General features: G+C 44.9%; 55 protein-coding genes, 2 pseudogenes and 1 riboswitch (1 of these 58 cut by a window edge). Of the genes and pseudogenes, 35 read left to right on the forward strand and 22 right to left on the reverse strand.

Annotation, left to right across the window (positions count from 1 at the left end; genetic code table 11):
• Positions 1–12 precede the first annotated feature (12 nt).
• The 3 genes and pseudogenes from ACP2WE_RS05005 to ACP2WE_RS05015 form a co-directional block, all read left to right on the forward strand.
• Positions 13–1642, forward strand: a pseudogene (locus ACP2WE_RS05005) (tetratricopeptide repeat protein); the annotation flags it as partial.
• A gap of 11 nt (positions 1643–1653) precedes the next feature.
• Positions 1654–1809, forward strand: a pseudogene (locus ACP2WE_RS05010) (element excision factor XisH family protein); the annotation flags it as partial.
• Between the two features lie 30 nt (positions 1810–1839).
• Complete coding sequence (locus ACP2WE_RS05015; protein WP_425214494.1) at positions 1840–2184, forward strand: XisI protein; 345 nt, start codon at positions 1840–1842, stop codon at positions 2182–2184.
• A gap of 60 nt (positions 2185–2244) precedes the next feature.
• Here ACP2WE_RS05015 and ACP2WE_RS05020 read toward each other — a convergent pair whose 3' ends face one another.
• The gene (locus tag ACP2WE_RS05020; protein WP_425214495.1) at positions 2245–2511 is read right to left on the reverse strand and encodes a hypothetical protein; all 267 of its coding nucleotides are present in this window, start codon (positions 2509–2511) and stop codon (positions 2245–2247) included.
• Between the two features lie 320 nt (positions 2512–2831).
• On the opposite strand from ACP2WE_RS05020, the gene ACP2WE_RS05025 reads away from it, so the two are divergent.
• Positions 2832–3590: a cobalt-precorrin-6A reductase gene (locus ACP2WE_RS05025; protein ID WP_425214496.1), complete on the forward strand. Its 759-nt coding sequence runs from the start codon at positions 2832–2834 to the stop codon at positions 3588–3590.
• A 42-nt stretch (positions 3591–3632) separates the two neighbouring features.
• Here the strand turns inward: ACP2WE_RS05025 and cobJ are convergent, their stop codons facing one another.
• From cobJ to ACP2WE_RS05045, 4 genes are all read right to left on the reverse strand, one after another.
• Positions 3633–5063: a precorrin-3B C(17)-methyltransferase gene (cobJ, locus tag ACP2WE_RS05030; protein ID WP_425214497.1), complete on the reverse strand. Its 1431-nt coding sequence runs from the start codon at positions 5061–5063 to the stop codon at positions 3633–3635.
• Positions 5060–5824: a precorrin-2 C(20)-methyltransferase gene (locus tag ACP2WE_RS05035; protein WP_425214498.1), complete on the reverse strand. Its 765-nt coding sequence runs from the start codon at positions 5822–5824 to the stop codon at positions 5060–5062. Before ACP2WE_RS05035 ends, cobJ begins: the two co-directional genes overlap by 4 nt.
• Positions 5824–7470 (reverse strand): precorrin-3B synthase, encoded by a 1647-nt coding sequence (gene cobG, locus ACP2WE_RS05040; protein WP_425214499.1) that lies wholly within the window; start codon positions 7468–7470, stop codon positions 5824–5826. Before cobG ends, ACP2WE_RS05035 begins: the two co-directional genes overlap by 1 nt.
• 62 nt (positions 7471–7532) lie before the next feature.
• Positions 7533–7604, reverse strand: a riboswitch (adenosylcobalamin-variant (AdoCbl-variant) riboswitch).
• Positions 7605–7730: 126 nt separating this feature from the next.
• Positions 7731–9233 carry a glycosyltransferase gene (locus ACP2WE_RS05045; protein WP_425214500.1) on the reverse strand — a complete coding sequence of 501 codons (1503 nt, stop codon included), beginning with the start codon at positions 9231–9233 and terminating at the stop codon, positions 7731–7733.
• Between the two features lie 203 nt (positions 9234–9436).
• On the opposite strand from ACP2WE_RS05045, the gene tpiA reads away from it, so the two are divergent.
• From tpiA to ACP2WE_RS05085, 8 genes are all read left to right on the forward strand, one after another.
• Positions 9437–10192, forward strand: a complete 756-nt coding sequence (tpiA, locus tag ACP2WE_RS05050) for a triose-phosphate isomerase (RefSeq protein WP_425214501.1) — start codon at positions 9437–9439, stop codon at positions 10190–10192.
• 160 nt (positions 10193–10352) lie between these two features.
• Complete coding sequence (gene rpsL / locus ACP2WE_RS05055) at positions 10353–10760, forward strand: 30S ribosomal protein S12 (RefSeq protein ID WP_330482896.1); 408 nt, start codon at positions 10353–10355, stop codon at positions 10758–10760.
• Between the two features lie 119 nt (positions 10761–10879).
• Positions 10880–11350 (forward strand): 30S ribosomal protein S7, encoded by a 471-nt coding sequence (gene rpsG, locus ACP2WE_RS05060; protein WP_330482895.1) that lies wholly within the window; start codon positions 10880–10882, stop codon positions 11348–11350.
• A gap of 110 nt (positions 11351–11460) precedes the next feature.
• Entirely contained in the window at positions 11461–13536 is a 2076-nt protein-coding gene (fusA, locus tag ACP2WE_RS05065) for an elongation factor G (RefSeq protein ID WP_425214502.1), read from the forward strand.
• A 42-nt stretch (positions 13537–13578) separates the two neighbouring features.
• A complete protein-coding gene (gene tuf / locus ACP2WE_RS05070) occupies positions 13579–14811 on the forward strand; it encodes an elongation factor Tu (RefSeq protein ID WP_425214503.1) in 1233 nt (410 codons plus the stop codon).
• A gap of 237 nt (positions 14812–15048) precedes the next feature.
• Positions 15049–15372, forward strand: coding sequence for a hypothetical protein (locus tag ACP2WE_RS05075; RefSeq protein ID WP_425214504.1), 324 nt, complete (start codon positions 15049–15051; stop codon positions 15370–15372).
• Positions 15373–15495: 123 nt separating this feature from the next.
• A complete protein-coding gene (locus tag ACP2WE_RS05080; protein WP_425214505.1) occupies positions 15496–15921 on the forward strand; it encodes a TMEM165/GDT1 family protein in 426 nt (141 codons plus the stop codon).
• A gap of 76 nt (positions 15922–15997) precedes the next feature.
• Complete coding sequence (locus ACP2WE_RS05085; RefSeq protein WP_425214506.1) at positions 15998–16282, forward strand: TMEM165/GDT1 family protein; 285 nt, start codon at positions 15998–16000, stop codon at positions 16280–16282.
• 3 nt (positions 16283–16285) lie between these two features.
• On the opposite strand, the gene ACP2WE_RS05090 is transcribed toward ACP2WE_RS05085, so the two are convergent.
• Positions 16286–16870 (reverse strand): retropepsin-like aspartic protease family protein, encoded by a 585-nt coding sequence (locus ACP2WE_RS05090; RefSeq protein WP_425214507.1) that lies wholly within the window; start codon positions 16868–16870, stop codon positions 16286–16288.
• Between the two features lie 79 nt (positions 16871–16949).
• Here ACP2WE_RS05090 and ACP2WE_RS05095 point away from each other — a divergent pair, with 79 nt between their 5' ends.
• From ACP2WE_RS05095 to dnaG, 5 genes are all read left to right on the forward strand, one after another.
• Positions 16950–18191 (forward strand): DUF1800 domain-containing protein, encoded by a 1242-nt coding sequence (locus tag ACP2WE_RS05095; protein WP_425214508.1) that lies wholly within the window; start codon positions 16950–16952, stop codon positions 18189–18191.
• Between the two features lie 83 nt (positions 18192–18274).
• Positions 18275–19414 (forward strand): DUF1501 domain-containing protein, encoded by a 1140-nt coding sequence (locus ACP2WE_RS05100; RefSeq protein ID WP_425214509.1) that lies wholly within the window; start codon positions 18275–18277, stop codon positions 19412–19414.
• Positions 19415–19510: 96 nt separating this feature from the next.
• Entirely contained in the window at positions 19511–20071 is a 561-nt protein-coding gene (locus tag ACP2WE_RS05105; protein WP_425214510.1) for a Uma2 family endonuclease, read from the forward strand.
• A 176-nt stretch (positions 20072–20247) separates the two neighbouring features.
• Positions 20248–21069 (forward strand): alpha/beta hydrolase, encoded by an 822-nt coding sequence (locus ACP2WE_RS05110; RefSeq protein ID WP_425214511.1) that lies wholly within the window; start codon positions 20248–20250, stop codon positions 21067–21069.
• Between the two features lie 198 nt (positions 21070–21267).
• On the forward strand, positions 21268–23205 hold the full coding sequence (gene dnaG / locus ACP2WE_RS05115; protein WP_425214512.1) for a DNA primase: 1938 nt from the start codon (positions 21268–21270) through the stop codon (positions 23203–23205).
• On the opposite strand, the gene ACP2WE_RS05120 is transcribed toward dnaG, so the two are convergent.
• The 3 genes from ACP2WE_RS05120 to ACP2WE_RS05130 all read right to left on the reverse strand — a co-directional run bounded on the left by ACP2WE_RS05120 (position 23202) and on the right by ACP2WE_RS05130 (position 24703).
• On the reverse strand, positions 23202–23477 hold the full coding sequence (locus tag ACP2WE_RS05120; RefSeq protein WP_425214686.1) for a hypothetical protein: 276 nt from the start codon (positions 23475–23477) through the stop codon (positions 23202–23204). The two genes, dnaG and ACP2WE_RS05120, sit on opposite strands and share 4 nt — an antisense overlap.
• A gap of 117 nt (positions 23478–23594) precedes the next feature.
• Positions 23595–24392 carry a GIY-YIG nuclease family protein gene (locus tag ACP2WE_RS05125; protein WP_425214513.1) on the reverse strand — a complete coding sequence of 266 codons (798 nt, stop codon included), beginning with the start codon at positions 24390–24392 and terminating at the stop codon, positions 23595–23597.
• 104 nt (positions 24393–24496) lie between these two features.
• Positions 24497–24703, reverse strand: a complete 207-nt coding sequence (locus ACP2WE_RS05130) for a hypothetical protein (RefSeq protein ID WP_425214514.1) — start codon at positions 24701–24703, stop codon at positions 24497–24499.
• 93 nt (positions 24704–24796) lie between these two features.
• Here ACP2WE_RS05130 and ACP2WE_RS05135 point away from each other — a divergent pair, with 93 nt between their 5' ends.
• Positions 24797–24946 carry a hypothetical protein gene (locus ACP2WE_RS05135; RefSeq protein WP_425214515.1) on the forward strand — a complete coding sequence of 50 codons (150 nt, stop codon included), beginning with the start codon at positions 24797–24799 and terminating at the stop codon, positions 24944–24946.
• Between the two features lie 233 nt (positions 24947–25179).
• Here ACP2WE_RS05135 and ACP2WE_RS05140 read toward each other — a convergent pair whose 3' ends face one another.
• The 7 genes from ACP2WE_RS05140 to ACP2WE_RS05170 form a co-directional block, all read right to left on the reverse strand.
• Positions 25180–26091: a DUF6734 family protein gene (locus ACP2WE_RS05140; RefSeq protein ID WP_425214516.1), complete on the reverse strand. Its 912-nt coding sequence runs from the start codon at positions 26089–26091 to the stop codon at positions 25180–25182.
• Complete coding sequence (locus ACP2WE_RS05145; protein ID WP_425214517.1) at positions 26088–27674, reverse strand: tetratricopeptide repeat protein; 1587 nt, start codon at positions 27672–27674, stop codon at positions 26088–26090. Before ACP2WE_RS05145 ends, ACP2WE_RS05140 begins: the two co-directional genes overlap by 4 nt.
• A 232-nt stretch (positions 27675–27906) precedes the next feature.
• A complete protein-coding gene (locus ACP2WE_RS05150) occupies positions 27907–28263 on the reverse strand; it encodes a hypothetical protein (RefSeq protein ID WP_425214518.1) in 357 nt (118 codons plus the stop codon).
• Positions 28264–28280: 17 nt separating this feature from the next.
• Positions 28281–29642: a PDZ domain-containing protein gene (locus tag ACP2WE_RS05155; RefSeq protein ID WP_425214519.1), complete on the reverse strand. Its 1362-nt coding sequence runs from the start codon at positions 29640–29642 to the stop codon at positions 28281–28283.
• Positions 29643–30151: 509 nt separating this feature from the next.
• A complete protein-coding gene (locus tag ACP2WE_RS05160; RefSeq protein ID WP_425214520.1) occupies positions 30152–32797 on the reverse strand; it encodes an O-antigen ligase family protein in 2646 nt (881 codons plus the stop codon).
• Entirely contained in the window at positions 32794–33945 is a 1152-nt protein-coding gene (gene alr / locus ACP2WE_RS05165) for an alanine racemase (protein WP_425214521.1), read from the reverse strand. Before alr ends, ACP2WE_RS05160 begins: the two co-directional genes overlap by 4 nt.
• 459 nt (positions 33946–34404) lie before the next feature.
• A complete protein-coding gene (locus ACP2WE_RS05170) occupies positions 34405–34530 on the reverse strand; it encodes a hypothetical protein (RefSeq protein WP_425214522.1) in 126 nt (41 codons plus the stop codon).
• Positions 34531–34610: 80 nt separating this feature from the next.
• Between ACP2WE_RS05170 and ACP2WE_RS05175 the strand changes: the two genes are divergently transcribed.
• Positions 34611–34763: a hypothetical protein gene (locus tag ACP2WE_RS05175; RefSeq protein ID WP_425214523.1), complete on the forward strand. Its 153-nt coding sequence runs from the start codon at positions 34611–34613 to the stop codon at positions 34761–34763.
• A gap of 83 nt (positions 34764–34846) precedes the next feature.
• Here ACP2WE_RS05175 and ACP2WE_RS05180 read toward each other — a convergent pair whose 3' ends face one another.
• Entirely contained in the window at positions 34847–36091 is a 1245-nt protein-coding gene (locus ACP2WE_RS05180; protein WP_425214524.1) for an S-layer homology domain-containing protein, read from the reverse strand.
• 304 nt (positions 36092–36395) lie between these two features.
• Here ACP2WE_RS05180 and ACP2WE_RS05185 point away from each other — a divergent pair, with 304 nt between their 5' ends.
• Both ACP2WE_RS05185 and ACP2WE_RS05190 read left to right on the forward strand, forming a co-directional pair.
• Positions 36396–36590, forward strand: a complete 195-nt coding sequence (locus tag ACP2WE_RS05185; protein ID WP_425214525.1) for a hypothetical protein — start codon at positions 36396–36398, stop codon at positions 36588–36590.
• Positions 36591–36781: 191 nt separating this feature from the next.
• Complete coding sequence (locus ACP2WE_RS05190) at positions 36782–37228, forward strand: hypothetical protein (RefSeq protein ID WP_425214526.1); 447 nt, start codon at positions 36782–36784, stop codon at positions 37226–37228.
• Between the two features lie 51 nt (positions 37229–37279).
• Here the strand turns inward: ACP2WE_RS05190 and ACP2WE_RS05195 are convergent, their stop codons facing one another.
• Entirely contained in the window at positions 37280–39922 is a 2643-nt protein-coding gene (locus tag ACP2WE_RS05195) for a PAS domain S-box protein (protein WP_425214527.1), read from the reverse strand.
• A gap of 137 nt (positions 39923–40059) precedes the next feature.
• The gene (locus ACP2WE_RS05200; protein WP_425214528.1) at positions 40060–40824 is read right to left on the reverse strand and encodes a phycobilisome rod-core linker polypeptide; all 765 of its coding nucleotides are present in this window, start codon (positions 40822–40824) and stop codon (positions 40060–40062) included.
• A 489-nt stretch (positions 40825–41313) separates the two neighbouring features.
• Between ACP2WE_RS05200 and ACP2WE_RS05205 the strand changes: the two genes are divergently transcribed.
• Entirely contained in the window at positions 41314–42015 is a 702-nt protein-coding gene (locus ACP2WE_RS05205; RefSeq protein ID WP_425214529.1) for a response regulator transcription factor, read from the forward strand.
• 13 nt (positions 42016–42028) lie between these two features.
• On the opposite strand, the gene ACP2WE_RS05210 is transcribed toward ACP2WE_RS05205, so the two are convergent.
• Positions 42029–43462, reverse strand: a complete 1434-nt coding sequence (locus ACP2WE_RS05210) for a rod-capping linker protein CpcD domain-containing protein (protein ID WP_425214530.1) — start codon at positions 43460–43462, stop codon at positions 42029–42031.
• Between the two features lie 565 nt (positions 43463–44027).
• Between ACP2WE_RS05210 and hemH the strand changes: the two genes are divergently transcribed.
• The 3 genes from hemH (at position 44028) to ACP2WE_RS05225 (ending at position 46448) form a co-directional block, all read left to right on the forward strand.
• The gene (gene hemH / locus ACP2WE_RS05215) at positions 44028–45179 is read left to right on the forward strand and encodes a ferrochelatase (RefSeq protein WP_425214531.1); all 1152 of its coding nucleotides are present in this window, start codon (positions 44028–44030) and stop codon (positions 45177–45179) included.
• 289 nt (positions 45180–45468) lie between these two features.
• On the forward strand, positions 45469–45675 hold the full coding sequence (locus tag ACP2WE_RS05220) for a hypothetical protein (protein ID WP_425214532.1): 207 nt from the start codon (positions 45469–45471) through the stop codon (positions 45673–45675).
• A gap of 236 nt (positions 45676–45911) precedes the next feature.
• Positions 45912–46448 (forward strand): phycobiliprotein lyase, encoded by a 537-nt coding sequence (locus ACP2WE_RS05225; protein ID WP_425214533.1) that lies wholly within the window; start codon positions 45912–45914, stop codon positions 46446–46448.
• A gap of 61 nt (positions 46449–46509) precedes the next feature.
• Here the strand turns inward: ACP2WE_RS05225 and ACP2WE_RS05230 are convergent, their stop codons facing one another.
• Positions 46510–47103: a phycobiliprotein lyase gene (locus tag ACP2WE_RS05230; RefSeq protein ID WP_425214534.1), complete on the reverse strand. Its 594-nt coding sequence runs from the start codon at positions 47101–47103 to the stop codon at positions 46510–46512.
• A 257-nt stretch (positions 47104–47360) separates the two neighbouring features.
• On the opposite strand from ACP2WE_RS05230, the gene cpcE reads away from it, so the two are divergent.
• From cpcE to ACP2WE_RS05245, 3 genes are all read left to right on the forward strand, one after another.
• Complete coding sequence (gene cpcE, locus ACP2WE_RS05235; RefSeq protein WP_425214535.1) at positions 47361–48188, forward strand: C-phycocyanin alpha-cysteine-84 phycocyanobilin lyase subunit CpcE; 828 nt, start codon at positions 47361–47363, stop codon at positions 48186–48188.
• A gap of 45 nt (positions 48189–48233) precedes the next feature.
• On the forward strand, positions 48234–49046 hold the full coding sequence (gene cpcF / locus ACP2WE_RS05240; RefSeq protein ID WP_425214536.1) for a C-phycocyanin alpha-cysteine-84 phycocyanobilin lyase subunit CpcF: 813 nt from the start codon (positions 48234–48236) through the stop codon (positions 49044–49046).
• A gap of 175 nt (positions 49047–49221) precedes the next feature.
• The gene (locus tag ACP2WE_RS05245) at positions 49222–49968 is read left to right on the forward strand and encodes a phycobilisome rod-core linker polypeptide (protein ID WP_425214537.1); all 747 of its coding nucleotides are present in this window, start codon (positions 49222–49224) and stop codon (positions 49966–49968) included.
• 381 nt (positions 49969–50349) lie between these two features.
• Here ACP2WE_RS05245 and ACP2WE_RS05250 read toward each other — a convergent pair whose 3' ends face one another.
• A complete protein-coding gene (locus ACP2WE_RS05250; RefSeq protein WP_425214538.1) occupies positions 50350–50784 on the reverse strand; it encodes a helix-turn-helix domain-containing protein in 435 nt (144 codons plus the stop codon).
• Between the two features lie 222 nt (positions 50785–51006).
• On the opposite strand from ACP2WE_RS05250, the gene ACP2WE_RS05255 reads away from it, so the two are divergent.
• The 7 genes from ACP2WE_RS05255 to ACP2WE_RS05285 all read left to right on the forward strand — a co-directional run.
• Positions 51007–52452 (forward strand): ATP-binding protein, encoded by a 1446-nt coding sequence (locus tag ACP2WE_RS05255; RefSeq protein ID WP_425214539.1) that lies wholly within the window; start codon positions 51007–51009, stop codon positions 52450–52452.
• A gap of 24 nt (positions 52453–52476) precedes the next feature.
• Entirely contained in the window at positions 52477–52857 is a 381-nt protein-coding gene (locus ACP2WE_RS05260; protein WP_425214540.1) for a response regulator, read from the forward strand.
• A 2-nt stretch (positions 52858–52859) separates the two neighbouring features.
• The gene (locus tag ACP2WE_RS05265; protein WP_425214541.1) at positions 52860–54419 is read left to right on the forward strand and encodes a response regulator; all 1560 of its coding nucleotides are present in this window, start codon (positions 52860–52862) and stop codon (positions 54417–54419) included.
• Between the two features lie 114 nt (positions 54420–54533).
• Positions 54534–55274, forward strand: a complete 741-nt coding sequence (locus tag ACP2WE_RS05270) for a phycocyanobilin:ferredoxin oxidoreductase (protein WP_425214542.1) — start codon at positions 54534–54536, stop codon at positions 55272–55274.
• A 645-nt stretch (positions 55275–55919) separates the two neighbouring features.
• Positions 55920–56438 carry a C-phycocyanin subunit beta gene (cpcB, locus tag ACP2WE_RS05275; RefSeq protein WP_425214543.1) on the forward strand — a complete coding sequence of 173 codons (519 nt, stop codon included), beginning with the start codon at positions 55920–55922 and terminating at the stop codon, positions 56436–56438.
• A gap of 105 nt (positions 56439–56543) precedes the next feature.
• Positions 56544–57032: a bilin-binding protein gene (locus ACP2WE_RS05280; protein ID WP_425214544.1), complete on the forward strand. Its 489-nt coding sequence runs from the start codon at positions 56544–56546 to the stop codon at positions 57030–57032.
• Between the two features lie 129 nt (positions 57033–57161).
• Positions 57162–57526 carry the 5' end (the start) of a phycobilisome rod-core linker polypeptide gene (locus ACP2WE_RS05285; RefSeq protein ID WP_425214545.1) on the forward strand. The gene runs 454 nt beyond the window's last position, so the window shows 365 of its 819 coding nt (coding positions 1–365); its start codon is at positions 57162–57164; the stop codon falls past the right edge of the window.

Genomic DNA, 57526 nt, shown 5'->3' on the forward strand with positions numbered 1-57526 from the left:
ANATGAAGNNNNGGAACCACTGTTTAAACAAGCGCTGGCACTGTGGCAAGAACTGTTAGGTGATCGCCATCCCAATGTCGCGACCAGTATCAACAACCTCGCATTACTGTGCTATTCGCAAGGAAAATATGAAGAAGCGGAACCACTGTTTAAACAAGCGCTGGCACTGTGGCAAGAACTGTTAGGTGATCGCCATCCCGATGTCGCGAAGAATCTTAACAACCTCGCAGAAGTATATCGTTCACAAGGAAGATATGAAGAAGCGGAACCACTGTTTAAACAAGCGCTGGCACTGTGGCAAGAACTGTTAGGTGATCGCCATCCCGATGTCGCGATGAGTCTCAACAACCTCGCATTGCTGTGCTATTCGCAAGGAAGATATGAAGAAGCGGAACCACTGTTTAAACAAGCGCTGGAACTATCGCAAGAACTGTTTGGTGATCGCCATCCCGATGTCGCGATGAGTCTCAACAACCTTGCAATGCTGTACGGTTCGCAAGGAAGATATGCAGAAGCGGAACCATTGTTTAAACAAGCGCTGGAACTATCGCAAGAACTGTTTGGTGATCGCCATCCCAATGTCGCGATGAGTCTCAACAACCTTGCAATGCTGTACGATTCGCAAGGAAGATATGCAGAAGCGGAACCGTTGCTTAAACAAGCGTTAGCACTGTGGCAAGAACTGTTTGGTGATCGCCATCCCAATGTCGCGATGAGTCTCAACAACCTTGCAATGCTGTACGATTCGCAAGGAAGATATGCAGAAGCGGAACTGCTCTATAAAGAGGCGCTGCAGTTGAGTCGAGAACTATTAGGCGATCGCCATCCCTCTGTCGCCAACAGTCTCAACAACCTTGCCGAGTTGTATCGTTCGCAAGGAAGGTATGAAGAAGCGGAACACCTAAGATTGCAATGCTTAGAGATTGTGAGAGAGGCTCTTGGTGAAAAACATCCACAATTTGGTTCCAGCCTCAACAACCTCGCAGCGCTGTACAAGTCGCAAGGAAGATATGAGGAAGCGGAGCCGCTCTATCTAGAGGCGCTGCAGTTGAGTCGAGAACTATTAGGCGATCGCCATCCCGATGTCGCCTCCAGTCTCAACAACCTCGCAGCGCTGTACGATTCGCAAGGGAGATATGAAGAAGCGGAACCGCTCTATAAAGAGGCGATGCAGTTGAGGCGAGAACTGTTGGGCGATCGCCATCCCGATGTCGCCTCCAGTCTCAACAACCTCGCAGCGCTGTATGATTCGCAAGGGAGATATGAAGAAGCGGAACCGCTCTATAAAGAGGCGATGCAGTTGAGGCGAGAACTATTAGGCGATTGCCATCCCGATGTCGCTTCCAGTCTCAACAACCTCGCAGGTCTGTATCGTTCGCAAGGGAGATATGAAGAAGCCGAACTGCTCTATAAAGAGGCGATGCAGTTGAGGCGAGAACTATTAGGCGATTGCCATCCCGATGTCGCTTCCAGTCTCAACAACCTCGCAGTTTTGCGTTATCACCAAAATCGTTACGATGAGGCGGAGTCACTATTTTTGCAAGCCCTAGAAATTTGGGAATCTGGTCTCGGTAACAATCATCCCAATACGCAAAGCGTTAAAAATTCTATTGCCTATCTACAGGCAAATCGTCCGAGTTAAGGAACAATCAAATGATAAAAGATTTATTTCATGATGCAGTCAGAAATGCCCTAATCAAAGATGGTTGGCAGATTACTGAAGATCCATTATTTTTGAAAATAGGAGGAGTTGAACTTTATATCGATCTTGGAGCCGAAAGATTAATTGCTGCCGAACGAAACTCTGAATTATGATATTGAAAATGAGGTGATTGTCACATGGAAAATCTAGAGAAAATTGACAAATATCGCGCGATCGTCAAAGAAATCCTTAGCCAATATGCAACCTATAAACCCTCCTATGGCGACATTGAGATCCAAACCCTATTTGATACAGAACAGGATCATTATCAAGTTCTAGGCGTTGGTTGGAACAAAAAAGAAAGGATTTACGGTTGTTCCATGCACCTAGATATAAAAAATGGCAAAATTTGGATTCAAATCAACAATACCGAACTCGATATCGGTCAAGCCCTCGTGGAAAAGGGTGTGCCCAAAGAAGATATCGTCATCGGTTTTCAGCCCGTTTATATCCGCCAAGTTTCAGGCTATGCGATCGCCTGACGAAAAGATGTACAGAATAAGGGATCTGGGCATTTAGCCTTTTCCATCCCTAAAAGAAATCTATTTGGGAATTTTAATCACGATCGTCAGTCCATTTAGGTAGGTGAAGTAATTGGATACACCATTCTCTTGGACTACGGTAAATCCTTTTTGCTTAAATTCGAGCGACTTGACCGAAAGAGGAGCCTCTAGTCCGCCCTCTGGTTTCACCACAATCGGAATTGGCTTATCAATTTTAGCAGTCAATTTTGGATCGTGAAATAAAAAGTATCCAGCACCGAGACCGATCGCCACACCAGCAGCAGCCGTGAGGAAATATTTGAGCATAGGGACTAATTTCGTATTTTTCCCCACCATACAATAATTCTCAAGTCCCGTAAATCAGCTCATTTTAAACTGCGGCATGAATCATCAAAATATGAAGCGCTTATTGATATTAGGAGGAAAAAACGATCTGCAAATTTAAGCTGAACGCGCTCGAATTCATCAAGAGATTACCATCACTAAATTAGATGGACTTTCTAAGTCATAACAGCAATATTGCAAGTTGGATAGTTTAAAATCAGAAAAAAGGACACAGCCATGAATACATCTCGATATCCCATAGCTGCCGCACAAAAAAGAATGAGCAAATAGTTCATTAAAATATGAAACGCTTACTGATTTTAGGGGGAACAGGCGACGCGATCGCTTTAGCAGACAAAGCTACAAAGATTCCAGAGCTTGAAGCGATCAGTTCCCTCGCAGGTCGCACCCAAAACCCGATCGCACCTATAGGAAATGTCAGAATTGGTGGATTTGGTGGAGAGGATGGACTCACAGCCTACTTACAAGAGAACCACATCGATTTACTGATTGATGCTACCCATCCCTTTGCCGCTCAGATTTCCGCCCATGCCGCCACCGCCACCGCTACCTGTGGAATCCCGCATCTCATCCTCGTTCGTCCCCCATGGCAAAAGCAAACAGGCGATCGCTGGATTGAAGTCAAAAGCCATACTGCCGCTGCCCAAGTCTTATCCGAATTCGCAGGGAATTCTCTAAAGCGCGTCTTCCTGACGATCGGCAGACAGGAACTCGCAGCCTTCGCCGATCTCGATTCCATTTGGTTCTTAATGCGCTCGATCGATCCACCTGCCTCTACTGTTAAAGTTCCTCATGGCAAGCTGCTCTTGGAACGAGGTCCATTTACCCTAGAAAACGAACGCAGTCTACTGATCGAATATCAGATCGATGCGATCGTCAGTAAAAACAGTGGTGGCGATGCTACCTATGCCAAGATCGTTGCCGCCAGAGAATTAGGCATTCCCGCCGTAATCGTCCAACGTCCTCCCATTCCACCTGTCGAGCAGGTTGATAGTGTAGACGCAGCGATCGCATGGTTGATGGAACGACTCGTCCAATGAATCCCCTGCACACAGGCAAGAGAGCTTCCAGATCCTCCTCTCTTACTCAAGGGATCGGGGGGGATCGTATCGTCTCGGTGTATACACCCAAACCTTTCCATCCTTACGGGAAATCGTGCGGGTCTGACTCGAACCAATAATAATCAGGGTTCGCATATCGGCATCTTCGGGATTGAAATCGCCGAGCGTGCAGACTTGAACCGCTTGTTTCGGTCTGCCAAGATTGCGAGCCAATACCACAGGAGTTTCAGGCGATCGCCGCTGCAATAAAATCTCTTTCGCTTTGCCTAACTGCCAAGTCCGCTGTTTTGAAACGGGATTGTAAAAAGCGATCGCGAAATCTGCCTCAGCCACTGCGGCAATTCTCTGTTCGATTACCGACCAAGGCTTGAGCAGATCGGAGAGGGAAATTGCACAAAAGTCATGCCCAAGGGGTGCGCCCACCTGAGCTGCCGCCGCCTGCATCGCTGAGATGCCGGGTTCGACACGAATATCAATCGGTTCCCATTCTGGCTTGGCTTCCTGTTCCAATACCTCAAACACCGCCGCTGCCATCGCAAAAATCCCTGGGTCGCCAGAGGAAACCACGGCAACGGATTTTCCTGTGGCGGCGAGGTCGAGTGCAAATCTGGCTCGATCTAGTTCTTCGCGGTTATCCGAGTCGTGACGCTGTTGTCCTGTATGTAAGCACCCAGCTAAATCGAGATAGAACTTATAGCCGACCCAATCCGTTGCCGATCGCAGGACGGCTTTTACTTCAGGCGACATCCATTCTGGCTTGCCCGGCCCCGTACCGACAATCGTGAGTTGACCTCGCGATGCCGTTGCACCGCTCGTGGGATGATAGACCAAGCAGTTAGGAGCGGGCGGAACGGCTTCTTCCGTGATGCGAATGAGCAGTTCGCCATCATCGGTAATCGGTAGTTTGCTTTGGTGCAACCAAGGGGCTTCACCCTCCAAGCGCAGGGTTGCACCAGCGAGCAGATCGGCAATAAACTTCTTGGCATCCTCTGGGTTTGCCAGCCTATATCCCTGTGGAGGATTTAGCAATGTCGTGCGAAATCGGATATCTCCCGTTGTCGTAATTGCAGGTTCAATGCCCAGCGCATCGGCAATTTGACGCGCTAGATCGTTCACGCCATGCAAACCGCCCAGCAAAGGCACGACGGCACTGCCATCTTCGGCAACGGCTAAGACGGGTGGCTCAGAACGTTTATCGGTCAAGAGTGGCGCGAGGGTGCGAATCAGAATGCCTGCGGCACAGATACCCACAATCGATGTTCCTTTAGCAAACAGTTCCTGTAACGTTTCGCCGAAATCGCTGAAACTGATATCCACACCCTCTGTTCGCCCTGCTAAGCCATAGAGAATGGAATTGGGTAAAGCAGTCATGAATTGCCTTGCTGTGGGAACGCTATTTTGTCCAAGCACCACTACTGCAAGCGTTGGAAAGAAAGGCTCTAAAGGCTTCATGACACTGACTTTTGTTGACTGGGGATCACAACTAGCGACCAATAGGGAACTTCTGCGGGATCGACTTCTGCGATCGCCACAATTCTCTGATTTGGCATCGTCGCCCGTTCGATATACAGTGCCCTTGAGAATAATCCCAACTCTACTAGAACATCTCGAACTTTGCTGAAGTGCCGACCGATTTTGATGATGACTGCTGTATCTGCAACCGCGAGGCGATCGCGTAAAATTTCGGCTGAGAGCGTCGCAGGCATAATACTCAATACATCATCGCGATAGGTTAAAGGAACTCCTAATGCCGACGCACTCGCCATCGTGGAAGAGATGCCTGGTACGACTTCGGTTTTAAACTGCCCTGACAGGCGATTAAACAGATACATAAAGGAGCCATATAGAAATGGTTCTCCTTCACAGAGAACAGCAACATCTTGACCGTTACTGAGATAACCTGCCAATTTTTCGGCAGCTAGATCGTAGTAGGGTTGAGAAGAGCGAACTGGACTAAAGGGCAGGGGCAAGGGAACTTCAATTTGATCGGCACGCAGATAGTCGGCGACGATCGCTCTCGCTAACACCTTGCCATTTTCCATAGTGGGATAGGCAATCACTGGCACCGATTGTAAAATTCGATAGGCTTTGAGTGTAATCAGCTCTGGATCGCCCGGTCCAATCCCCAAGCCATAGAGGCGACCTGTTTGAGGGGCGCGATCGCGCTCTCCATCGGCAGCATTTATCTCAGGATTTATCTCGGAGTCGATCATTATGAATTCTCACTGGTTAATGCATTTACAATTTCCTTGCCAACTTCCTTGAAATCGTCACGATCGCTCAATCCCAAATCGAAGATTTCCTGCAACTGGGGAATAGAATAACCATCGACAAACTGTCTGAAGGATTGACTAAACGGCGTTTGGGGTGACAGATTTACATCCATGGGCGATCGCTGCTGTTGATACACCTGCAACATCCGTTCCACAACCACAGGAATTTCCTCGACGGGCACTGCTCGCAATAGCGGTCGTCCAAAGGATGAATTCAGCGCTCGATCTCTTGCTCCCACATAAATGTCATAGGCTTCGAGCGATCGCTCCTCCTTCACAATCTCAGTTCCCACTAGGGCAATGTCACTGTGACGATACTGAGCGCAGGACTTAGTACAGCCACTAAAATGAATCTCGATCGGTCGATCTAGGCTCACTCGTTGCTCTAAAGTTTTCACGAGTTCTAGAGCATGGTCTTGGGTATGGGTCGCGGCTGACGCACAGCCCCCTCGTCCCGTACAGGCAACCATTCCACTATCTAGGTGCGTAGCTGACCAGTGCAGTCCCAAGTCAGCAATCTCTGTTTGCAGAGCCAGTAAGCGATCGCTGGGAATATTCGCGATCAGAATATTTTGCCAAGGTGTTAGCCGCAATTCCCCACCACCGTAGGTTTGCGCTAGCGCTGCTAAGCTGCGTAACTGGGAAGATGTGATGCGCCCAAGGGGCAAGGCAATTCCCAAATAAAACAGGTTTGGCTGAGACTGAGCGTGACTGCCAAGACGATCGAAGGATTCGTCAAAGGATTCGTCAGCGATCGCTTCTGGGGAAGCTTCACTCCTTGTTAAAGGAAAAGATAGAAGCTGTTGCACCCGTTCCAAATAATGCTCTACGCCCCAATCGGATAAAAGATGGCGCAGACGGGGCTTACGATTGCTGGGATAGGCTTCACGCTTCAGATCGATATAGTCCAGATACACTTGAGCGAGGGCGGCTAACAGGGATACCGTTTGCTCTGGCGCGATCGCGATGTTTGTCATACTCCTGCGATCGACTTCTACATTCAAATGTAGCCGAAACAAGATCTCTGAAGCATTGCCTGATTTCCGATTCGGGATTCGATCGGGGTTTTGCTCAGCGACGAAGGTAATATCATTGCGGAGATTTCGGACTGAAACAGATTCCCCACCATCAAAGCAAACACTAAACTTAGGGGAGAGGTTAGCTAATTCGAGGTGAGTTTGCAAATAGTCATCCCAAGCCTTTACCAAGGGACGAGTATCGAGCCGACTATGGGGATCGATCCCTGCCGTGGGACTTACCATCATATTGCGAATGGGGTCGATGCCGATCTCGCGAGGCGCTAAGCCCAAGTTTTGTAAGTGGTGAAAGCTTTCTGGGGCGATCGCTGTTTGAACTCCTCGAATTTGAAGATTGGCGCGATTGGTCACTTGGACACAACCATCTCCATAGCGATCGGTCAGGTCGGCGATCGCTTTACATTGCGGCTGGTTAAGAATTCCTCCCACAATCCGCATGCGCGTCAAAACGCCATCTTTGGCAACGGAACCATAAAATAATCCTGGGCAGATTGGTAATTTCGCGTTTACATCAATCTGCAATTCGGGTATTTGTTTAGAATGTGACAACGAACTATCTCCTCCCTGTGCGACGCAGGGAAATAAGATTCAAACATTAAGCGTCAAACACTTAGGGGAGCGGCATTCTGGCTTTTACAGTTGCGGCACAGCGTCGGAATCACACCAAACTTTCCCGTCCCCCAGTCTTTGAAACCTATCACAAGCTGACTACCAAAAGCCTGCGATCGGCACTTTTCTTAACGAAATCTTGGGTGATGTTATAATTTTTTCAGCCTTCATAGGGAGAAAACCAGAAATTCATCGGGTAGTTAGATGAACTTAATTTTTTGAGCGGCATACAAGCACATTCGCAAAAGCACCAAGCCTTCTTTAAAGTGGGCAATATTAGATTGTCCGTAGGTACGAGGCTGATACCTCACAGGCACTTCCACAATATGTAGTCCTAGCTTTGCCGCCCCAAACAGCAAATCAAAGTCCCCAAACGGATCGAAGTCCCCAAAATAGCTGCGATTGGCAACGATGCGTTCGTAGTCAGAGCGCCATAACACCTTTGTGCCACAGAGGGTATCTTTGAGCGATTGTCCCAGCAAATATGAGAAGGCGATCGCAAAAAACTTGTTTGCTAGGGTATTTAACCAAGGCATCGCTTTGCCCGATCGCGGATAAACAAGACGAGAACCATTAATAAATTCGCCTCTACCCAAAGCAATTACCTGAACAAATTGCGACAAGTCCTCTGGTTGTACGGTTAAATCGGCATCAAGAATCATCAGGATGTCGCCCGTTGCTTCGGCAAATCCCAATCTCACAGCATCGGCTTTCCCCTTGCCTTTTTGCTGCATACTTTTAAAAGTGAATTGTGCAGCGCCACGCTCTTCTTGCCTATTTTGAGCCTCTGCAACAACCCGTTGAATCTCTTCCCAAGTATTATCTTGCGAATGTCCTTCCACGAAAATAATTTCTGTGTGTTTCCCTAAAGCTGGCATGCGCTCTACAGCCGCTTGAATATTTCCTGCCTCATTCCGCGCTGGAATCACTACACTTACTGAATAATTAGCGATCGCTTCGGTAGCACTGGAAATCGTAGGGCGGGCAATAATATAGTTCGTCAGGCTGAGATTATCAATAACAGGCAGTTGACAAATATAACGGTTGATAAAGTTGGCAAGCAATGGAATCCACTTTGGGCAGAGGAATCGCTTCCCCATTTTGACCGTACTATAGCCAGTTACCATCAGTAGGTTCAGCACATCATGTAGGGATAGCCAATTTTGCGGTGGCTGGGGGCGTCGTTGTCCGATCAGTTCGGCTAAATGCAAAAGCCCCTCCCACTGATAGTTATGGAAGACGAGAACGATCCGCGTGCGCGGATGGCAAAAGGCTTGGAGCCGATCGAGTACCGACTGAATATCGTTAAGATAACCTAGAACCCCTGCGAGGAGAATAAAATCAAATTTTTCAGATTCTAAATCTTCGGGTGTAAGAGCCTCGGCATCAAGACAGTAAAAACGCAAGTCAGAGGGCTGAGAGTCCTTGGGTTGAGATGCAATCGGGTTGGTTTGATGTTTTTCCTGTGCGATCGCAATGGCAGATGGGGCAAAGTCAATCCCCATACCCAAGCTAGGCTTAACGGCAGCGAGTAGACTGCCCGTGCCACAGCCAATCTCAAGTACCTTACTACCCTGTGGAACCAAATATTGGTGTAACTTTTGGATATCCTCGTAGTAATAATGATTGCGATCGCTCCACCAATCTAAATCAGGGGCAATCTGCTCAAAATACGATTGAATTTTATCTTTAAACCTGTCCATCAACTTAAAAATTACTTAATTTACCTTGTACAGGCTTTGTAGGATCGCGGTTTTGAGTTTAACTCAATATCATCCCATGCTAGATATTCATAAAACATAACCGAGAGATCGCTTCATTATTGCTGACCGCTACATACCCTTTTTCGGTAAACTAAAAAGTTACTTAACTGTTTCTATAATTTACATTCAGGGGTAATCAAGCATTGCGTAAGATTGTCATTGCTGGCAACTGGAAAATGTACAAAACCCAGTCTGAAGCAAAAGCCTTTTTTGCTGAATTCCCAGCACAGCTTAACGCTACAGCAAAAGCCGCAAGCGTAACCAACCAACAAATCCTTATTTGTGTCCCATTTACCGATCTAGCGATTTCGCAAGCGATCGCCAGTTCGAGCGCATCACCTAGCATCCATATCGGCGCACAGAACCTGCATTGGGGCGATAGTGGCGCATTCACGGGTGAAATTGCCGCCCCCATGCTGGTTGAATTGGGGATCAAGTTTGCGATCGTCGGGCATAGCGAGCGACGTCAGTTTTTTGGTGAAACCGACGAAACGGTAAACAAAAGGTTAAAAGCCGCTCAAAAGCATGGTATCACGCCCATTTTGTGTGTGGGAGAAAGCAAGCAGCAACGCGATGCTAATGAAACAGAAGCATGGATTTTTTCTCAGTTAGAATATGGACTGAAAGAAGTCGATCAGCAAAATTTGATTATTGCCTATGAGCCAATCTGGGCGATCGGCACGGGTGACACCTGTGAAACTGCCGAAGCCAATCGCGTGATTGGGCTAATTCGCAGCAAACTCACGAATCCTGATGTCACGATTCAGTATGGTGGTTCGGTTAAACCTGAGAATATTGACGAGATCATGGCACAACCTGAAATTGATGGCGTGCTAGTGGGTGGCGCAAGCCTTGATGCCACGGGCTTTGCTCGCATTGTCAACTACCAAAGTCCCTAAACCCATCCTGCAATATTCAAGCTTAACCACAGATACAGCACCCCAACAAAAACTTAACTCAAGAAAATTTGCTGTTAAAAAATTGACTTAATTTAGCATATTTTGTTAAGATGATGTGCTGTTGATTTACACTATAAAACCGCAAGCACAATAAACTTTTATGCCCACTATCCAGCAGCTCATTCGTAGTGAGCGCCAGAATACTAACCAGAAAACCAAGTCTCCTGCCCTCAAGAGCTGTCCCCAGCGCAGAGGCGTTTGTACGCGTGTGTACACCACCACCCCCAAAAAGCCCAACTCTGCCCTGAGAAAAGTAGCAAGAGTCCGCCTAACTTCTGGTTTTGAAGTAACAGCATACATTCCTGGTATTGGGCATAACCTGCAAGAGCACTCGGTTGTGATGATTCGCGGCGGTCGGGTAAAAGATCTACCTGGTGTGCGCTACCACATCATTCGCGGCACACTAGATACAGCGGGTGTCAAAGATCGCAAGCAAGGACGTTCTAAATATGGTGCCAAGCGACCTAAGCCAGGTCAAGCCGCTGCACCCGCCGGAAAGAAGAGATAGTCCATTCAAGGCTTATCATTCGCTCATCGTCGATACGTTAAAGCAAATGACAAGTGGCGAATATTCTCAAAGTGAAAGATTTTCAATTACAACAAACTTAAACCTCATCACTCAGTAAAATGTCTCGTCGTACTAAAGTCGCCAAGCGCGTCACCCCACCTGATTCTGTCTATAACAGTCGCTTAGTTAATATGCTGATTAGGCGCATTATGACCCGTGGCAAGCTATCTGTTGCTACCCATATCGTTTATGAAGCACTGGATACTGTTGCGGAACGGACTGGTAGCGTTCCGATTGAGGTCTTCGATCGCGCTATTCGCAATGCCACTCCCCTCGTGGAAGTCAAGGCAAGACGGGTTGGTGGTGCAACGTATCAAGTACCCATGGAAGTTCGCAGCGATCGCGGTGTTGCCCTTGCCCTGCGTTGGCTAGTGCAGTATTCTCGCTCTCGTCCCGGTCGGAGTATGGCAAGCAAGTTAGCCAACGAGCTAATGGATGCTGCCAACGAAACGGGTGCAACAATTCGCAAGCGCGAAGAAACCCACCGTATGGCTGAAGCAAATAAAGCCTTTGCTCACTATCGCTATTAATCCACTCTGTAGCACTTGCCTAGTAAAGATTTATATCTTTGCGCTCCGTTAAGTTGCTATATTATTCTTAATACAAATTTTCAATTCCTGACAAATACGAGGAAACTGTCGTGGCACGAACCATTGCTCTAGATAAAGTACGCAACATTGGGATTGCAGCTCATATTGATGCTGGAAAAACCACAACTACTGAGCGTATTTTGTTTTACTCCGGTGTTGTACACAAAATGGGTGAAGTCCATGAAGGCACCGCAGTAACTGATTGGATGGAGCAAGAACGCGAACGCGGCATTACCATCACAGCAGCTGCGATCACCACAAGCTGGAAAGATCACAAAATCAACATTATCGATACCCCAGGTCACGTTGACTTCACGATTGAAGTCGAACGTTCTATGCGCGTTTTAGATGGTGTAATCGCAGTATTCTGCTCTGTTGGTGGCGTTCAGCCTCAATCAGAAACTGTTTGGCGGCAAGCCGACCGTTATAAAGTGCCACGTATTGTGTTTGTCAATAAGATGGATCGCACTGGCGCGAACTTCTACAAAGTTTACGGACAAATTCGCGATCGCTTGCGCTCAAATGCTGTGCCGATTCAAATCCCCATCGGTAGTGAAGCCGACCTGCGAGGCATTGTCGATCTCGTCAAGATGCGCGCTTACATCTACAACGATGAAATTGGCAAAGATATTATTGAAACAGACATTCCTGAGGATGTACTAGATCGAGCTAATGAGTTTCGCACCAAGCTGATCGAATCAGTTGCCGAAACTGATGATGCGCTTACAGAAAAGTATCTAGAAGGAATCGATTTAACCGAAGAAGAGATTAAAACTGGACTCCGATTAGGCACACTCAGAGGTACAATCGTACCCCTCGTTTGCGGCTCTGCCTTTAAAAACAAAGGCGTGCAACTACTTTTAGATGCGGTGATCGACTACCTACCTGCGCCGATTGATGTTCCTCCAATTCAAGGAACATTGCCAGATGGTAACGTCACCACCCGCGAGGCTAATGATGATGCGCCTATGGCTGCTTTGGCATTCAAAATCATGTCCGATCCCTACGGTCGCCTTACCTTTATCCGAGTTTATTCGGGCATCTTAAAGAAAGGTTCCTACGTTCTTAACTCAAGTAAGAATAAGAAAGAACGCATTTCCCGTCTCATTGTTTTAAAGGCTGATGACCGTATCGAAGTTGACGAACTGCGTGCGGGTGACTTGGGTGCTGTACTGGGGATGAAAGACACATTTACAGGCGATACGCTGTCGGATGATGCCAACCCAGTGATTTTGGAATCTCTATTTATTCCAGAGCCAGTTATCTCTGTGGCAGTAGAGCCCAAAACAAAGCAAGATATGGAAAAGCTATCAAAAGCTTTACAAGCCTTGTCAGAAGAAGATCCTACATTCCGTGTCATGGTTGACCCTGAGACTAACCAGACGGTTATTTCTGGGATGGGCGAACTCCACCTAGAAATTCTCGTAGACCGCATGTTACGCGAATTTAAAGTCGAAGCAAATGTGGGCGCACCACAGGTTGCTTACCGTGAAACGATCCGTAAGGCTGTTAAAGCTGAAGGTAAGTTTATTCGTCAAAGCGGTGGTAAGGGTCAATATGGTCACGTTGTGATCGAACTTGAGCCAACAGAGCCTGGAACTGGCTTCGAGTTTGTCTCCAAGATTGTAGGAGGTACTGTTCCTAAGGAATATATCAATCCTTCTGAACAGGGCATGAAAGAAGCCTGTGAATCAGGGATCATAGCGGGTTATCCTGTTATTGATTTAAGAGCAACCTTGGTTGACGGCTCCTATCATGACGTTGACTCTTCTGAAATGGCTTTCAAAATTGCTGGCTCAATGGCAATTAAGGAAGCTGTGATGAAGGCTGGTCCAGTCTTGCTTGAACCGGTGATGAAAGTGGAAGTCGAAGTGCCTGAGGACTTTTTGGGAGATGTGATTGGAGATCTCAACTCTCGTAGAGGTCAAATCGAGGGTATGGGCTCAGAACAGGGTATTGCTAAAGTATCATCGAAAGTCCCTCTGGCTTCGATGTTTGGCTATGCCACTGACATTCGCTCCAAAACTCAGGGTAGAGGTATATTCTCTATGGAGTTTAGCCACTATGAGGAAGTTCCTCGTAGTGTTGCAGAAGCTATCATTGCCAAAAGCAAGAGCAAAGAGTAGTAAAAGTATCAAAGGAATAACAGAGTAAGGAATATAACTTAAATGGCACGCGCAAAGTTTGAACGGAACAAACCCCACGTTAATATTGGTACCATCGGTCACGTCGATCATGGTAAGACAACCCTAACTGCTGCAATCACAATGACTTTGGCAGCAAATGGTCAGGCAGCAGCAAAAAAATATGAAGACATTGATGCCGCACCTGAAGAAAAAGCGCGTGGCATTACCATCAACACAGCTCACGTAGAATACCAAACAGACGCACGTCACTACGCTCACGTTGACTGCCCTGGGCACGCTGACTATGTAAAAAACATGATTACCGGTGCAGCCCAAATGGATGGTGGCATCCTCTTGGTGTCGGCTGCTGATGGTCCTGAGCCTCAAACCCGCGAACACATTCTTTTGGCGCGTCAGGTAGGTGTACCCAATCTGGTCGTATTCCTGAACAAAGAAGACCAAATGGAAGGTGAGGAAGAGTTAGTCGAGCTTGTAGAACTAGAAGTTCGCGAGTTGCTTTCTTCCTATGACTTTGATGGAGATGCAATTCCGATTGTTAGAGGATCGGCTTTAAAGGCAGTTGAAGCCCTGACCGCAAATCCTAAAGTTAAGAAAGGCGAAAATCCTTGGGTAGATAAAATCTACGCACTGATGGATGCTGTTGATGCCTTTATTCCAACCCCAGAACGTGCTGTTGACAAGCCATTCTTGATGGCAGTTGAAGACGTATTCTCAATCACTGGTCGTGGTACGGTTGCGACGGGTCGGATCGAGCGTGGCAAGGTCAAGATTGGCGATTCTGTTGAACTCGTTGGTATTCGCAATACCCGTAGTACTACAGTTACTGGTCTAGAAATGTTCCAAAAGACCTTGGAAGAGGGTCTGGCTGGAGACAATATCGGCGTACTGATGCGTGGTATCCAAAAGTTGGATGTAGAGCGCGGCATGGTAATTGCTAAGCCTGGTTCGATCACCCCCCATACCCAGTTTGAAGCTCAGGTCTATGTTTTGACCGATAAAGAAGGTGGTCGTAAGACACCTTTCTTCCCTGGCTATCGTCCTCAGTTCTATGTACGGACTACTGACGTGACGGGTACCATCGTCACCTTTACGGCTGATGATGGCAGTGCTGCTGAAATGGTCATGCCTGGCGATCGCGTTAAGATGACCGTTGAGTTGATTAACCCGATCGCGATCGAAAACGAAATGCGCTTCGCTATTCGTGAAGGCGGTCGTACTGTAGGTTCGGGTGTTGTCACCAAGATCTTGAAGTAAATCTTCAAGTTGGTTGCAAGCAAGTAACTTAGACTAATTTCTAACAATAGATGGTGATTCTCTGCTTGGAGCGATCGCCATCTATTGTTAGTTTTAGGGGTGGCGCAGCACTCAAATCCCGTGTTGCAATTGCAACTGAAATTGGGATCGGATTGATTGTGTTAAAGAATTGGGCATAATTAAAAATGTCAAAGGGCGTGATTTCACACGGCATCGATTAAAAAGAGGATTAAAAACATGAAATGCTTAAAGTGGCTGCCCCTCGCCAGTTTGCTTTTATTTCCTGCTGCTGCTTCGGCACAGTATCCGATCATTTTCAATCATATAAAAGATACAAACTTGAGCCAAGATGCATGTGTCGATAATGCTGGTGAAGCGATGAGACGGGCAGGCTTTACAGAGCATTTTGAGTATATTGGGAATGGAGCTTTTGGGGTTAGTGGTAGATATAGTGCCTCAATTCGTTGTGTTACCGATCGCAATATTGTATTTTTTGCTGTAGCAGGACCTCGTAATGAGACGACAAGGGCTTTGGTCGTTAAACTGCAACGAGCTTTCTAGGATTTATGCTTCTAAGATTTTGGGATTGAAACTTGAAGGTTGTCGTAAATCTTTGGCACTGAAGAAATAAAATTTGTAAAGATCGGTTAGAGTATGAAAGGATTATGAAAACAAATTCCTTGTATGACTGCCGTGAGATCTGCAATTACCTCTGAAGCTGACTCTGAAATTACGCCCGAGCGCAAGTCCGAAATTAGTCCTAAAGTTGGCTTTGAGATTAATCCTGAGACTGAATCCAGCCATAAACCCATAAATTCTTCATGGCTTAAGTCAGAATCCTTTCAAATTACCGTCGCTACGTTTCTAACGGTATTTGTGGCTGAGTTGGGGGACAAAACCCAAATTACCATCCTAATGATCGCAGCACAGGCAAAGTCCCCAATTATAGTGTTTTTGGGAGCCGCGATCGCTTTGGTCTTAACTAGCTTTTTAGGTGTGATGGCGGGAAAATGGCTGCATAGCCACTTGCCACCGAAATTGCTCAATACATTGGCAGGGTTCAGTTTTCTGTGTTTGGCTGTGGGTTTAGTTTGGGATGCTGTGAGGTAGGGGCAAATTCGTGAATTGCCTCTGTAGGGGGATTGGTGCTTGTGCAGACGCCGTAGGTTATTTTTGAGAGGTCAATATGGACTGGCAGCTATTTTTTCTGAGTTTTGGCACAATTTTTTTATCTGAGCTAGGCGACAAGAGTCAGATCGCCACAATTGGCTTGAGCGGTAACTCGGCTGCGCCTCGGTATGTATTTTTGGGTTCGTCTTTGGCTTTGCTACTGGCTAGTCTCATTGGTGTTTTGCTTGGAGATAGTGCATCTCAATTTTTGCCCACGAGATTGCTCAAAGCGATTGCGGCAATTATCTTTGCAGGAATGGCACTACGTTTGCTCATGGGCGAGCCAGAATCTGACATGTAAAGACTAGCGAGGATAAAACTCCACCACATCTTTTTTGATTTTGATATCAAAGTTTTCAAAAAAGTCATGCCCCAGTAAACCCACTTCAATGCGATCTGAAACCGCCACGGGCACATCCGTTACAACCGCAGAACCTACAGACATCGATCGCAAAATTCCCACAGGAAATTGCACCTTGCTACCATCCGCGATCGTGGCATTAATCACGCCTACGGGCTGCAATTGAAGCGAGTATGCCATTCGCGATGTGATCAAGGTTCCTGAAGCACCCGTATCTAAAATCATTTCAAAAGTCTGATTGTTGTTAAAGGTGACATCAATCACGGGTGTACCTCGATCCCTGCGTTTAATTCTGACTTGAATCACACCACCACTGGTGACGGACGATGAGGGCTGAGTCTGCGATCGCTGTTGCTGCGAACCACCGTTACACAGTCCGCCTAAGTCGATTCTCCTGCCCTTGGAGTCCACCATAAAGCAGCCGTCGCTCTCTTGAGCCATGGCATTCTGGTAAATAAAAAGTTCGCTTGCCGTAAGTACGGACGCACCCAAGCAAGAGATCGCCACTAACCTAGCTAAAATTTTCATGTTGATGGTTTGAACCCTATTGCTAATGTAGCAGTCTTAACACTGTGTGCAACGAATTTAAGTCTGAGGGAGCCAACTTATGGAGCCAATGATTCAGAAAGCCCATTTTTTGCGGAGAGCCAGTTTTGGCGGCACGCTGGATGAGCTACACAGCGACACAAGACCCGATGCGCTACTGGGGCATTGGTTGCAGCAAAGTCCTGCGATCGTTGTGCCGAATTTGGGTGGCGTCGTTAAAGGTAAAGGACGGGGAAAACAGGTACGCGAATTTAGTCGATGGTTACTCACCCAACTTACCTCAGCTCCTAATCCACTCCACGAGAAAATCACGAATATTTGGCGCGATCGCTTTGTGGTGTCGTTGAGAAAAGTCAGATTTCCACAGTTGCTCACCGATTATGAAAAGCGACTGAGAACCTATGCCTTAGGAGACTTTCAAGAATTGTTGTGGCAAGTCACAACCAGTCCTGCCATGCTGAGTTATTTGGATAATGCCCAAAATCAGGCTGGCAAGATCAACGAGAATTACAGCCGCGAGGTGATGGAGTTATTCACGATCGGGCGGGGGCAATATACAGAGAAGGATATTCAAGAAGGGGCGCGATCGCTGACGGGCTGGCGGATCGAACCCAATCGGGAAGCGGGAACTGCCGAGGCTTTATTTTTGCCCCGTCGCCACGATCGCGGCGTCAAGACCTTTTTGGGACGCACGGGTAATTTCAAAACCGAAGATGTAGTCGAGATTTTGGCGAATCATCCCAGTACGGCACGAGCGATCGGGAGCAAACTCTGGAGTACCTTTGCCTATAACGATCCTGAGCCTGCGATCGTCGATCGCCTAGCCAATGTTTATACGCAAAACAAGCGCAGTATTCGCGCCGTGGTGGAGGCAATCTTCAACAGCCCTGAATTTTATAGCCCCAAAGCCTATCGCAGTCATATCAAAACTCCAATTTACTTTATTGTCGGCAGTTTAAGGCAACTTCAGATCAAGGCAGATTATGACAAGTTACAGGGAAGTTTACGCGCGATGGGGCAATCTCCCTATAATGCGCCGAGCGTCAAAGGCTGGCTGGGGGATTTGGGTTGGCTAACTGCACCTTCTTTATTGACAAGGCTCAATCTCGCCCAGCAACTGACAAAAGACTATGGCGATGATGGTGGGTTTGACTTTAATCCCGATCGCTTTTCTAACTCCGATTTGGTGACCCTGTTATTGGACGGTCAAGCCGATCCCAGTCTGGTGAGTTCGTTTTCGGGACTATCTCCACGCGAAGTCACAGCCTTGATCCTATCGTCACCAACCTATCAATTGGCATGAGGAATATGGTTATCGGTAACTGGTTATTGGTTATCGGTATTTTGTAATTTGCACTGACAACTGACAACTGAAATTCTAAACCGATGAAAAGACGAAATTTTTTGACTTTGGTGGCGGGTGCAGCAGTTCTGACTGCTTTAGAACCAAGTTTTGGGCGTAGTAGCGAGGCAAAGACGCTACTGGTGATTGAGTTGGCGGGTGGGAATGACGGCTTAAATACCTTTATCCCCTATAAAGATTCCAACTATTTCAACCTTAGACCTAGTTTGGGAATTAAAGATGGCATTCCAATCTCAAGTACGGTTGCTCTGCACCCCGCCCTCAAGGAGCTAAAGCCAATTCTAGATAGTGGCAGGCTTGCTGTCGTGCAAAATGTTAGCTATCCCAACCCCAGTTTGTCTCATTTTCGTTCCAAAGATATTTGGCAGAGCGGCAATCCTCAAGGGGCGGCGGAAACAGGTTGGCTTGCCCGTTATTTAGAATCGACCAACGCGAATACCCAAGATGCGATTTTTTTGGGAGAAGAGTATCCCTTAGCCCTGACAGGCAGTCGCGATCGCTTCTTACAACTATCCCCAAATCTTGCCCTGCGCAGTAGCGGCAAGTTGGGGCAGGCAATTGCTGCCATGTATGCCACGCCACAGACCAGCCCTCTAGCAGAGCAGGTGCGCCGCTCTGTAATCGAGAGCGAACAAGCAGTCAAAAAACTCGCCCAAGATCTCGATCGCCGCGTGGACAATCATGGCTATGCTAAAACCGCGATCGGCCGACAATTTGCCCTTGCAGGCAAGGTTCTAGAGGCAAATCCGAAAGTGCTGTATTTAGGAATTGGAGGTTGGGATACGCATACGGGTCAAGCACGCCGACAACAACAACTTTTGGAACAATTGGGCTTGGGTTTAGCAGCGCTGAATCGGGATTTAATTTCTAGGGGCATGGACAAGAATGTCTTGATTATGGTGCAAAGCGAATTTGGGCGACGACCTGCTCAGAATGGCTCAGGTGGAACCGATCATGGCACAACGGGCCCTGTAATTTTGTTGGGACAAGTGCGATCGGGGCTATATGGCGGAAATCCAGCTTTGGATAGTTTGGAGAAGGGAAATTTACCGATGAAGGTAGATTTTCGCAGTGTTTACGCCGAAATCCTCAGCCAATGGGATCGCGTCGATCCCAAGCAAGTGCTAGCTCAAGATTTTGCAAAAGTTGGTTTTCTTGCTTGAAAATCAGCAGTCAAAACATTTCAACATACATGAGAATTAATACAGTACGATAGTTTTCTGTACCTTAAGCGTTAGCTTATTACCGAGGATTGGGAAATGGTAATTGCAGTCTCCAAATCGTTGACATTAGAGGGCTTTTTGCAACTTCCTGAAACTAAGCCCGTTCAAGAATATATTAACGGAGAAATTATCACAAAACCAATGCCTAAAGGGAGACATAGCCGTTTGCAAGGCAAGCTGTGTTCGGTGATAAATCAAGTGACGGAAGCAGAGAAAATTGCTTACGCTTTTCCTGAGCTGCGATGCACTTTTGGGGGGAGTTCTATTGTGCCTGATGTAGCAGTATTTCTGTGGCAACAGATTCTTTTTAACGAAAATGGAGAAGTACCAGACGATTTTAAGGCTCCTCCAGACTGGACCATTGAAGTGCTGTCTCCCGAGCAAAAATCGAACAAAGCGATCGGTAATATTCTCAATTGCCTAAATCACGGTTGTCAATTAGGGTGGTTCGTTGAGCCTGATGATTATAGTATTTTGGCATTCCTTCCTGGGAAACAACCTCAACTTTTACGAGGAAGCGATCGCTTACCTGTTTTAGCATCTATTCAATTAGATCTAACAGTTAGCGAGGTTTTTAACTGGCTAAAGATGAGTTGATCCCGAGATCGAAAAATACGAATATTGAAGCTGGTATTTTTAGATGATTCAGGAAATTGTTAAGGGTACTTTTGATGAGAATCAAACTGGGAAGGAAAAGCAGAAAGCGTATTTATAGATTTGTACTGATTTTCTTTTTGATTCTGAATATTTTGGCTTTCGCAGGTGCATATTTAATGACCCACTCTAGATCCCCACAGCAATTTGGATTAGGGCTTCCTAAAGATACTAGTTCCAAGCTCCCAATCGATATGGGACTTGCCTATAGCACGCAACGCCTTCCAATCAGTAAAACTGAGTGGCTCGAAACTTGGCTCATATCAGTTCAGAACTCTGCTTCTAATGGAACGATTCTCATGTTCCCAGGGAAATCAAGTAGTAAGTCAAGTCAGCTTCTTGCCCCAGCTCATGCATTTCACAACTTAAATTATGACACTTTGCTGGTTGATTTTCGCGGAGTGGGTGGTTCGAGTGGAAACACGAATACTTTAGGCATAAGAGAAGCCCAAGATGTTGCTCTAGCGATGAGTTATGCCCAAAACTCAAAATTGAAGCGTCCGCTCATCCTTTACGGTATATCAATGGGGAGTGCGGCGATTCTCAGAGCAGTGGCGATTGAAAAAGTGAATCCTGACGCGATAATCATCGAGCTTCCCTTTGCTCGTCTGCTTGACTCTGTGAGAAGTCGGTTGAGGGCGATGTGGCTCCCTCCATTTCCGATGGCAGAGCTAATCGTCTTTTGGGGAGGCGTTCAACATGGCGTGAATGGATTTACCCACAATCCAGAAACCTATGCCAGTCAGGTTAAGTCACCGACCTTATTGATGCATGGTAAGCTCGACCCGTGGACATCCTTAGAAGAGATTAACCAAATCTTGAAAAACCTGCCCAGTTCTAAACAACTGCTTATCTTTCCTAATACTGGGCATAGCTTACTAGTCACAGTGGATAAAGAATATTGGCAGCAAAATGTCGATCGGTTCCTTAAAAGAATTTGAGTTGTAATTAATTTGTAGCACAGGCATCTTGCCTGCAAGAACTGGAAATATTCACAAACAATTAAGGGGCGTACCACATTGAAGTCATTGTTAGCAAATGCGTAATAAACAACCAAATTTACGATCGCTAAGCAAAGAGTTTTGCCATAATATATAAGCTCTTGTAGTTTAGGGCTTCAAACTAAGCCTTTATACTCAATGACAGACCTACGACTTCACCCTGATACGAAAGAGCAGGTCAGACAGAAAGTTGACATCGTCGATGTCATTTCTGAGCATATTGTGCTACGCAAAAGTGGCGTGAATTTTCGCGGGGCTTGTCCGTTTCACAATGGCAGTAACCCCACAGCCTTAACCGTTAACCCCGTCAAACAGATCTATCACTGTTTTAACTGCGGTGCGAGTGGCGATGCCTTTAAGTTCTTGATGGATATTGGCAAACAATCCTTTCAAGATGTGGTGTTGGATCTTGCCAAACGGCATGGTGTGGCAGTTCGTACCCTAGAGCCAGAAAAAGCCCAAGAATTACAACGACAACTCTCCCATCGCGATCAGATTTATGAAGCCATGGGTTTGGCAACCAGCTTTTATCAACATGCCCTTTTTTCCAGTCAGGGACGGGAAGCCCATGACTATCTCACCCAAAAGCGGCAACTGACTAAAGAGACGATTCAGACCTTTCAACTGGGGTATGCCCCCGCAGGTTGGGATACGCTCTATGGCTATTTGGTACAGCAAAAACGCTTGCCTCCCACGTTGGTTGAGCAAGCAGGTTTGATCGTGCCCCGCAAGGGTGGCGGTGGTTATTACGATCGCTTCCGCGATCGCTTGATGATTCCGATTCATGACACCAGAGGCAGAGCGATCGCCTTTGGAGGACGTTCCCTTGGAGACGAACAGCCTAAATATTTAAATTCGCCTGAAACGGAACTATTCAGCAAAGGTTCCATTCTCTATGCGATGGATAAGGCAAGAGATGCGATTAGCAAAACCGATCGCGCCGTGGTCGTAGAAGGTTATTTTGATGCGATCGCACTGCACCAAGCGGGAATTCAGCAAGCCGTTGCCACGATGGGCGTAGCTCTGAGTGGCGATCAGATGCGCCAGTTATTGCGCTACACGGAATCGAAGCACATCATTCTCAACTTTGATGCAGATAAGGCAGGGATTACGGCGGCGGAAAAAGCGATCGCTGGGTTTAAAGATTTAGTCTTTAATGGAACCGTACAACTTCGCATTCTCACAATGCCTGATGGTAAGGATGCCGATGAGTATCTCAAACAGCATGATGCCAATGCCTATCAAGAACTCTTAACCAATGCACCGCTTTTCATCGACTGGCAAATCGAACAGATTTTGGCTGGACAGAATCTCAATCAAGCCGACCAGTTCCAAAAATGCAGTCAGGCGATTACGCAACTACTCACAAACCTACCCGACACCTTCATTCGCACCCATTACATTCACACCTGCGCTCAGCGACTGGCTCAAGGAAACTCATACCTTGCCCTGCGCTTAGAACAAGACCTGCGCCGACAATTGCGCTATTCCCGTTGGTATGGCAATAAACCACAAACTCCGACTACACCCACCTCGGCTTTACATGTGGCGGAAACCCAACTCCTGCAAATCTATCTCCACTTCCCTCAACATCGCGCCTTCGTTTACGAGATCTTGGAAACAGAAGACATCAGCTTTAGTATGTCGAACCACCGCCATCTCTGGCAGATGATTCTAGATATGCTGGAAGAAGAGACAACTTCCCTCGAACCTGTGGAACCCTTTCCCGATCATCTCGTGCAGCAATTGCAAACCGCCTGTGCCGAAATTCCTGAGATGGCAAAGCAACTGCATCACCTCCTGTGGCTCGATGAGAACTCACGGGTGGCATTATTGCGTCCGACCATGGTAGTTAAGGCAGCGATCGCTAAGATTCAACTGGTGATGGGCGAAAAACGCTATCGCCACTGGCGCGATCTATGGGAAAAAACCGATCTCAAAGCCAATCCAGAACTCGGTCATTACTATCAAACCAAAATTCAATCGGAACGAAATAGTATTTTAGAACTACAGAAACAAATTGAAGTTACCTTCGCCGACCTCACGGATACATTAGGCTTGATCGTAGAGTTTTAGGATTGAGTTTCGGTCGCCCTAATCAACAAGCTGTTCTTCAATAAAGCATTGTAGTAAGAATAAGCATCATCGCGTTCGTTCTGAAGGTGGGCATACAAGGCTAGTTCTGGCTCTGATGCTAGAGGCTGCTTTGGAATATCTAAGCCTACTTCGGTTAAGCGTATGGATGCGATCGCGATTAATAGCGACCCGATTGTGTTATTTCTACCTTGGTAAAGATCTTCCAGTCCGGGTAAGATTAACTCTGATCCTGGTAATTCATTTAGCTCCATTATTGCTCCTTGAACCATATCAGTATTTGTCTGGGCGCGATTGATGAAGTTGTGAGCACCAATGACTTGCTCAGGAAAACTAATAACTGATAAAGCAAAGCTTAGTTATACATTTTTTCAGTTTTTATTGTAACCAAATTTTCTAGTGAGAAGAGTTTCTTTCCACCATGATTCACGATTGATTATTGTGTTGTCATCAATTGTAGACTTGAATATGTCAAGAATTGAGTATCTAAAGAATTTTTTGATATGTTCAAATGGTAAACTTTTTAGCTCAAAATTTCCACCGTGTCCATTGGCGATGTAATTACTCCATCTACCATGTATCATATTGGAGCCATATGCTGATCCTACATACATTTTTCCATTTGATTCATCTGTAATTAGATAGACACCTTTTTGATTCGCTAATGCTGTTTTCCATGTGCTTTTATTGATTAGATTTTCTAATTCGTGCCAACTAATATTGACATTTTCGTAACCTGGAAATATGTCGTTATCAAATGTGCTGTCTAAAATCTGAAGGACTTTGCAGTCATTGATAACACTGGTAGCTTTTCTGACTAAATTTTGTGCATTATTTTTGAATTCAATAATTATTCTTCCACAAAATTTTTCATATTCATCAATTTTTTCGTACTCATATCCAATTGCATCCAATAAATTCAAATCTTTTGTTACGCGACTAATGTCGAATAGAAGCCATTTATCACCTTCTATTCTAATGAATCCGATGGTTGTGTTTCCTTCTGAAAATGACTTCTTCTTTGAATAATTCCAGTATTGCCAAGTTTGTAATTGGGGTCGATTTGTCTTGAAAATAAATAAAGGATCGCCAGAATTGTTTGGGATATTAAATCTAATTTTTGTATTGTCTAAATCTTTAAGTTGTAATATATCATTGAGTAATATCATGTTTTTCTCTTGTTTTTATGTATAGCGGCTGAACTCACCCATCGCTAGTAACTTTGAGTGATTATAAAGTAGTTTGTCATTGGGTCGAGTGCAGTGATGTTGACTTACTGACCTCGCCTTGGCTTACAGTCTGCAAAACTTAATGCCTCTGTATCTAAAAAACTGGCGATCGCCAGCTCAATGATTGCTTCAACGGGATAATCAATTTCAGTAGCGCGAGCAATCAGGGCATCCTGAATCCAATCTGGTAAGCGCCTTAAAATAATTTCCGCATCAACGGACGAGATTTGCTCCGAAGGTTTCACTTGCATGGGCTAGGACTCCATAGGAATTTGAACATTATACGGTGGCTCAGTCGCTCTCAAGTTGGCACGGAAGGCAAATTATGATTTACCGAATTCATCATGCTAGAGAAAAAAGCGCATTACAGTTCGTTAATGCACCCTATGAGATCGGCGATCGCTTCGCAATTATTTGTCTTTACGGCGGGAGACATCCTGAAAGGAATCACCAATAACTTCTCTGGACTCAACAACGAAGCGAACCATTTTTGACTGCCTAATCTTGACTCGAAACAGACAACTTTAACGGAGTGATGGCTTCGGTATAATGGCTTGCGCTTCACAGGTGGCAGATAAGTTATAACTCAGCATAAGCCGTATATCGATTATCCTATGCAAGCGCTGGTTATGCAGTGATATTAAAAGGTATCCCCCCTAGCCTATGAGCAAAGACACAAAGGCACAGACAATTGTCAAAATAAGGGATTTCATAACTTATGGATAGCCTAAAGACTGAATAGGTTAAGTGACATTTTTTTACATGTCTCAAAAAATTCAGGGTAATCTTTTTGGACACGATTTAAAAGCCGCTGGGTTAGATATGTATTGCGTTTACTGCCAGCAATGAGATGTGTAAAACCAAGACGAGATGCTTTAAAGTACGCATCATCAACACATGAAAAAAGATTGTCTACTTTTAAGTTTAGAAATTTAGAAAATCTGTTGTCAAAGTGATACTCATAGCAGGCTGCAGGGAGAAACTGCTCAAGAAGCATAATATAAAGCTGCTTAACTGATGATTCTTTTAGAACTTCTTTATTGACAGGATGATCAATTATGTTTATCGCAAGATTGGCACAATAATGAATAAAATCTAGCCTATTACCACCATATATTCCACAGCAAAAAGCTTTAAGTAAGTCAGGAAATGTGGCTCTATACCATAACCACTCTTGGGGTAACCATCCTTCATTTTCACAAATACACTCATTTTCTAAAATATCAGGTATGTAATAAGCTCCTTTTTCTCCTACGATGAAAAATTCAGGATTTTGTATTATAACGTCTGCTCTTTCAACCTGATCAGGTAATTTTTTCCATAAAAATACATCACTATCAATATGAATAAAGGGTTCATTTTGAGCTCGATAAGCGTATATTTTTCCTAAAGCCCAGAATTCAGGATCTGCGTCAACCATAACATCTAATTCCGTTGAAACATTAGAAAATTCCAAGCCAAGTCGATCAACGAGAATAGATTTTCCTTCAGAATTTGTCACTAAAGCAGTATTTCTATAATACTGTTTTGCTGTCATTACTGAGAGAACCCATGAACATAAATATAGGTTCATGTTAGGCCAACTTGAGCCATGCATTGACTTCAATGGCTCCGGCCAAAAAGACCAGACTATTTTCATAATAACTCCCCACCAATAGCACTGAATTCTACTTTATATGGATGCAAACAATTAAAGGGAGCGGGATAAACGGCGATCTTTTTTATCTCTTCATAGCTATAGTAAGGATACTTTCCTTTATAAGAATAGTAATAACTAACTCGTCTCCTAGGGTGACTAATTGGAACTGCAATCCCCACCAATTTCTTCTTGGCAAGTGATAGAGAAATAAAATCACCACAAAGATAAAGTTCGATAACTTGATGAATATCCGTCAGAAAAAGATCTATACTAAACTCATCATAGTATCCACTATTGTCCCTTCGTATCATTTCCAAGAATATTTTGTACCTGTCAAGATATTCGTCAACAAATCTCTTAAACTCAGATTGAAGGGATTCAAGAATCAGGACTATTTCGCTTTTTAAAGAAAGAAAATCTTCTTCTGAAATTATTTTGAGGATGTATATCGGGTTGTCAGCCAAAAGATTTGTTATTAATGAAAGTGAAGCTTTAGACTCTCCCGCTAATGCAGAATACTGTGCATGATGATATAAAACCTCTGGAATATTTGACAAGAGATTGTTTCTCTTCGCGATAATAATTGCTCTTTCGAGACAAGTAGAAGCTTGTTTGAAATTTTCTAGGTTACCATCTTTAGCAAAGAGATAATGAGCTAGTCCTTGATGAATTAGTGCAACAATTGAATGATATTCAGATTCAGGCTCAGCATATTTAGCTGCCTTCTGATAATATTCAATAGCTTTCTTGTAATCTCTATGATCTTCGGAAAATAGATATATATTTCCTATATAATGGTCAATAATAAAATCTATTCTTGATTTTTTTTCTGCTTCTAACAAATCCGCTAGTGCCTCGTCATACCATCCTCGATTGTATGAAGTAATACCTCTATTCTTTAGTTCTCTTGATTCTGTTTCAAGCGGTCTATTTAATGTCTCATGAATTTTCTTTGAAAAGTCATTATTTTCCTCCAATCGCCAGATTAACTCAGAAATGCCCCAACTAAACTGCATGGATAGGGTGTTTAATCCTTTTTCTAGAGTTACAGATATATTCTCTATACTCAAATTTATAGTATCTAGTTGGCTTGAGACTTTACTAAATCCAGAGTCTATAGTCTTCCTAGTGAAATAGCCATCTATTAATTGAACTCCAGTCGTTAACAGGAGACTACAGAAAGGGTCAATACCTCCTGAAAGAACATTAAAAGGCAATCTAAATTGCGTTTGTTGATTTGCTAAGGGAATTCCATTCTCTTGGACGTATGATGCAGTTCTATGAAGACTTTGTGAAAGATAATTTTGCTTTGATATAGCTCTATCCGAAAAATTATCATTCATTAACTTTTGAGGAGCACCTTGATCCCATTTTTGGGATATATTCTTAAAGTCGTTAAATTCATTAATTAAATTCGGGATTCTTTCAATCAAATTAGCCGATTGATCCCAGACTTTAATTGAATTTTCTACTAAAGCCACTACTGACTCAATAACCCCAACAGTTTTACTGCCAGCATCAATAAGATTTTCTGCTTCTTCAAGTAAAATAATTAATTGGTCTGCTTTTTTAGAACTATTCACTTACTTATTCCCTAGCTATGAAGATGATACAATAGATTTCAGGAGCACGAATGGAGCGAGAAATACCAAATACTTTTTAACTTTCCTCAGCATATAAATCAAAAATGTGTAACGGTGAATTTGTGCGGTGGCAGATAACCTTGAACTCTTACCGATAACCTCTGTTTCATCCACACCAACACAGTGTTAGCCTTGCTATTCCCCAATGAGTTAAATAGCAGACAAGATAATTTCACTCAGCTTTTGCTTCCAACCAACCCTTAACGGCTCCAGTAATTAAAGCTCCCACAGGATTATCAAACGCTTTCTCAAAAGCCGCCAAACCACCTGTTTTAGCCGCAGCAATTACTCTCTGCTTCCAAGTAGGATCGCTTTCTATAAGTTTGATCGCTTCTGCTGCTACAACCATTTGTTCTGCTGTGGTGTTTGTCGGAAAGCTCTGAGCAAGTTGCTCTAAAAGAGACTGGATTTCAACAGCAGCTTCAGATAAGCTCTGTTGCTCAGCTTCATTTATTACTCCAGCAACCTTTGCTCCTCCCTCAACTGTGCCACCACTCATGTGATAAATACCAATGTAATTGTTAGTCATACCCAATAACTCCTCTTCTATAACTGAATGGTATTCAAAACGACAAGTTGACTTAAAATAACACCTGCGGAATCTCCTCCCTGAATAACCTTTTTCAGAGGTTTGCCGTCTCGAATAACATCCAGTAAAACTGGGCTATCGTCACTTTTTCCGAGGGCCGAAGCAATTTCTCCTGGCTCATTAATAGTTTTCCCATCTAAAGCGAATATAACATCACCCTCCTGTAGTCCTCCACGCTCAAAACTCCCACTTGAGAGAAGTTTAATAACCATAATGCCTAAGCTGTCTGCATAGATGTCTGGATGTTTAAGTCGCTCAGCTGAGAGTTGAGCAAATCTTTGGAGGATAGGTGATAGACTACCATTACTCAATACCTTCTCAAAGTAAAATATTGAATCATGACCGTCTGATTCTAGGAAAGAAAATGCAGCTAACTTAAATAATTGTTTCGGGTCACATTCATTTTGATTAACTTCTTTATTTCGTAGTGAAAAAAGCTCTGCTTCTGATAGTTCCAAGGGTAGTCCTGAAACTTCTCTTAGAATCCTAATGTAAGGATCTTTAATTCGTCGTTCCACTTCTCTTTGATTTGCCTCATCAACAACTTTAACTCTTTTTTTAAGAATATTCACTTTTTCTTGAGAAAGTTTGGATACAACTTTGCGTGCTTCTCTCCATCCTTCATTACCTTGCCGTAAGATTAAATTAACTCCTGCTCCTTCTAAAGATTCCGATAGAATTTCTGCATCAACTTCCTCAGTTATTACTAAGCAAAAATGAGCAGCAGAAGCAGTAAGATTTAGCTTGGCATTTGTGATTTTTTCGCGGTGAAGAGAATCTGATTGTGCAACTCTTTCTAAATCGCTCAAATTCAATTGGATCAAATGACTTAATCCACCCTCCAATCGAGCTAATGAGTCTCTAACTTCATCAAGACTTTCGTGCGTTTTTTTGATTCTTAACATCAAATTAGAATAGTGCGCAAGATCCCTTTTAAAGCTCTCATAAACAGAAGTTGACAGCTTTAATTCTCTTAATTGAAGATTTACGGTATTTATATAGTATTGAAAATAGCTTCTGGCTCTATCTTGATAGGCAAGCTCTGTTTCATTAGCTCTTCTAATATCCCAGAAAGGTCTAGGAGGATTGTCTTCAATAGCCTTAACTATTAAAGAAATATTCAGAAAATCCCCCTGAAGCTCATCTTTGATAACACTCAAAGCATCCTTGGCTCTTTGCTCAGCCGAAGTCGTTGTATCACCTTCATATATAACTCCAGCAACTTTAGCTCCTGCATGAATTTCACCTCCATTCATGTGATCAATACCAATGTAGCTTTGCTGCTCATCTTTTTCTTTAGGCGTATTTTCTTCAGGCATTACTATACTGCCTCACTAGAAGAATTAAGGCTAACGACTAGTTCTATGGTTGCGTTTCAGTATTTTATCATATATTGTCAAGTCTTATATTAGCAGTTGATAAAGCTATATAGTTAGCCAGCATTTCGCTGGTTATACACTTCTCTCTATATGGTGGTTATTGTGCAACTTGAAGGAAAACTCAACCATAGGCGTAATAGCGTGTAGCATCCCTATATAGCGTTTTATTCGGCAAAATGTAGGGTATTATCCCAAAACCCATCCTCAAGAAAAAGTTGTTGCATCTACAACGACTGTAATAGACTCGCATAGTTATGATAGTCTCCCAGTCACCACCAAAAAAATTATTGGAATGCGCACATGATGCGATTCGAGTCCAACACTCCTCATCTCAGACCAAGGAAACATCCGCACAATGGATTCAGCATCATATTCTGTTTCACAACACACCACACGATGGGAAGATGCGAAGTCAATCGATCGCAAATTGAATGGAAGTACATAAAAAGCTAGAGAGTGCCTTGAGTTGGGAAAAGATCGGGAAAGAAAGTAGAAACGATCGCATTTTCTTGAATGCTGGAGAAGTCTAGAGGAATCGGCCCATCGATATGACGGCTGATAATGCCAAAGTTCTCGCGGGCGCGGCGAGGGCGCAGTTGTAAAGGACTATCCATTGCCAGAGGTTGACGCAGCCATGCATCTAGACTGGGCGAGCGATTCATGCGATCGCTCATGGCTTGCACGATTAAGGCAGAAGATTGGTCGGGAAGACTGCGAGTCGCAAAGGCATAGGCTTTTTCTAAGAGCTTGAGACGCAGATTGGGGTTCAGCCATGCGGATATGACCATTTCAGCAGGAGTTTGGGGATTCTGCTTGATTTTTTCTAATTGAGTATTTGGGTTGGGCGCAGAGGTCGTATTAGAGGTCTTAGTGGAGGTTGTAGTGGGATGCATTCCCAAGGGAATTGCTTCAGCCAGCAAAACCGCCGTGGGATTTCCTGTTGCTTTGAGTTCGTTTAATCCACTGACATTCCCCGACCACCAGTGTAAAGCTGCCCGACTGAGCTGAAGGCTGGCTTGGAGCGAGGGATTTGGAGAGGATTTCAGCGTGCGATCGTAGAGCCGATCGAGTTCTGCCATCACCTTGGGATAGAGCGGTTGCCACTGCGGTTCCGACCAGCGAGGACTGGTCATAAAGATCGGATCGTTGAGGGCTTCATGGGCGATCGCTTCAATTCCCTGTTCCATCTTTCCTTGACGCAACAAACTCACACCTAAACCAAACGAGAGCGATCGCTTGGCGGGAACGAGTTCTAAACTGCGTCGAAAAAATTGCTCTGCCTGTGGATAGGCCGACTCGGCAAGACTGAGCCATGCCGCTGTATTGTAGCCAAACTCGTTATGAGGATTCGCGGCAATGCCTTTACGCAGCCAAGCTAAGCCCTGTTGCTGTAATTCCTTCGCTTGCAGCAATGTGGGATTTTGGAGACCAATGTCAGCTAGGTTCCATCCCAACTGATAGGCATAGTAAGGTTCCCAAGACGTAAGGGAATGCGCCTGCTCGAGTTTCTGTTGAAATTGTGCCAGATTCGCTATCGCTGCGTCGCTGCGATTTGCTTCCAAATCTGCCCTCGCCTTGGACAGATAGATAAACCCAGTATTCGACGATAGCCAAGCGAAGTTGACAGGTGCTAACCAAGCGATCGCGCCGATAAGATAGGCTGTGGAAACCCAAGATAGCCACAAACGCGGCAGTCTGTAATTGCCTAAAACCACCAAATCCTTTGTGTGAATTTGTCCCAAGTAAGCCAAACTTGCAAGCACGATCGTCAAACTACCCACGATCGCCAAGACATCTAACTGGTAGTCCGTAATCGCGATCGCGCCATAGGCAAGTAGGCTACCGAATAAGCTATAGGTATAGATCTGAGCTTCTGAGTTGGCGTGCCAAGTGCGAGAGAAATGGAGCTTCACAAACAGCGCGATCGCTGCCACCAGCAAAATTAGCACAGCGACAATGCCCACAGTTCCCAATTCTGCCCATAGCTGCACGGGCGTACTATGCAACTGAAACATAATTTCTGCTTCCCGTCCCGCCCAACTCGGTCGATATTGCTGATATAGCAACGGAGCGGAACCCACACCTGCACCAAACAACCAATGGTCTAGACCGATTTGCCATCCTGTATAGGCAGCGATCGCTCGAAAAAGTAGTTCGCTGCCACCCTTGATCGATTGGAGATTAAAATTAGATGGCAAACTCACAAGGCTGACAACGGATGACTGAAGGCGAGGATTTAAGGCAATCAGAGCGCCTACCACCGCGATCGCGCCCCCACTGGCGAATAGAACCAACCAACGATTGAGCGAACTTCTCAAGACCAGCACCAGCGCTCCAAACACCAGAAATAGAACCAGTCCGATCGAGCCGCCACGAGAATTCGTCGTATACAGATCGATCGCACCCAAAACAATTCCCGCAATCCAAAACTTGCGCCACCATCCCTTTTGTGCGATCGCTAAACCGAACAGTAAGGGGAGCGCCAGCATCAGATATCCCGCCACATAGTTCTGATGGCCTAGGGGAACTCCATTCCGCGACTCAATATCCGAAAAGTCATAGGCGAGGTTTAAGCCCAGTAAATTGATCTGATTCAGTTCAGATAGCTTGGGCAAAAAGGTTTGCAGGCTCCACAGGCACAGACTTTCTAAGATAAGCCCAACATTGAGTACGCCTTGAAACGTCAGCAACCATTGCAGCGGCGATCGCGCTTGCCCTCGTTCCGTTGTGGGAGAAGCAGAGAGGTTCTTAGACCCACTATGCAGATAATTATGGGTCACATAAATCGCCACAAAAAAGGCAAAGGCGATCAAGCTATTCCACAGGGCTTGAGCGGGAAAGGTGGCAAAAATGGTCGAGAGAGAGATAGAGATAAATAGGCAAGCGATCGCCCAGTCTAGACTATTCCCCAGTAAATAGAAAGGAATAGACTTTCGCCAAATATTGAGTAGCCCTGCGATCGCAAAGCATCCCAGTCCCACCTGCGCGATCAGCACCCACGGGAATTGCAGAACCTGCGTACTACTGTCAGGCAACAGTGTAAACAGAATGTAAAAGAGAATGCCGAGTTTGGCTAATAACCGACCAGTAATCATAGCAAATACGCAGAGGATAGCTCTGGAACTTCAACGTTAATTCTCGGTAGGCGATGTTTAAAGCCACAGAGAACTTCCCATGAGATCGTTCCTAAAATTCCCGCCCAATCATCGGCGGTCGTACCAGCCTCACCACCGAGCATGGTGACGACATCACCAACAGAAACTTCGGGAACATGGGTGACATCGATCGTGGTTTGATCCATCGTAATCGTACCGACTTGGGCAACCTTTTCGCCGTGGACTGCTACCGTGATGCGATTAGACAATCCGCGTGGCACGCCATCGGCATAACCGATCGCGACCGTAGCAATCTTCATGTCTGTAGGAGCGTGAAAGGAATGACCGTAGCTAATTCCCGTTCCTGCGACAACGGACTTCACTTGTGTAATTCTGGCTTTGACTTGGATCGCAGGTAAAAGATCGACATACTTTTTGAGATGGGGTGCGGGATAAAGACCATAGATGCCTAGCCCTGGGCGCACCATATCGTAGTGAAGCTTGGGGTCGGTCAGCATCGCTGCCGTATTGCAGAGATGAATGCGCGGCGGACAGATGCCCACGGCTTTAAGCTGCGCGATCGTCTGCTCAAAGCGCTGCTGCTGCTGCTGCATGATTGTAGTATCTAACTCATCGGCAGTCGCTAAGTGAGAATATATGCTACCGATCGCCAGTTGAGGTAGCCCATGCACGAGTTTGACAAAATCTACAGCTTCGCGCCAGTCAATGCCCAGCCGAGACATCCCCGTATCAAATTTGAGATGCACGGGAATAGCGTGCTGTATGCCTGATAGGACTTCGTGAAAGATCAGCGCTTGTTTGGGATTGCAGAGCGTGGGTTGCAGGCGATGCTCGGCGATCGCTTTAATTTCATCGGCACTGTTGGTGGCTCCCAAAATCAAAATTGGGGCAGTAATCCCAGCATTGCGCAGTTGAATTCCTTCGGGAATCGTGGCGACACCCAGCCAAGTTGCGCCTGCTTCGAGGGCAGCCTGACTGACAGCGATCGCACCGTGACCATAGGCATCGGCTTTGACGATCGCCATCAGGTCAGTTTCTGAGGATAAGCAGCGCTTTAACTGCTGCACGTTGTGCTTGATTGCAGAGAGATCGATTTCAACCCAAGCGCGATGATTTTGTTTCAACATAGGCCTCTATAACTCCACACTCCTTCTAATTCACACGAAATCCACACCACAATCTAAGAATGCCCCAAGGACATCCGTTATGCCACAAACATACGTTAACAAAATCAGCAGAATTGCTCAGATTGGTTGTCTATTTTTATTGGTTAGCGTATATTAGCAAGTGTAAACACATAGAGCCCAATTACTCTGTGTCCTTAAAAATTTAGTCCACTTAGGCGATAGGAGGTGATGCCCATGCAATCAGACAGTAACAAACGTATGGGTCGTCAGGTGACCATTCTGTGCGCTGGGGCTGTTCGCTAACAGTCTGGCTCGGTTGGTGAAAGTTTGAGACTATAGCTCGAACTTTGTAACATGTTAGACCAGTTAGGGATTCCTCCCAGCAGTCTGGTTAACACCTGAAGACCCGAATTAAACTTTCATAAAAAAACACCCTTGTCTTTAGACAAGGGTGTTTTTTTATAGGTAGAATTCCCCAGTTCCAAATTTTCTGAATTTTCTGACAGCACAATCAGAAATAACGGCGGTGATCGCGATCGCAGGATTCATGTGATATGTTTGCGCGATCGTTACTATCTTGGTCACAGGATATTTAGGTTGGAACACTTAAAGTGGGTATGAAGTCAAACAATGTTAATCAGTTAGGGATGTGAGTGTGTAAGGCGATGGACAGCATTTTGGGGATTCGGATCAGTATTGCAGCGATTACACTAGGCATCGTTTTACTTTGCGCACCTCAAGCAAAGACTGATAAACAAAACCTCTCAAATCTCGATCTCCAACTGCCAACAGCGAGTACAGCGATCGAGAATCTTTGATGACGACTAAGACGCCTAAGGTGAAACTTTCACCTTAGGCGTCAGCATGACGGCTCCATCATCCGCTAAGAATTTAAATCGCGTTAGTTAGAACTTCTAAGCAGTACATCTGAGTTTGATGTCAAGGTTAAGTCAGTATTTGGATTAATTGACGATAGCGTCACGCTGTTGCGCCCCACAAATACGCCAAGCAACGCGCCAAGACCTGCCCCACCTAGAACTTCCTCTGTAGCGATCGCGCGATCGCCAGTTACGCCAGCGATCGCCGCAGCTGCGGCAGCACCAAGGGCGGCATTCTGAACCACACTGCCTACATTGATGCCTTTATCAACCTGCTCTGTTCTGGTCACAATTTGAGAAGTGGCGTTGAGCGCAGTACGTTGACCATTCGGAAAAACAAGTTCGCTGGCAACAAACTGAGCCCCTCCCTGTACGGAGCGAAGTTCGCCAACCACTTGGCTATTTATTGGAATTAATACTACACCTTGCGAAGAAATAATATTTCGCGCTACGGTCAAAGTCAGTGGAACATTTTCATTCGGTCCAAGTAAAATCTTTTCTTTTGAGTACTGAACGGCGATCGTAGTACCCGCAGGAACTCTTAGCGAATCCTGTTGGGGAGGTGGGTTAGAGATATTCTGACCAACAATGTAGGGAGAAGGAATTGCCGTAACTTGACCCGATCGCGCTAGCGCTTGATAGATAAAGGCAGCAACTTCTGCGCGCGTTGCAGTTTGATTGGGATTGAGAAATAGAACGTTGGGATAATTTACGACCAAACGATTCTCAGTAGCCGCAGCTACACTATTGCGAGCATAACTGGGAATACTGCTTGCATCTGAAAAAGTTTGCAAAGTTGAGTCAGGTGAAGCAGTTGTCGTGTAGTTCAGTCCATTGGCAAGGGAAACAAGAATCTGCACGCGTGGGATATTTTGAGTGGGGTTAAACACATTGCCAGGGTAGCCCGCCATAAAGCCCAGTGTATAGGACTTTTCGATAGCTGGAGCCGCCCAATAGTCTGAGGCAACGTCAACAAACGTAACGCTGTTACGGATTGGGGATTTGGTCATGGCTTTGCTGAGCATCGCGGCAAATTGCGCCCTTGTCACAGCATCATTCGGACGAAAACTGCCATCAGGGAAGCCTTTGATAATATCTCTTGTCGCTAATTCTTGAATAAAGGATTGCGCCCAATAGTTAGATGGAACGTCATTAAAACTAGTCTGAGCATAGGTGGGAGCTGCACTAATGAAGGGAAGGGCAGAGCTACCTATAAAGCTTATGGCTACAAGTACGGCAGAGCCAGAGCGAAATTGATGGTAATTCATGGTGAAGTATTCTCTTTATGCATTATTATGTCTACGATTACCATGACAAACTGTTGGGTTATTTCCTGAATGAATTGAATGAGTTGATTAATCACGTTACAAAACTTCTGGGAAAACAGGTTGGCAATAAAGGAATTAGAAAGATTCTCAAATCAGGGCACGGACGCTCGATTCTGATATCTATCAGACTTCCTCTCGTAGTTCTCTTTACTCTCTGCATGACTGAGCGCTATCTGGAAATGTTTCTAAGCAAGAGAGATGTCCTCCTCAAGAGATAAACTTCTATCGATTCGCTACTAATCTCATGGCGATCGGGCAGAGATTCGACAATTTGTATAAATGCCCCATATCCAAACTTGATGAAAACTTTCTGCGTTCGGCTGTCCTATCACCCGAGCAACTTTATGTTTCTGAAAAATTTACCAATACGATTGCGATCGCGCAATTTGCAAAATTCGTAGACTTGCACAATGGATTGGGATTGAATAGCGATCGCTGAGAGGGGAGATGCTGGTGAAACAAACAACAGAAACCCATACATTAGATAGGGCTACCTACTTGTTACCTGAATCTTTGTAGGTAGGTTTTTTCTGGTAAGTTTTGTTTAGCGGTCAATGTCACAGGTCATCTCCTAAATCAAAACCGCTATAGTAATAGTAAGTCGTCTACTTAGCAGTTAAAAAGTAAGCTATGGCAGGCAGTCGTAAGGAAAAGCCAATCCAGAAGCAGTTGCAAGAGCAGCTCAATGCAGCGCAACATGGCGTAAAACGTCGCTATGAAAAGACCGTAAAGCAAGTCCAGCATGAATTGCAACAGCAACAGTCTCAAGCCAAAGAAAGGCTCGACGAAATTGATGCTTGGGCGATCGATGCTGTCAATGAAACCATTGACCTTGCCAGTGACAAAATTGCTGAGACCCTCGACCAAGTAAAGTCTTCTGCCCAGCAAAAGTTTGAGCAGGTTGTTAAAAAGACCCAAGCTGAGGTCAAGCAAAAAAAACGCCAAAGCGATCGCCACTCAGATAAATCTGTCGATAAAACCTTAGAACAGGTGGGGGAGACAATTGTGGATCTTGGCGATCGGCTTAAATCTGCTGCTCAAAAAGCTGCCCGTTCAGTCAGTAAAAAATTACGGTAGTGCATTTGAGAAATTTCTCGTTCTTCTTGCGGTAATATCTTAACCACAATTTCACAGAGGTAATGTCACCACGCAGGTTGTGCCTTTCCCAATTTCACTATCGATGTGAATTGTGCCTTGATGCAAATCTACACATTTTTTGACAACAACTAGCCCCAACCCCGTTCCTGGAATCGTTCGGACATTTTTGCCGCGATAGAAGGGTTCAAAAAATTGTTTTTGATCTTCTAGGGGAATGCCAATCCCTCGATCTCGAACCTCAAGGATCGCGCGATCGCTTTGAAACGTTAAAGAGAGTTGAACGTTCCCGCCCTGAGGAGAATACTTGATCGCATTGGATAATAAATTAGACAAAATGGAGCGTAACAACTTTTCATCTAGACAAACAGACACAACTTTGCCCTGACTCGTAAAAGTCAGTGTGTGTTGAGATCCTGTATTTAGCCGCATTTCCTCTACAAAATAATGACAATAGAGTTCTAGGTTGAGAGGCTTGGGGTTAAATGCCAATTTGCCAGTCTCGGCTCGATTAATTGTGAGAATGTCGTCGAGCAATTGCACCATATTTTTAATTGCGTCTTGAATTCGATGCAGGTTTCGCAGTCGTTTCTCTGTATTGTTCCATTCATTGGGGGAGTTTTCTAGAACTTGAGCGGCTGCCAAGGCTGTACTCAGTGGTGTACGAAATTCATGGGAAGCCATCGAGAAAAAGCGGGTTTTCAGAGCGCTGAGTTCTTTTTCTCGTTCCAATGCCAACCAGATTTCATCCAGCCGTTTTCGTTCGGTGATGTCGCGGGCATTTACCATGATGCGGCGGGTGGAGTTACTATCCACAAATGGCTGGCTGATCGCTTCTAAGATCCGCCAAGAACCATCCTGATGGCGATCGCGAAACTCTATAGTTCGGTTTGGCTCTGAACTTGGCATGATATTTGTAAGGCGATCGCGAACTGTTCCCCAATCATCGGGATGCACGAACTCAGCCACATTTTTTCCCACCAAATCTGTGACAGAATATCCTAAGACTTTCTCAGATGAGGGGCTGATGTAGGCAATCGTGCCGTCTGGCTCAAGAATCATGATGATGTCTAAGGCGTTTTCAATCAGCGATCGGAATCTTTCTTCACTTTGACGTAGCGCCTGCTCGACTTGCTTGCGACTAGTTGTATCTCTTTGTACGGCAATCCAGTGGGTATACCAACCCTTGTCATCCGCAACGGGAACGAGGCTAAATTCATTCCAAAATTCCGAGCCGTCTTTACGATAGTTAATCACTTCAACCGTTACGGATTCCCACCGAGAAAGCGCTGTCCGTAATTTCAGGAGTTCGGCGCGATCGGTTTTGTCTCCCTGCAAAATACGTGGCGTTTGCCCCAAAACTTCTTCTGGCTGATAGCCTGTTATGCGGGTAAAAGCTTCGTTGACATAAAGAATGCGAGGACCTGGCATATCTATCGCGGCTGCCTCCGTCACGATCACCGCATCATTCGTATTCACAACAACGGATTGCAGTAGGCGCACCTGTTCCGCTTGCCGTTTTTGGTCGGTAACGTCAGCTATCACAGCGACAATACCGTTGATGCGTCCATCCGTATCAGGTAGGGGAGCCGCCGAAAAGATTACATCAATGGGAGTTCCATCTTTTCTAATCTGACGAAATTCTAAGCGCGAATAGGTTGTACCCTGCAAAACGCTGGTTTTAAGCGTGGGAAAGTCCGATCGCTGGTCATCTAACCCAATGGGATTGGGGCGATCGAGGACTTCTGCTTCTGTCCAGCCAAACATTTGCTCTGCCGCAGGATTCCAAATTTTGACTTTGCCTTCACGATCTAACATCACGATCGCACGCGGCGAGGCAGTAACCAAAGCTTGGAGGGTGTCATTCGTATGTCTCAAAGCAATTTCGGTACGTTGACGCTCGTTAATTTCCGCTCGCAGGGATGTATTGGCGATCGCGAGTTCGGCTGTGCGCTGTTGTACCCTTTGTTCGAGATGGGTATTGAGTTTTTGTAGCTGGTGGTAGAGTTCAGACTGTTGGATGGCGATCGCTACTTGCGTGGCGAGTTGTTTCATCAGATCGACTTCCCAGTCCTGCCATGTTCGTGGATAACTGCACTGGTGGGCGATCAATAATCCCCAGAGATAGGTGACAGAAGGAGCATCTTCCTCACTTTCTTTTGGTTCCCCTGATTCCCCATTGCGAATCTCTTGAATAATCGGTACGACTAATTTTGCCCTCACCCCAAATTGTTGGACAAACTCAGCTAGACAGTCTTCGACATCGGCTTGCGTAACATTATTAATCGTGCGAGTTTTTCCCAAGGCGTAGGCACGATGATATTGCTGGGGGAACACCTCTTGGGGAAATGTATGCCCTAAAATCTCAGGATAGGGTGGTAAGACCGTTTCGTGAATGGCACAGCCCGTTCCATCTGACCATAGACGATAGATCAGGACGCGATCGGCTTGCAGAAACCGTTGGACTTCTTCTACTGTCGTGGCTAACACGCGATCGAGGTCCAAAGATTGACGAATTTGCAAGGCAATTTGCGTTACTAAGCGTTCCCGTCTGGTTTGCTGCCGCAAGACAATTTCGGCATTCTTGCGTCGAGCCACTTCTTGGTTGAAATACCAGTAAATCGCAATGAGCAATAGAATGCCTAAGCCAATGACGATCGAGACGAAACTAGTCACGTTTACGCTAGAGCTTGGGAAGGGAACGTACTAAGTATAGTTTTCCAAATCTATATTGAAAATATAAACATTTAGATCCCCGACTTTTTGAAAAAGTCGGGGATCTTGGCACTTATAGAGTTCTTTTGCCTAACTACTTAGAAGCCAAGCAAAGTTGCCACAAACAGGAATGCGATGAAAGCCATTCCACTAAAGAAAAGACCAACCCAAATCTTTTCTAGGGATTGAGGCGGATTTTTTTGCCATGCCCAGAGCGTGAAGTCCAAACGAGCAGCACCCTTGCGGTCTCCTTTATAGCTAGATTGAGGCAGTTTGTTGCGATAGTCAACTCCATACCGAGCCATATGGGCAAAGGTGACTTCGCCCTTAGTGCGATAAGGTAAAATACGGCGACGTTGATAGGGGACAGTGCTATCTCCAAAGTTATGCAGGTATTCTTCACTGTTAAGTAAGGCATCGACAAATCCTATAATGCCTTTTGTCATGACAACGCTAGACCAAGCAATTTTTTCGCGATCGCTATAGACATTGCGGCCTAAAATTCGCTGAATGCAAATTTCAACAAAGCGATAGTTATTATTGCTTTCATAGATCAGCCGACGAAATGAATCGGACAAAACCAGTCCTCGGATAAAGTCTTTAACCGTTATTTGGCGTGCCCTAAGATGAGATTCTAAAACTTGCTGGCGGTGGCTTTTGAGCATCTGTTGCTCGTTATAGATTTGGCGATAGGCTGCCGCGATTAAGTTGTCTAACTCAGTCGCATCAAGTTGGTTGTCGGTTGTATAAATTCTGGGCTGCTCATCATTGGCAACTTCAAATCCTTCGACTCGATGATTTTGAGATAAGGGGTTGTATTCTAACAATGGAAAGGGGTTGTATTCTAACAATGGAATTGACATAAAATTTCTCCAGATAATAAATAGATTTGAGTATGTAATTTAGAGTGCACTTAGGGGGAATCAGCTTTATTGAAAGACGCAGATAAGTTACCTAATTGAAGCGAGTTTCCTCAGTCGTGGCATGTTGCCGAGGATCTGAAACCTGAGCTTTCAATTGCTCTCCTGTAGTGTTTTCAAGGCTCTTCCTAAAATGACATGAAATTTGATAATCCCATACCTGCAGTAAAGGAAAGGGTACGAGAGATGTAAAGAAATCGGAAAGAATAGACAAAATCAACAAATCTTAAAAAAATGTTATTTTTCTTTGAGGATAGAATGCACAATCCATGCTAGATAAGCATTCTGATTAAGTTTTATAAATAGAACTTTCGTAACGGATTCCCTTAAAGTCATGATAAGTAATCTATCTTTATGGGCTTTAACAATTCTGCTAATTAAAGATACGAAATCTCACTGAAACGTTACGTTTTATTCTTTCCCCTCTATGCTATGAGGATTCTTCTGATTGAAGATGATATCCGCCTTGCCGAGACTCTGGCAGAAGCGCTGACAGACCAGCGCTATGTGGTTGATGTGGCTACTGATGGCGAAACTGGGTGGCTACAGGTACAGATGCTAAGTTACGACTTACTCCTGTTAGATGTGATGTTGCCAGAGCTGGATGGAATCAGTCTTTGCCGACGGTTGCGATCGCATGGCTACAAATTACCCATTCTCATGATCACTGCCTGTGACACGATCGACAATGAAATAAATGGGCTGGATGTTGGTGCAGATGACTATGTCGTCAAGCCTGTAGATCTGCAAAAACTATTTGCGCGCATTCGAGCTTTACTGCGTCGGGGAAGTGGCGCATCATCACCAGTTTTAGAATGGGGTAATCTGCGTCTTAATCCCAGCACCTTTGAAGTCAGTTATGCTGAGACTCCCATCCATTTAACCCCAAAGGAATATGCGCTCTTAGAACTCCTATTGCGGAACGGTCGGCGAGTTCTGAGCCGTAGCGCCATGATCGAGCATGTCTGGTCGTTGGAATCCTCTCCAGATCCCCATACTGTCAAAGTTCACATTAGAGGTTTACGTCAAAAGCTAAAGGTGGCGGGAGCCTCCGAAGATTTGATTGAGACGGTGCATAGCATGGGTTATCGCCTCAATCAATTAAACTGTGAAGTCGCGACATCTAGGCGTTGAGAGCTGATATGCATCAACTTTTGGGCTTCCGTTTTCCTTGGGCATCGCTGGTTGGTTTGTTAAACCCATGTCCAGCCTTTGAAGATTTTTTAGACTTTTGAGATTTAGATGAAGAAAGAACTGATTCTATCTTTTTCGTGTGATTTGGTACTGTATTCTCAGGAGCAATCTCAGGGATATGCTCAGAAATAGCTTCAGGAACTTTCTCTGACATGGGTTCGACAATATTCACAGCAGTTTCTTGCGGAATCATTTCAGCAATCTGCTCAGGAATATTTTCTGTAATACTCTCTGGAATTACTTCTGCAATAATCTCTGGAGTCACTTCTGGAATGCTTTCTGGAATTACTTCTGGAGTCACCTGATGGATTATTTCTGGAATCACTTCCTCTGGAGTTATTTCAGCAACGACTTCGGGAAGAGTCACTGCGATCGCTTGAGGAACCTCCTCTACAACGACCTCAGGAATTACTTCTAAAGCAATCGCTGAAATTGCTTCTGGGATTTCTTCAGCAACAATGACATCAGGAATTATTTCTGGAATTATTTCTGGTACGGCTTCACGAATAACTGAAGGGATGACTTCAGGAGAAGTTTCTGAGGCTAGATGTGGAAGGATTTCAGGGACGGGTTCTGAAACGGGTTCTGAAATGACCTCTGGAATTACTTCTGGCGATCGCAAGTCTTTGGCAACACTCATCGGTTTGCTGAACCCACGACCAGCTTTGGTGGTACTTTTGGGTTTCTGTGATTTCCGTAAAGAAGGTATTGCCTCTACTTTTTTCATGGAGGTTGATACAGACTTCTGTGGAACATGCTCGGAAATAACCGTAGGTGCTATTCCTAAGACAGGTTCAGGAATATGCTCAAGAATAGTATCAGGAATAACTTCAGATGCTATCCCTAAAACGGGTTCAGGAATATGCTCAGAAATGACCGCAGGAACAACATTAGGAATAACCTTAGGAACAACATCAGGAACTGTCACTGAGACAGGCTCTGGAATATGTACGGTAATTTCTTCGGGAGCATCCTCAGGGATATGCCCTGCAACGATCTCAGGAACGCAAGCTACAACTTCTTCAGGAACAGTTTCAGCAATATGAGTAAGGATATTTTCAGGAACGCTTTCTGGAGCGATCGCTGAAACGAATTCTGGAATGCGATCGGGGATTTCTACAGTAACAACCTTAGGAAAGATCTCAGCGATCGCAGCATGGGTCTGAAGGTTCTCAATCTCTACTAGATTCTCTAATACGTGAGGCGGTGAGAGTGTGATACTCGTAATCTTGCTACCCATTCGATGCAGCGATCGCAGCTTTTGCGAGAACTGGGCGTAGGGAACTGTAATTGTATAGGTTCCCATTCGCATCATTTCTGTATAACTTCCACCTTTTACCTCAATGGCTACTCGGCGACTGTCAGAATCCGTATTTATACTTACCATGCCAACCTCATCCTAGCGATCGCAAACGAGCGATCGCAAATTAAATATTTAATTAAATTGTTTGCAAAAAAGATTCTCCTCAGGTCTCGCACGAGTCGCACACTATCTGAGGGTAATGCCTTTAAGCTGCTTCAGTAATGCTGTGCGATCTTATACTATTTTCCAAAAAACTGCGCCGTACTTTTTGCAAAGACCATACAAAAAATGGCACTCAAATCCCGAACTGTTACGAATTCAATCGAAATTGGGATTGTTACTCTCATGCAGACACTCCAGTTGTTTACATGAGTTAAGTGAGCATAGGCTGCGCAAGCTAACCGAATTACTGCGGCAATCTCCTACTGCTTGAGGGTTGGGAGACTGATTAGCGCCATCATCATTATGCAGAGACCCATATTCGCCTTTGGTCGGAATTGCCAAGATCGTCAATAGTTTGAATAAAAGTTACTATTTATGAATTTAGATTATGATTGGTGACACACGATCGCGATTCTGCTGTCTACCAAAGAATTGTATTGTTAAGTAATGGACAAATCTGAGCTTAAAGTAGGAATGGACAATTGATATGGGGCGAATTGGAGTTTTACTACTAAATCTAGGAGGACCGGACAAGCTTGAAGATGTTCGACCCTTCTTGTATAACTTATTTTCTGACCCAGAAATTATTCGTATACCATCGCCGCTGTTTCAAGCACCTTTGGCTTGGTTTATTTCCACCCTACGCTCCAAAAAATCTCAGGAAAATTACAAAAAGATTGGTGGTGGCTCCCCTTTACGCCGCATTACTGAAGCCCAAGCGCAAGCCCTACGATTGCAGCTCCAGCAAGACGGACATGAGGTCAATGTCTATATTGGGATGCGCTACTGGCATCCTTTTACCGAAGAAGCGATCGCCCAAATCAAACGCGACCAAATCGAAGAATTGGTGATCTTGCCCCTATATCCACAATTTTCGATTAGCACGACAGGCTCCAGTTTCCGCTTACTCGAAAGAATTTGGAACGCCGATCCAATGTTGCAAAAAATTAAATATACCGTCGTTCCCTCTTGGTTCAGTAACTCAGGCTATTTACAAGCGATGGCGAGTCTGATCGAGAAAAAACTCGACAGCGTCAAGAATCCCAGCGAAGCCCATATATTTTTCAGCGCCCATGGTGTGCCAGTCAGTTACATTGAGGAAGCGGGAGATCCCTACCAAAAAGAGATTGAGTCCTGTGCGGCTCTGATCATGGGCAAACTCAACCGCTCAAATGCCTATACCTTGGCATATCAAAGTCGTGTTGGTCCCGTGGAATGGTTGCAACCCTATACCGATGTGGCGATCGAAGAACTCGCCCATCAAGGGATTAAAGAGTTGGTGGTTGTACCCATCAGCTTTGTTTCAGAACATATCGAAACCCTAGAAGAAATCGATATGGAATACCGAGAAATCGCCGAAAAAGCTGGGGTGGAAACCTTTGCCCGCGTACCTGCTCCAGATACCGATCCGACATTTATTAAGGCTCTAGCAAATATTGTGATGCAGGCGTTACGCGATCGCCCCATTCTCTTCACCGATACAATTCGCACGCAAAACAACGTCAAACTCTACCCTCAAGAACGCTGGGAATGGGGTATGACTACTTCAGCCGAGGTTTGGAATGGTCGTATCGCCATGCTGGGCTTTTTGATCTTGCTATTAGAACTGTGGTTTGGACGTGGGCTGTTACATCTGTAGACCTAAAGCTTTATTACAATTTCTCAAGAAAAATTTTGTCAGAAACGCCCGATTAGCATTATTCACACCATCATTGAAGCTAGACAACAGAGGTTGTCTAGTTTTTGGGTATTCATACAAAAACGGGTTCCTTGAAATCCTTCTGAGTTTTATACTTTTGTGTATAATACTTTGTGCCAAATGTCTAGTGTAAAAGTTACAATATTTACAGAATTTAATATTTAAACTGGCAGAATCGTAACAAGCAAATCGTTGCTCGGTACTTTTCTTTACCAGATAGGAGAAAACTATGACTGACATACCTAATGGCGGGCAAATGCTCTGGAAGCTAGAGAATAACGAACGGGTTTTGCACCTGCGGCATAACAATATTGAGCAATGGCGTCCTTATGAAGAGTTTCCACAGTACGCCCTACCCGATCCTCTAGGCTTTTCTAAAGGAATTACCACGTTTCTGGCATTACTAAAAAAAGGTTGGACGGCGACTAAAGCCTAGACAAGCTAGGAACCCATCCAGCGCAAGTTGTCGCGACGACACAGCATTGCGATCCATTTAGATTTGTAGATTGGGATTTGATTTATAGATGAGTGATTGGGGGCGCTGCCCCCACTTTTTCTACCTTTCTCCATCTCTTGTTGGATTGCTAAGCATGTAACAAAATGTTAAGAGTAATAGACAAATTGACGCACTGAATCTGTTCCAATGTCGTTTTCTGAGGCAAGTGAATCTCCATGATGTTTCAACAGCAAACCGTTCCATCCGATCTCAAATTTTTAGTGCAAACTTTTTTTCAAAGATCGGAGGGCAACTGGCGATCGCAACGTCGTTACTACACGCTCAAGGATGGTGAAACCCAAGAAGTCGTCAGTCTTTTGACGGTCAAATTTCTTGAAGGCGGTAGTGAAGATTTGCGCGAACTTGCCCGTTTGCATGATTTAACAGATGAAGCGGCATTAACCTGCGGCGCTCTAACCACTTGGGAAAGTAACTATATTGGACCAAGCGATCGCCAAACCAAAGGCTCAACAGTCTTTGGCGTAGAAGGCACAAAGCTTTATCGCGATCGTGGCTTTGCCACCAGCAAACCAGTCATTGCCCAATTTTCTATGCCAGATGCTACGACCATGTGCCTGCGCACCGAATATAGCGGCAATATGTTTGAAGAAGAAATCAAGTTAATCGGCACGCAATACCGCACGCGCCAGTCCATTATTTCCCGTGCTGGAGAAGAGCAAATGATTGGGCAATACTTAGAAACGCGGTTTTAAAATAGCTAGACTTGCCAATGGATTTAGCGAATTCGTTTCTGTATAGCCCTCAAAGATTCACTTACCCGCCAAAGAGAGCAAAATACTCTGTTGTTTGTTCAACAGGGCTCTCAGTCTGTTTTGGGGGATTGGGTGGGGCTTTACGAATTTCTGTACAAAATGAAGAAACATTCGATAGACCCGTGGTTAAACCCGCACGCAAACACAGATCGGGGTTGGGGAACCAAAATTTCTCTTCTGAGTAGAGCGTCTCGTATTCAGTAATCAGACTGAGAACATCGTCATCTCCCATAACATAGCGTCCAACTACGGGTGCTTTTTCGGCATAGCCTTGATGGCGCAGCAGTTTTCCCTGTTGGATATCGCCATCATTTGCGATCGGAACAAATATGGTAAAGCCTTTATGCTTGCTATCGTTCTTATCTGTATCCCATGCCATCGTGCCATCCCATGTGACTTTAGCAGCACACAAAGCACTCTCAGGGTCAAAACCATGCTGATTACAAAGCTCTATTACCTCTTGATCGAGCAATGATAACATTTCCAGATTGATCTCTGATGTGCCATCTTCAGCTTTTTTAATGATCAAATGATGGCTGGTGCGATGCGAGATCCAAGAACCCGCTCTTTGCTGGAAAAATTCTACGATATTCATAAATTTTATAAGCCTGCATCGGTCAAATAAATATGATCCGCCGATCGCCGATCGCTAAGAGCAGCTAGGCATGATTCGTTACTAAAAAGTTCTACTCGATTGTACGACAATATAATTGCGGCTAATGCAAATGACCTAGGCGATCTAGAGCAAACTATCCAATAGCTGACTAATAGTTAGCCATTGTTTAAACCTCTGGGGATTGTTTTGAGAATATGGGATGATAGATGATTGTTTCCAATCGATAGATTTGCTCTATGGACAATGAATCTGGCATTCCCAACGACAACCAATTGACCGTCGAGCAGGCGATCGCCAATCTTCAGGGAAAAGATCTGGGATTGCGCGTCTATGCCGCTTGGTGGTTAGGTCGATTTCGCGCGGATGCTACAGAGGTTATTGATGTATTGATCGCCGCATTAGAAGATGAAGACGATCGCACGGATGCGGGTGGTTATCCTCTCCGACGCAATGCCGCAAGGGCTTTGGGCAAATTAGGCGATCGTCGAGCCGTCCCCGCATTGATCCGTTCGCTAGAGTGCTCTGATTTTTACGTGCGGGAAGCTGCTGCACAGGCTTTAGAGGCGTTAGGAGATCCAACCGCTATTCCCAGATTAATTGAGTTACTAAATAACCAAGTTTCGGGAACGCTTCCAGCCAACGAACCTCCTCATCTGACTCAGCCTTTTGATGCAATTTTGGAAGCATTGGGCTCTTTAGGGGCGATCGATGCTATCCCCTGCGTTCTCACGTTTTTAGATCATGCAATTCCCCGAATTCAGAATGCTGCTGCACGAGCCATGTACCAGCTTTCAGCGGATGACCAAATTGCTAATCAGTATGGCGATCGCTTGGTGCAAGCTCTTTACCACAATGACTTGCAACTACGCCGTGCCGTTTTAGCAGATCTAGGTGCGATTGGCTATTTGCCTGCTGCGGAAGCGATCTCAAGAACTTTGGCAGAAAATAGCCTTAAGCTGATTTCGCTCAAGGGGGTATTGGAAAAACAAATACAGTACGCTACCCCGCCCAATTTGTCCCAAGGGGCAATCCAAGTCATGACACTCATGGATGAATTGTTGTAGCAAAAAGAGTGAAAATGTAGAAGTTAGAATTTATTGATTCCTCCCATGACCGATCGCATTGACCATTTGATTCGGGCAGTAGAAGAAGCAGATTCTTCTAAACTTTTGGTAGAAGCAGTGCAAAACTTGGCAGCGGCACATCTAAATGCAGCCATTCCGACCTTGATTGCTGTCCTTAGTTATAACAATCCAGGCGCAGCGGTGGCAGCGGTCGATGGTCTCATTCAACTAGGTGAGTCTTCGGTTCCAGAGTTGCTAGATCTACTAGATATGCATAACTACACTGCCAGAGCTTGGGCAATTCGAGCACTGGCAGGAATTGGTGACCCTAGAGGGCTGGTGACCTTGTTGGGCGTGGCAACAGCTGACTTTGCGCTGAGCGCTCGGCGAGCTGCGACCAGAGGACTAGGTACGATGAAGTGGTACTGGTTTCCAGATCATCTGTTAGAAATGGCTCAGGCAGAAGCTCTGGATGCTTTACTGTTCGTCGCTCAACAGGATGAAGAATGGGTTGTACGCTATTCAGCCGTTGTAGGATTGCAGGCATTGGCTCAAGCTATTGCAACAACGCACCCTGAGTGGCGATCGCAAATTCAGGCTCAATTTGAGCAAATGGCCGATCGTGATGCGAGTTTAGCCGTGCGCGCGCGCGTTTGGATGGCGCAGCAGCATCTCCAAGCAAAGCCAGAAGTAAAAATAGAGGATTGTCCCTCACCCCTATCGGCACAAGACTGGCAAAATATTCTAGAAAAACTGTGCGATCGCAAGCAACAGGAGCGGTTTATGTTGGCTGAGGGCGATCCGCGCCGTTATCGAGGGTTGGCTGAGGCGATCGCTCAAAAGACCAGTAATGCGTAAGATTGCAGAACCTAAGCGATGTGTAGTTTGATAAAGTTGGGTGTACATGAAACTACACATATTGATTAAGTTATGTAATCTTTATCAAACTAGATCGAATAATGACACCCTCATTCCTATAAAATCAAAAATAACTTTTTAAGATTTTTTACAAGCAAAGGGAGATTTCGTAGCTGTGACAATTCCTCTTTTAGAATACGCCCCTCTTTCTCCAAACCAAAGAGTTAAGAATTTTGATGTTCCTACCGATGAAAGTCCTAGGATCTATTCAACAGATAACATTCTTTCCCCTTCTGACATGGGTACATTGATCAATGTAGCCTATCGCCAAATTTTCTTCCATGCTTTCGCCACAGATCGCGAGCCCGTTCTTGAGTCCCAACTCCGTGGCGGTCAAATCACTGTACGCGATTTTATCCGTGGATTGTTGCTTTCTAACACCTACAAGACCAGCTTCTACGATCTCAACAGCAACTACCGCTTTGTCGAGCACACCGTGCAAAAGGTATTGGGACGCGATGTCTATGGCGAGCGCGAAAAAATCGCTTGGTCTGCTGTAGTCATGACCAAAGGTCTCGCAGGTTTTGTAGACGATCTACTCAACAGCGAAGAGTACCTAAGTAACTTTGGCTACGATACGGTTCCTTACCATCGTCGTAGAATTCTGCCCAGTCAGACAATTGGTGAGAGACCCTTTGATATTAAGTCTCCTCGCTATGATGCCTACTATCGTGCTAAGTTTGGCTTCCCTCAATTTGTTTGGCAGTCTACTGTACGCAGCTACAATCCTGCTAAGACCTTTACCGCAGGCAATCCTTCTGCCTTCCTTGATATGGCACAGAGCATTAGTCCACGCGGAGGACAAGCTCAACGCATCTCATCCCTAAACATCGATATCGAGAAATCACTTCCTCGTCGGTAATCCTACGAACTAGTTAGATAGCTTCTATCTAGTCTAAGAGTAGAAAAAGCATAAGGGTAAGATAAACTTCTTATCCTTATGCTTTTTTAATAGGTGCTGCCCTACTACTTAAACCTCAGTTCGGGATAAGAAAATCCCAAACCCTTTATCTAAGGCTATGGAACCTATAAATGCTAAATTCTCACAAATAAATCCTATTCATCCAATAAATCGGGGCGAGCACACACCATCCATCGCCCCTACACCAATTGTAGGGGCAGCGCCCCCGTGCTGCCCAGAACGCTTGTATGCCCTATATTTCCGTTTCATATTCTTTATCCCGAATTCACGTTAGTTAGGGAATCAAAATGTGGAGATTACGTAGCGGAGATCGGTTTGGTATTAAAGCTTAGTTTGTCTCACATCTTCATCTTTCTCTTCCCAAAATCCCAATTCCAGTAACGCTCTACAGATCGTGGCGCGAGAGGGACGGACTTTAGGTGCTTTTAATCCTAACTCTTGGGCAGTTTCAAGTAGATCCTGCATCAAGAGATCCAGCGAGCTGTCAGTCGTATCTTGTGGAAGATGGTCAATTCTGCCTTGGTAAGCTAATGTATAAAGTTCCAAGTGCCGTTTACCCATGACTCTAGCCAGTTTTCTTAGGGTTTCGGGGGTAGGACAGGTTCCCTTAAAGCAAGCTCCTCGCAGACGAGGCTGGGGGACCCCTGACAAGTCAGCCAGACGATTCATGCTAATCCCCTGTTCTTCTAAGTATTGAAGAACAAATTGCCCCAATGGAGAACAATCTTCAGGTTTTACTTGTAATTTTGCTGGCATTAGTGAACTTCCCGAACGTCTAAATATTTAGAAGAGATCTGGCGAAAAATTATTACGAACAATATCAACTTTAACCCAGTATATTTGTAACAATTATATCAAGTCTCATTATCAATAGTCCTGACCGATCCAAGGATGTGTAGACATAGCAGCACAAGTCGCTACACATTATTCTGCTCACCTTCTAAGATGAAGATAACCGAACCTAAAGCGAGCGCTGCAATGTCTAACCGTAAGGTCTCAAGCCAAACATCTCAGAAACGCAATCAAAAGCCTGATTCAACAAATTCGGCTCGGGTGGAAGACATTTTATGGCTACAACAGCAACGGTTTAATTTGATTGCCGAGGTCACGCTTAAGATTCAACAATCGTTGCCGTTTCAGGAGATTTTGCAAGCGACAGTGACGGGAGCACAACATATTTTACGCGCAGAGCGGGTATCGCTCTATCAAGTTTTGCCTAAGGGAACGGGTAAAGTAATTTGTGAAGCTGTTTTGTCCAATTATCCTGCGCTCTTAGATCTAGAGTTTCCTAAAGAACTATTCCCAGTAGAAGATCGGCAACTTTATGCTGGGGGACATGTGCGAGCGATCGCTGACGTTCGTGCCACAAATGAGGGTCTGCCCGCTTGCGTCGTCGAATTTTGCGATCGATACAATATCAAAGCCCAACTGATTGTGCCGATTTGGCAAAACCAAAATTTTTGCCAACAAAACCAATCCCATTCTCAAAATCCATTATGGGGATTTTTGATCGCTCATCGTTGCGATCGCTCGCACCAGTGGGTAGATTTTGAATTAGAACTGATGCAACAGCTAGCCTATCAAATTAGTATTGCACTGGCTCAGGCTCAGCTATTAGAACATCTAGAAGAGACTCTGGAAGCTCATAAAGTCAATTTGCAGGAAGTAAACCGCAGCCTTGAACGGGAAATTAGCGCTCGGATGCGATCGGAAGAATCACTTCTAAGAAGTGACGAATTTATCGCTGAACTCAGTCATGAATTACGAAATCCCTTAACCTCTTTACAGAGCACTCTAAAGCTCTTAGACACAGGGCAATTGGGAACTATAGAAGGGCGACAAATGCTGGAAATAGCCAATAAGAACGCAGAACGGTTAGTTCGTTTGGTGCATAATCTTCTCGATTTACAGCGAATTAAGTCAGAAGACTTCAAGATGGAAAAACAAGCCTGTAATGCCTCCACCTTAATGATTCACGCAGTTGAGATGATGCAACCCATGGCACAACAATATGGGGTTGTTCTGGCAGTAAAACCCGTAGATATTCAAATTTTGGTTGACTCCGATTCCATTATCCAAGTGTTGATCAATCTCCTTAGTAATGCAATCAAATTTTCATTCCATGGGGGTACGGTTTGGTTAAACATTGAGTGTAAAGAGGACAAAAAAGATGGAGAGATCGATCGAGAAGTTCTATTCTGTATTTGCGATCGAGGTCATGGAATTCCATCAGATAAGCTCGAAATTGTCTTTGAACGATTTCAACAGGTGGACTTATCGGAATCAAGACGAAAGGGGGGGACAGGTTTAGGTCTTGCGATCTGCCGTAAAATTATCGAACGCCATGGGGGTAGAATTTGGGTAGAAAGCAATCTAGGCAAAGGCAGTTCTTTCTTCTTTACCCTGCCATTATTGAATGCATAATTCACCACTAAAAGTTGAAAAACTATGCCAACCAAACGAATTTTGATTGTGGATGACGAAGAAAGCATTCAAATTGTCGTGCAATTTGGTATCCAAATGATGACAGATTGGGAAGTGCTGACAGCTAGTTCGGGCTCCGAAGGCATCCAAACTGCTCGTACAGAGAGACCCGATGCAATCTTATTGGATGCGATCATGCCAGATATGGATGGCATCGCTACCTTTCATGCACTTCATTCATATCCCGAAACCGCAAAGATTCCTGTGGTTTTTTTAACTGCTAAAGCCCAAACTTCTGACCAGCAAAAGTTTAGTGATTTGGGCGTTAGCGGTGTAATTACCAAGCCCTTTAATTCCCTCGATCTGCCCGATCGCATTGTCAAACTGCTCGACTGGTCGTTATAACCATGAAGATATTACTAGTAGAAGACGATGAGGCATTAATCGCCATATTAACAAAGAATCTAACGACACAGCATTATATTGTCGATGTTGTCAAAGACGGTGAAGCGGGTTGGATCTATGGGTCAACGTTTGAGTACGACCTCATACTACTGGACATCATGTTACCTAAGTTAGATGGTATTCGCTTATGCCAGCGTTTTCGGGCAGAAGGATATACAACACCCATTCTTTTACTTACAGCTCAAAATTCCTGCACGGCTAAGGTAAATGGACTAGATGCAGGTGCTGATGACTATGTAGTCAAGCCGTTTGATGCGCCAGAACTGATCGCTCGCATTCGGGCATTACTACGTCGGAGCCAAGTAAATTCTTTTCCTCTACTCACATGGGGCGAGTTGCTCCTCAATCCCGGAACCTGTGAAGTTTCCTATAATAGCCAACCCCTCACGCTTACGAATAAAGAGTATGAATTATTAGACCTCATGATGCGAGATAGTCAGCATTTGCTCAGTGCGGATGAGATTCTCGATCGCCTATGGTCCTCAGATGAATTTCCATCTGAGGCAACCGTGCGATCTCATATTCGACGGTTACGACAAAAATTAGTCTCAGTGGGCGCTCCATCCGATTTTATTACCACTGTACATGGTCGCGGCTATTGCCTAAAAGCGCAGGAACCACAAGGGGAAGAACAGTCGGAGGTGATGACATCTTCGGAGATAGAACCGCTCGATTCTCTAGCTGAAGTTACGGGAATTATAGGCGATCGCTCTTCAGAGCAACAGGCAAAATATTTGACATTCCTAAATCAGCTTTGGAATACTAGCAAGGCTCAATGTCTAGAGCAATTGGGAACATTATTGCATGTTCTGCAAGCGTTACAGTCTGGTATATGTACCCAACAACTACAAACACAGGCGCAACAAACTGCGCACAAATTAGCAGGAACCTTGGGTACATTGGGGTTGACTCTAGGAATGCAACTAGCGCATCAATTAGAAGGTTTGCTAGGGAGTCAGCTACCCATGCCTGTGCAACGAGTAGAAATGCTGTCAGCTCTACTCATTGCTTTAGAACAGGCTATTCAAAACACCAACTCGATTTATCGTGCGCCTGCCGCAGCGATCGCTTCTATGCCTCCCTCGATATCATCTCCAGTAGGCGATCGGGTAAACATGGGAACCAAGGTCATGATTGTAGATGATGATATTGAATACCTGCGATCGCTACCGCAACTACTTGAACCTTGGGGATTTAGCGTGACAACCTTGGCGGATCCGCTGGAATTTTGGCCCGTGATACAAGCAATGTCGCCTGATGTACTGGTGTTGGATATAAATATGCCTCATATCAACGGAATTGAACTTTGCCAAGCGCTAAGAAGCAATTTAACTTGGCGGCGCTTACCTGTTTTATTTCTGAGTGTCATGACGGACGCAAATACGCAGAACCTCGCCTTCAGCGCTGGTGCTGATGACTATTTATGCAAACCTGTTGTGGGGAAAGACCTTGCAAATCGAATTCTCAATCGTCTTCAGCGTGTGAGTGCTTGGGCAGAGTAGTCTTGTATTTTCAACTATATTTTTACTTTATTTCCCGATCTCACAGATTTTGAATAGACCATAAGTCAGTGTAAAGTAACAATGCTGTCTTTAAAATTAATGGGATAAAAACGCATGGCTCCATCTATGCAATCTTCACTGCGCGAACAACAATATCCTCTGATTCATCATTTAGCCAATTGTATTGAAGATGTGTGGCGGGAATACCTAGAGTTATCTCCCTACCAAGTTCCTAGTGATTTAGGATACATTGAGGGTTTCCTAGAAGGAGAACGATTGGTGATTGAAAATCATTGCTATCAGACACCGCAGTTTCGCAAACTTCATTTAGAACTTGCAAAAGTTGGGAATGGATTAGATATTTTGCACTGTGTCATGTTCCCTAATCCTGAATATGCGATTCCAATTTTTGGAGCGGATCTAGTGGGCGGAAAAGCTGGCATCAGTGCCGCGATCGCCGATCTATCCCCCATTCATTCCGATCGCACTTTACCTCAAAGTTACCATGATGCCCTGTCAAGTTTGCCAACAGCAACCTTCTCCCAACCGCGTGACTTACCCGAGTGGGGTGATATCTTTTCAGAATTCTGTCTGTTTGTGCGTCCAGTCGGAGAAGAAGAAGAAAAAATATTTTTATCGCGCGTGCGGGACTTTTTAACCTTGCATTGTCAACTTGCGATCGCTACAACACCTTTGACCGCACAACTTGAAATCGATGGAGTCCTTACAGGACAACGGTATTATTGCCAAAAGCAGCAAAAGAACGATAAGACACGACGAGTTTTAGAAAAGTCATTTGGTGCGGAATGGGCTGAACGTTACATGACTACCATGCTCTTTGACTATGTTGCCTAGAGAGTTAGACAGTGTGGTTTGGCTGATGCTCATTGTCAAACCCTTTCTTTGAGAAATTAAGCGTTAAAGCCTGCTAAAACATTGAGACTTGGCAGTATCTAGGTATTTCTTCTCAATCAAGTCAAGGAGCGACCCCTGAAATGTTAAGAAGTGAAACCAAATGCGAAGATACGTTAACAAAACAAATCAATTCAAAAATATCTGAATCGATTGATACATAAAAGGTAGAGGCTCTTCTTAATATTATTTAATTATTTAAATCGAGGAAGTGTTTAAATTTGCACAAAGTTTGCACAAATAGCTTGCTTTAATCAGCATTAATCCAGAAGCCACTGAACCCAAAACTTTTGACAGTCAAGGGTTAGGTTACTTAGGTTACTTAGATGAAACATCTAATGAGTCTTTGAAATCTATTTGTGATGGATATTTAACATTAATAATTTTTATATTAATTTATCGAGCTTTGTAATTGGTTGTGCTGAACCATCAGGCAATGTTAGAGCTAAGCTAATTAGTTCTTTCCCAGTGTGAAGAAATTCGCAAATGGTCGCCTGCATCGTTCGCTAAATCTCTTAGCTCAATATCCAAATCAACAGCTCGGCTTGGAATCCCTTCTTAATTCATGTCAAAACAGGAGATTTATTAATGCTAGACGCTTTTACTAAAGTGGTTGCTCAGGCAGATACTCGTGGTGCTTTTGTTAGCGATGCTCAAATCGATGCGTTGAAAGCAATGGTTGCAGATGGCAACAAGCGCATGGACACAGTAAACCGCATTACCGCTAACTCATCGGCAATTGTTGCTAATGCAGCTCGTTCTTTGTTCGACGAACAGCCTCAGTTGATCGCACCAGGTGGTAACGCTTACACCCATCGTCGTATGGCAGCTTGCTTGCGTGACATGGAAATCGTTCTTCGCTATGTTACCTATGCAATCTTCACTGGAGACTCCAGCGTTCTTGACGATCGTTGCCTCAACGGTTTGCGCGAAACCTACAGTGCATTGGGCGTACCTGGTGGTTCAGTAGCAGCAGGCGTTGCCAAAATGAAAGACGCAGCAATCGCTATTGCTAACGACACCAACGGCATCACCCGTGGCGACTGCAGCTCCTTGATGGCTGAAGTAGCTGGTTACTTCGATCGCGCAGCAGCAGCTGTCGGCTAATCATTAGTTGACTCAAACTGAAGTCAATTTCCTGAATTGCTTGCAATTCACTGCATTTAAAAATTCACTACTTTTTATTTTTACAATTAAGAGGACAATTAGGGTATGAAAACCACTTTAACCGAAGCGGTATCAGCAGCAGATTCTCAAGGACGCTTTCTCAGCACAACCGAAATGCAAACCGCTTATGGTCGCCTCCGCACGGCTTCCGCTGCCCTTGACGCTGCCAAAGTTTTGAGCAGCAAGGCACAAAGCCTAGCTGATGCAGCTGCAAACGCAGTTTACTCAAAATTCCCTTACACCACTTCTATGTCTGGTGACAACTATGCTTCTACCCCTCGCGGTAAAGCAAAGTGCGCTCGTGACATCGGCTACTACATCCGCATGATCTCCTACTGCCTAATTGCTGGCAGCACAGGTCCTATGGATGACTACCTCATCAGCGGTCTAGCTGAAATCAACGCTACCTTTGAATTGTCTCCTAGCTGGTATGTAGAAGCTCTGAAGTCAGTTAAAGCTGGTCATGGTATCTCTGGAGATGCAGGTTTGGAAGCTAACTCCTACATCGACTATGCTATCAACGCCCTAAGCTAAGGGTTACTTCTCGCCCAGAACAATAGAATCTTGTTGGTGTTCGACTTCTTAATAGAGGATTTCGATTCATCTGCAATGCTCTAGAGTTCTGGGCATATTGTTTCCTTTCAACTATTAAGGAGCTTAGATATGACAAGTTCAATGTCAGCTGTACAGTTGGGATTTGAGCCGTTTGCCAGTGCATCTCCAGTTGAACTGCGTGCAGGTTGGAGTGATTCTGATGTTAAGAGTGTTATTGCTGCTGCCTATCGGCAGGTTTTCGGCAACGACCATATTATGAAGTCAGAACGCTTAATCAGCGCTGAGTCTCAGCTGACTAGGGGTATAATCACCGTTCAAGGTTTTGTAAGAGCCTTAGCTCAATCAGAACTTTATCGGACAAAGTTTTTTTCTTCAACTCCCCAAGTTCGATTTATTGAATTAAATTATAAACATCTTTTGGGTCGCGCTCCTATTGATGAAGCGGAGATTAGCTATCACGTCAATCTCTATAT

The sequence above is a fragment of the Tumidithrix helvetica PCC 7403 genome (genome assembly GCF_965232925.1).
Lineage (GTDB): Bacteria > Cyanobacteriota > Cyanobacteriia > Pseudanabaenales > Pseudanabaenaceae > Tumidithrix > Tumidithrix helvetica.

What these genes read in the sequence shown, in the direction of transcription:
- ACP2WE_RS05015 (WP_425214494.1), top strand. Translation starts at nt 1,840, where the DNA reads ATGGAAAATCTAGAGAAAATTGACAAATATCGCGCGATCGTCAAAGAA.
- ACP2WE_RS05020 (WP_425214495.1), bottom strand. Translation starts at nt 2,511, where the DNA reads ATGCTCAAATATTTCCTCACGGCTGCTGCTGGTGTGGCGATCGGTCTC.
- ACP2WE_RS05025 (WP_425214496.1), top strand. Translation starts at nt 2,832, where the DNA reads ATGAAACGCTTACTGATTTTAGGGGGAACAGGCGACGCGATCGCTTTA.
- cobJ (WP_425214497.1), bottom strand. Translation starts at nt 5,063, where the DNA reads ATGAAGCCTTTAGAGCCTTTCTTTCCAACGCTTGCAGTAGTGGTGCTT.
- ACP2WE_RS05035 (WP_425214498.1), bottom strand. Translation starts at nt 5,824, where the DNA reads ATGATCGACTCCGAGATAAATCCTGAGATAAATGCTGCCGATGGAGAG.
- ACP2WE_RS05045 (WP_425214500.1), bottom strand. Translation starts at nt 9,233, where the DNA reads ATGGACAGGTTTAAAGATAAAATTCAATCGTATTTTGAGCAGATTGCC.
- rpsL (WP_330482896.1), top strand. Translation starts at nt 10,353, where the DNA reads ATGCCCACTATCCAGCAGCTCATTCGTAGTGAGCGCCAGAATACTAAC.
- rpsG (WP_330482895.1), top strand. Translation starts at nt 10,880, where the DNA reads ATGTCTCGTCGTACTAAAGTCGCCAAGCGCGTCACCCCACCTGATTCT.
- tuf (WP_425214503.1), top strand. Translation starts at nt 13,579, where the DNA reads ATGGCACGCGCAAAGTTTGAACGGAACAAACCCCACGTTAATATTGGT.
- ACP2WE_RS05075 (WP_425214504.1), top strand. Translation starts at nt 15,049, where the DNA reads ATGAAATGCTTAAAGTGGCTGCCCCTCGCCAGTTTGCTTTTATTTCCT.
- ACP2WE_RS05080 (WP_425214505.1), top strand. Translation starts at nt 15,496, where the DNA reads ATGACTGCCGTGAGATCTGCAATTACCTCTGAAGCTGACTCTGAAATT.
- ACP2WE_RS05085 (WP_425214506.1), top strand. Translation starts at nt 15,998, where the DNA reads ATGGACTGGCAGCTATTTTTTCTGAGTTTTGGCACAATTTTTTTATCT.
- ACP2WE_RS05090 (WP_425214507.1), bottom strand. Translation starts at nt 16,870, where the DNA reads ATGAAAATTTTAGCTAGGTTAGTGGCGATCTCTTGCTTGGGTGCGTCC.
- ACP2WE_RS05095 (WP_425214508.1), top strand. Translation starts at nt 16,950, where the DNA reads ATGGAGCCAATGATTCAGAAAGCCCATTTTTTGCGGAGAGCCAGTTTT.
- ACP2WE_RS05100 (WP_425214509.1), top strand. Translation starts at nt 18,275, where the DNA reads ATGAAAAGACGAAATTTTTTGACTTTGGTGGCGGGTGCAGCAGTTCTG.
- ACP2WE_RS05105 (WP_425214510.1), top strand. Translation starts at nt 19,511, where the DNA reads ATGGTAATTGCAGTCTCCAAATCGTTGACATTAGAGGGCTTTTTGCAA.
- ACP2WE_RS05110 (WP_425214511.1), top strand. Translation starts at nt 20,248, where the DNA reads ATGACCCACTCTAGATCCCCACAGCAATTTGGATTAGGGCTTCCTAAA.
- dnaG (WP_425214512.1), top strand. Translation starts at nt 21,268, where the DNA reads ATGACAGACCTACGACTTCACCCTGATACGAAAGAGCAGGTCAGACAG.
- ACP2WE_RS05120 (WP_425214686.1), bottom strand. Translation starts at nt 23,477, where the DNA reads ATGGAGCTAAATGAATTACCAGGATCAGAGTTAATCTTACCCGGACTG.
- ACP2WE_RS05125 (WP_425214513.1), bottom strand. Translation starts at nt 24,392, where the DNA reads ATGATATTACTCAATGATATATTACAACTTAAAGATTTAGACAATACA.
- ACP2WE_RS05130 (WP_425214514.1), bottom strand. Translation starts at nt 24,703, where the DNA reads ATGCAAGTGAAACCTTCGGAGCAAATCTCGTCCGTTGATGCGGAAATT.
- ACP2WE_RS05135 (WP_425214515.1), top strand. Translation starts at nt 24,797, where the DNA reads ATGCTAGAGAAAAAAGCGCATTACAGTTCGTTAATGCACCCTATGAGA.
- ACP2WE_RS05140 (WP_425214516.1), bottom strand. Translation starts at nt 26,091, where the DNA reads ATGAAAATAGTCTGGTCTTTTTGGCCGGAGCCATTGAAGTCAATGCAT.
- ACP2WE_RS05150 (WP_425214518.1), bottom strand. Translation starts at nt 28,263, where the DNA reads ATGACTAACAATTACATTGGTATTTATCACATGAGTGGTGGCACAGTT.
- ACP2WE_RS05155 (WP_425214519.1), bottom strand. Translation starts at nt 29,642, where the DNA reads ATGCCTGAAGAAAATACGCCTAAAGAAAAAGATGAGCAGCAAAGCTAC.
- ACP2WE_RS05160 (WP_425214520.1), bottom strand. Translation starts at nt 32,797, where the DNA reads ATGATTACTGGTCGGTTATTAGCCAAACTCGGCATTCTCTTTTACATT.
- alr (WP_425214521.1), bottom strand. Translation starts at nt 33,945, where the DNA reads ATGTTGAAACAAAATCATCGCGCTTGGGTTGAAATCGATCTCTCTGCA.
- ACP2WE_RS05175 (WP_425214523.1), top strand. Translation starts at nt 34,611, where the DNA reads ATGGACAGCATTTTGGGGATTCGGATCAGTATTGCAGCGATTACACTA.
- ACP2WE_RS05180 (WP_425214524.1), bottom strand. Translation starts at nt 36,091, where the DNA reads ATGAATTACCATCAATTTCGCTCTGGCTCTGCCGTACTTGTAGCCATA.
- ACP2WE_RS05185 (WP_425214525.1), top strand. Translation starts at nt 36,396, where the DNA reads ATGGCGATCGGGCAGAGATTCGACAATTTGTATAAATGCCCCATATCC.
- ACP2WE_RS05190 (WP_425214526.1), top strand. Translation starts at nt 36,782, where the DNA reads ATGGCAGGCAGTCGTAAGGAAAAGCCAATCCAGAAGCAGTTGCAAGAG.
- ACP2WE_RS05200 (WP_425214528.1), bottom strand. Translation starts at nt 40,824, where the DNA reads ATGTCAATTCCATTGTTAGAATACAACCCCTTTCCATTGTTAGAATAC.
- ACP2WE_RS05205 (WP_425214529.1), top strand. Translation starts at nt 41,314, where the DNA reads ATGAGGATTCTTCTGATTGAAGATGATATCCGCCTTGCCGAGACTCTG.
- ACP2WE_RS05210 (WP_425214530.1), bottom strand. Translation starts at nt 43,462, where the DNA reads ATGGTAAGTATAAATACGGATTCTGACAGTCGCCGAGTAGCCATTGAG.
- hemH (WP_425214531.1), top strand. Translation starts at nt 44,028, where the DNA reads ATGGGGCGAATTGGAGTTTTACTACTAAATCTAGGAGGACCGGACAAG.
- ACP2WE_RS05220 (WP_425214532.1), top strand. Translation starts at nt 45,469, where the DNA reads ATGACTGACATACCTAATGGCGGGCAAATGCTCTGGAAGCTAGAGAAT.
- ACP2WE_RS05225 (WP_425214533.1), top strand. Translation starts at nt 45,912, where the DNA reads ATGATGTTTCAACAGCAAACCGTTCCATCCGATCTCAAATTTTTAGTG.
- ACP2WE_RS05230 (WP_425214534.1), bottom strand. Translation starts at nt 47,103, where the DNA reads ATGAATATCGTAGAATTTTTCCAGCAAAGAGCGGGTTCTTGGATCTCG.
- cpcE (WP_425214535.1), top strand. Translation starts at nt 47,361, where the DNA reads ATGGACAATGAATCTGGCATTCCCAACGACAACCAATTGACCGTCGAG.
- cpcF (WP_425214536.1), top strand. Translation starts at nt 48,234, where the DNA reads ATGACCGATCGCATTGACCATTTGATTCGGGCAGTAGAAGAAGCAGAT.
- ACP2WE_RS05250 (WP_425214538.1), bottom strand. Translation starts at nt 50,784, where the DNA reads ATGCCAGCAAAATTACAAGTAAAACCTGAAGATTGTTCTCCATTGGGG.
- ACP2WE_RS05255 (WP_425214539.1), top strand. Translation starts at nt 51,007, where the DNA reads ATGTCTAACCGTAAGGTCTCAAGCCAAACATCTCAGAAACGCAATCAA.
- ACP2WE_RS05260 (WP_425214540.1), top strand. Translation starts at nt 52,477, where the DNA reads ATGCCAACCAAACGAATTTTGATTGTGGATGACGAAGAAAGCATTCAA.
- ACP2WE_RS05265 (WP_425214541.1), top strand. Translation starts at nt 52,860, where the DNA reads ATGAAGATATTACTAGTAGAAGACGATGAGGCATTAATCGCCATATTA.
- ACP2WE_RS05270 (WP_425214542.1), top strand. Translation starts at nt 54,534, where the DNA reads ATGGCTCCATCTATGCAATCTTCACTGCGCGAACAACAATATCCTCTG.
- cpcB (WP_425214543.1), top strand. Translation starts at nt 55,920, where the DNA reads ATGCTAGACGCTTTTACTAAAGTGGTTGCTCAGGCAGATACTCGTGGT.
- ACP2WE_RS05280 (WP_425214544.1), top strand. Translation starts at nt 56,544, where the DNA reads ATGAAAACCACTTTAACCGAAGCGGTATCAGCAGCAGATTCTCAAGGA.